Origin of the sequence: Streptomyces sp. NBC_01224 (genome assembly GCF_036002945.1) — a bacterium.
Taxonomy (GTDB): domain Bacteria; phylum Actinomycetota; class Actinomycetes; order Streptomycetales; family Streptomycetaceae; genus Streptomyces.
The window spans coordinates 633078-690455 of sequence record NZ_CP108529.1 but is presented as its reverse complement, the minus strand read 5'-3'; the positions used below and the strand labels follow the sequence as shown (position 1 = coordinate 690455).

Here is a 57378-nt window from a genome sequence, read left to right as displayed (position 1 = left end):
CGGCGGTGTCGACGAGGGCCTGGTATGCGGTGAGGGCGGCAAGCGGGAGGGCCCCGGCCTGGACATGGTCGATGCCGGCCGGCTTGCGGGCGAAGGCACGGGCCGGGGCGGTCACATACTCCGCGTGGGAGCCGACCCCGTACGGGTAGGGCAGCATGCCGAAGACCTCGTCGCCCGGCTTGAACAGAGTGACGCCGAAGCCGACGGCCTCGACGACTCCTGAGACGTCCCAGCCCAGGACCAGCGGAAGCCGGTCCAGGAAAAGCCCGTTGGCGCGGTGCTTCCAGTCGGTGGGGTTGACCCCGGCCGCGCGGACGGCGACCAGGATCTGGCTCGGTCCCGGGACCGGCTTCGGCAGTCGTACTTCCTTGAGTACGTCCGGGGTTCCGTGGATGTCCTGGCTCATGGCGCGCATGGTGGCGGGGCCGGTGGTAGCCGTGCTTTCCGCTGCGTTCTGACTCATGCGTCCAGCGTCGCGGGCCCCGCCGTTCCGTACCATGGCATGATTGCCATCTTTCGACAGGATCCTGCCATGGGAAGCGTTCACCGTGTAGCCGTTCTGGCCCTGGATGGGGTGTACCCGTTCGAGCTGGGCATTCCGAGCCGGGTCTTCGGGGCCGCGGAGGGCTTGTACGAGGTCGTGACCTGCACCGTCGACGGTCGTCCGGTGCATACCAACTCCGATTTCTCCATCACTGTCGAGCACGGCCCGGACGCTCTGCGCATGGCCGACACCGTGGTCATCCCACCGTTCGCCACCTCGCTCATCGCGCGGGAGGCGCCTGCGGCCGTCACGGAGGCTCTCGCGTGCGTGGCACCGGGCACGCGCATCGTGTCCATCTGCACGGGCGCCTTCGTCCTCGCTGCAGCCGGTCTGCTCGACGGACGTCCTGCCACTACGCACTGGGCGCTTGCCGGCGTCTTCCGGGAGTGGTTTCCGCACATCGCGCTCGATCCGGATGTGCTGTTCATCGACGACGGCGATGTGCTGACATCCGCGGGTGCCGCGTCCGGTGTCGACGTCTGCCTGCACGTCGTACGCAAGGACCACGGCAGCGAAGTGGCCAACCGGGTCGCTCGTATCTGTGTCGTACCGCCCTGGCGGGACGGCGGGCAGGCGCAGTACATCGACCAGCCGGTGCCCGACGCCTCCTCGAACGGCACGGCCGCCACCCGCCAGTGGGCGCTGGAGAACCTTCACGAGCCCCTGAGCCTGGCCGAGCTCGCCGACCATGCGCGGATGAGTCTGCGTACCTTTGCCCGCCGCTTCCGTGAGGAGGTGGGAACGAGTCCGGGGCGATGGCTCATTCAGCAGCGGGTCGCCCGCGCACGGCATCTGCTCGAATCCACCGACCTGCCGGTGGACGATGTCGCCGCCCAGGTCGGCTTCGCGACGGGCACGTCGCTCCGCCAGCACCTGCACGCAGTCATCGGTGTGTCGCCGCTCGCCTACCGGCGCACGTTCCGAGGGATTCCCGGAGAAATCCACTGAGCGTCGCCGCGGTCACCGCCGGGGCCGGCTTCACCGTTCTGCCCCGCTGCCTCTGCCTCACCGAACTCGCCTCCGATGCGCTGGTTGCCGTCCAAGAGACCGACGATCCGCCCATCGATACCGGCCACCTCGTTCAGCGACCGGGGACGCCGGACAACCCCGACGTCACCCTGGTACGCGGCCGACTGCTCCGCCTGGGCCCCGCCTGGTGAAACCCGTCGGAACGTCCGCGACCACGGCGTCAAGCGCAGCCCGACATCCGAGCCACTGGCCTGTGATCAGGGCCCGGCGGAGCTGTCGAGGCGCTCCGTCGGCCCGCCGAAGGGCAGGACGAGGGCCCGTTTCACCAACAGCCAGGTCACGTTCCCCCCAGGTCGTCGTCGATAGAAGCCTCGCAGAACTCCTGCGTTCCACGGGACGGTTCCGACTGGCTGCCGGGGTGGATCCGACGCAGGAACATCTTTTGACATACCTATGGCATCAGACCTATTCTCTCGCTCATGCCCGTTTCCCGCGCGTCCGTCCAGGACCTCGACCGTGTGGCCTCTGCGCTCGCGGCGTGCCTGCCCGCGCTGAACCGGGCCCTGGACCGCCGGGTCGCCCAGGACTTCGGGCGGCCCAAGCCGCCCGAGGGGCAGCTCGCGCTGCTGCGTTTCGTTTCGCAGCAGGAGGGCGCCACCGTGCGTGAGGCCGCCGACGCCCTGCTGATGCGGCCGAACAACGTCAGCGCGCTCGTCTCCCAGCTCACCGAGCAGGGACTGCTGGAGCGCCGGCAGGACACCGACGACAAGCGGATCGCCCATCTGCATCCGACCTCAAGGGCTCGGCGTGAACTGGCCGAGGTCCGGCGTCTCGAAGGCGCGCACATCGCGCAGGCCCTGCAGTCCCTCACCGACGGTGAGCTGGACGCACTCGGTTCGGTCGTGGGCGCGCTGACGTCGCTGACGCGGCATCTGCACCCCGTGCCCGCAGCCGAGTAGACCCAGCGGTCCCCGCCGAGGGACCCGACCGACCGCGAGCACTGCCGTCTCCGTGCCCGTGGGGCCTTCCCCTGCGCGGAGGCAGCCCGCCCCGACGCCCGTCGGCGCGGCGCATTCTGCTTCGTCCCTGTTTCCCGCAGCGCTTCCGACAGACAAGGCACTTCCATGCCATCCACCACCGTGGATCACTCCTCGCTGCCCGTTGCCTCCCTACCGCAAGTGGAGCCGCCCCAGGGCAGGCGCTTCAACCCGTGGCTGACTCTCCTTGCGGTCGCCTTCGGCCTCTTCATGGTTCAGCTCGACGCATCCGTCGTGGCGATCGCCAACCCCGAGATCGGCCGCTCCCTCGAAGCGTCCACCGCGGATCTGCAGTGGGTCACCAACGCCTATCTGCTCGCCCTGGCGGCATCGCTGATCCTGGGCGGCAAGCTCGGCGACCGCTTCGGACGGCGCACCTACTACATGGTCGGCGTCGTCGGGTTCACCCTCGCCTCGGTCGCCATCGGCCTGTCGGGCTCGATCGAGGGTGTCATCGTCTTCCGGGCGGTGCAGGGCTTCTTCGGCGGGCTTCTGATGCCCAACACCCTGGGCCTGCTGCGCGCCGTCTTCCCACCACGGAAGTTCGGCATCGCCGTGGGTATCTGGGCCATGGTCTCCGCCGTCTCCACAGCGCTCGGCCCCATCGTCGGCGGCCTGCTCATCGAGAACGTCAACTGGGAGTCCGTCTTCTACCTCAACGCCCCGATCGGTGTGATCGCGCTCCTGGTCAGCGCCGCCGTCCTGCCGCAGAGCAGAAACTCGACCGGCCACCACCGCTTCGACGTCCCCGGCGTCGTGCTGCTGGCTCTCGGCCTGCTGTGCGTGGTCTTCGGCGTCGTCAAGGGCGAGACCTGGGGCTGGGCCTCGGCCGGCACCCTGGGCGTCGTCGCCGCCGGCGTGCTCATCCTGGTGGGCTTCGGCTGGTACGAGAACCGGATCGCGCACCCGTTGCTGCCGATGCGGCTGTTCCGCATCCGGGCGCTGACCGTCGGCACGATCATCACCGCCCTCAACTTCTTCGTGATGCTCGGCGTGATCTTCTTCGTGATGCTCTACCTTCAGAACGTGCGCGGCTTCTCGCCGGTCGAGGCCGGCGTACGCACACTGCCGCTCAGTCTCGCTTCGCTGGTGGCCTCCCCGCTGGGGGCGGCGCTGACCGGCCGCTTCGGGCCCCGGCTCTCGATGCCGCTGGGCATGCTGCTCCAAGCCGCCGCGACCTTCGGCCTGCTCAGCTGGGACACCGGCTCGTCCTACGCCACGATGTGGCCGCCGTTCATCGCGCTCGGCCTGGGGGTCGGCATGGTGCTGTCGGCCTCCTCCGACGCCATCGTCGGCCAGGCCCCCGTCAAGGACGGCGGAGTGGCGGGCGGCCTCCAGGCCACCGCCCTTCAGATCGGCGGCGCGCTGGGCACGTCGGTGCTGGTCTCGTTGATCAGCAGCCGGGTCGACTCCACGCTCGTCGACGAGCTGACCGACGCGGGGGTCCCGGCGTCTGTCGCGGGCGGCCTGAGGGAGGCCCGTGACGCGGTCGCCATGGGCGTCGCCCCGGTATCCGGCAACATGACCGAGCAGCTCCGGGCGGCCGTCGTGGAGGGCAGCGGCCAGGCGTTCATGAACGGTGTGCACACCGCCGTGACCGTGACCGGCGTTCTCTGCCTGCTGGGAGCGGCATTCGCGGCAGCCGGGCTCCGCGGCACCTCCCCGGCTGCACAGCACTGAGAAACGCGGACGGTGCCCGCCCCGGCGGGCACCGTCCGCGCCCGGCCCCGGGGAACAGTGGCTGGTCGGACCAGGTGGGCCGATGGTCTCAGCCGTGTTTTCCAGCCAAAGGCGACTCGAGTGGGCCCTGGTGCGACCCGGGCACTTCGCCCACGGAGCGAGCTACGGAGAAGTCCTTCAGCACAAAGACGCTGCATCAGACCGTCAGCCGGATCCCGGTGACCAGATGCGGACGGATGCGGACCGCACAGTCCATCACCCGGTCAGACCAGGGCCTGATCAGTCGTTGGTAGCGCCTCAGGGCATCGGGATCGGTCACGGGGCGGCAGTAACCCGTCGCGACGACGCTCCAGCCCAGATGGGTCAGCGGATCGATGTCATCAGCCTGGTAGGCGACCACGACTCCCTGGCCGCCATGGTGCCGGGCCTGGGCGAACAGGTCCGAGTCCTGATGGGTCCGGATGACGATCTGGCCGAGGTCCAGCAGATGGTTCACCGGCCGGATCGCGGGCAGCGCGCGCTGGGTGAATACGATCCGCCCGAGCGGCGCCCCGCCGAGCAGGCTCAGCGCCTGAGCGCCCGTCAACTCGACCGTGCGGCGTGGTCCGGTGGCCGCCGGGCCGTGAGCCGGGGCCGACGACGTGGGCGCGGCCGCGGGCACGGACGACCGCGGCGATTGATGATCTGCGTGGCTCATGGGGCGGCCTCGTCTCCTGATCTGCTCGACTGCCGCACGAGTACATCGCGTGCTGCCGTCCCCACGCCAGGGCCGAACGGCCCAGGGCCGAACGGCCCTAGCGGCGTCGGACCCCCGATGGATTCACTGCGGTGGACCGCATGCCGCGGGCCGGCCCAACGGCGGCTCCGGGGGCCGGGCCGTGGCTTGTGGAGCGTTCGGTCGGATCGGGCAGTGCGGATCTGCACAGGAGGGGAACACGGTGATCGCGGTCGTTGGACACAGAGACCTCAACAACAGAACTCTGGCGCTGGTGGAGGCCGAACTGAGAGCGCGGCTGGACTGCCTGGCAGAGGGCGTGGCCGCTCTTGTACGGGTCGGGGCGGGGCTGCCGCTCGTGTTCGGGCGCGCCGCCCGGGAGGCCGGACGGAAGCTGACGGTACTGCTGCCGGCCCAGGGCGCGGTACCCGCAGTGCTGCCCGAGCGGGACCGGCGGGCCGCAGGGGAACTGCTGGTCCTGGCCGAGAGCGTACGGCTGCTGGCATTTGATCCGGCCGACCGCAACGCTTGCGTCAGCGCCGATGAACGTCTGGTGGAGACGTGCCGGACCGTGCTTGCCGTGTGGGACGGTTCGCCGTCGGACGGCCGGGACGCCACCGCACATCTGGTTGCCTTTGCCCGGGCGCGTGGAATCCGGGTGGAGGTCGTCTGGCCGGACGGCTCCGTGCGGGGGCGGTCATGAGCGCGTCGGCACGTGAGTCCGAGCTGGTGGCGGAAGCCTTCGAGGCCGATGACCGGGAGGTTCACGCCTCGGAGGACCGGGCGAACGACGGTGCTTCGGGGACGCTCGACGAACGGGAGCGGACCGGGGCGCGCCAGGGATTCGCATGGCTGCTGCTGATCACCGCCGCCCTCGGGCTGCTCGGCTCTTTCGTGATCACCATCGACAAGTTCGAACTGCTCGCCGACCCAGGGTTCGTTCCCGCCTGCTCGCTGAGCCCCGTGGTGTCCTGCGCCGATGTGATGCGCAGCGAACAGGCGTCGGTGTTCGGCTTCCCCAATCCGCTCATCGGACTGATCGCCTTCGGGGTGGTGATGGGGACCGGCGCGGGCCTGCTCGCAGGCGCGCGCTACCGACGGTGGTACTGGCTGGGGCTGAACCTGGGCACCCTGTTCGGCGTCGGCTTCTGCATGTGGCTGATGACGCAGGCGCTGTACGACATCGGCGCGCTCTGCCTGTGGTGCGTACTCGTGTGGGTGGCCACGATCTTCGTGTTCTGGCACACCACCGTGCACAATCTGCGCCATGGCGTCCTGCCCGCCCCACGCGTCCTCGTCGCGGCGGTACTGGAGTTCCCCCTTGCGGTGCCGGTGACTTGGTGCCTGGCCATCGTCATGCTGATAGCAATCCGGTTCTGGTCGTACTGGCAGACGTTTCTGTGACCCGCACCATGCCGGTGATGTCGTGATGGACGTGCGTGGCCGGGACTCCGGCGGCGGCCAGCCGGGCGGCGACGGCCCGCGCCGAGTCTGTCGTGGACGCCTCGGGTGCCAGGGCCAGATAGACGTGTTGCCGGGCGACGGCCCCGGGACGCTGCGCCAGTACTCCGGCTATGGCCCGCAGACCGGGATCTGCGGAGGAACCGGCCGGATCGGCCTGACCGGCCGTGAGGACGGTCAGCCAGGGGCGTCCGCGCCGGAACGCTTCCAGGAACGCCGAGTCGTACACGCCCTCACCCACCCCTCCGTCCAGCAGCAGACGCACCCGGTGCGCACGGAACCGTTCGGCGTCGATCTGCTGGAGCAGCGCCTTCATCGCGGCCCATCCGGTACCGGAGGCGATCAACACCACGTCGGCGGACGGGGTGTGATCGGGCAGGGCAAGCGAGCCGCGCGGTGCGCTGAGGCGGACGGTGTTGCCCTTTTGCGTGCCGTGCACCAGCGCATCACTCACCCCGTCGGCACCCCGGGCCCGTACATGGAACTCCAACTCCCCGTCCGGATGCGGCGCGCGGGCCAGATAGTAAGGACGCCATGCCTGCTCCAGCAGCGGCGACTCCAAGGACGCGAACTGCCCGGCTCTGAAGGGGTAGGGCTGATGGGGGCGCACCCTCAGCACCGCGAGATCCGGCGTACGGAACTCGTGCGAGGCCACCGTCGCCTCCCAGCTCGGCGGTTCGGCGATCGCCTCGTCCGCGCCCCTGACCATCGCCGAAACGGCGAGCCGCAGCATCCGCAGCCAGGCATCCTCCAGGGCACCGGTCCACCGGGCGCCCGCACGCATGCGCAGCGTCTCGATCAGCGCTGCCTCGAACGCCTCGAAGTGCGCGGGGCGCACACCGAGCTTGCGATGGTCGCGGCCCAACTGCGCGAAGATGGCGATCATTTCGTCCGTACGGTGCAGATTGCCGATCAGATAGCGGAAGATCCCGACGAGATGGGCCTGCTGGAACGCCATCGACTCGGGGAACAACGACCGCAGATACGGATGCCGCTCGAACAGGACCCGGTACAGCTCGGCGATCAGCTCCTCCAGCGGGCTCACCAGCGGCAGGAATTCGCTGATCAGCTGCTGGTCGGACGTTCCGTCGTACGGCTGCGGTGCCTCGGCGCACCACGGTTCGGCGCCAGCTCCGGCCGGGGACAGGATGCGTCGTCGCAGCCGCATCGCGTCATGCCGCGCGAGCAGTGCGTGGTAGTCCTCGCTCGGGGTGTTCATGGACCGGTGACTCCTTGGGACAGCACGGTGGGGTGGCCGGGACGGAGAGACGTCCGTAGCGCCCGGACGATCTCGGCGGCGTCAGTATGGCACCGCGTCCAGCCTGCCGACCGGCCCTGGCCACAGGGCCTTTCGGCCCTGTTCAGAGCCTCTACGACATGCTGTGACACCCCGGCGAACCGGCCTGCGGACCGACGCACATACTGGTCCGAGATCCCCCTTCCCCGAACCGATCGAGCATGGTGTGAATGACCTCGCGAAGTCCCCGCTGAGCACGCCGCCGCCGCAGTCCGCGGCCCCCGTACGCGTCTTCATCCTCGACGACCACGAGGTCGTCCGGCGCGGCGTACGCGATCTGCTGGAGGCCGAAGACGGCATCGACGTCGTCGGCGAGGCGTCCAACGCCCGGGAGGCGCTGGCCCGCGTACCGGCCAGCAGGCCACAGGTCGCTGTACTGGACGTAAGGCTCGGCGACGACCCCCGCGGTGACCACGCCGGTATCGAGGTATGCCGGGAACTGCGCGCCCTCATGCCCGAACTGGCATGTCTGATGCTGACGTCGTTCGATGACGACGAGGCACTGTTCGACGCCATCATGGCGGGCGCGGCCGGCTACGTACTGAAGCAGATCAACGGAGCCGATCTGATCGCCGCCGTACGCACGGTCGCGTCCGGCACCTCGATGCTCGATCCCAGGACGACCGCTCGTGTGATGGCACGGTTGCGGGGCCACCAGCGGACCCCCGCCGAGGAGTCGGAGGCATCGGAACTGGAACAGCTCACAACCAGGGAACGTCAGATCCTGGACCTCATCGGCGAGGGCCTCACCAACCGCGAAATCGCGGAACGCCTCTTCCTGGCCGAGAAGACCGTCAAGAACCGCATCTCCTCGATCCTCGCCAAACTGGGCGTCGGCCGCCGTATTCACGCCGCGATGCTCGTCGGCCGGATCAAGGACCGCCAGGGGCAAACCCCGGTCCGGCGAATCTGACAGTTGCTCAGGCGTCAGTCGTGGAGCGGGACGCACCATGTGATCCGAGTGCCGCCGTCCGCCGGCCGTTCGATGGCGAGTGTGCCGCCGCACAGCTCCGCCCGCGTACGCATGTTGGCCAGCCCACCGCCGCGCCTTGTCGGCTGACCGCCGTCATGGATCGCTGTCCCCGTTCGGGGAGCTGTCGTGTCACCTGCCGTGATCCCGATGCCGTTGTCCGTGACGGTCAGGGTCACCGCGTCGTCGGCCGACAGCACGATGCCGATACGACTCGCACGGGCATGGCGGGACGCGTTGGACACCGCCTCGGCGGCGACCGCCACCACGTGTTCGGCGAGTTCGTCCGGGATGGTGGTGTCCACCGGCCCGTCGATCCGCACCGTGGGCCGGAAGCCGAGGACATGTGCCGCCGCACGAGCGGTCTCCGCTATCCGGTGCCGCAGCCCGCTGCGGCCCGAACCGTCCGCCGTGCGCAGATCGAAGATGGTGGACCGGATGATCCGGATAGTGGTGTCCAGATCATCCACTGCCCGGCTGACCCGCTCGGCCGCTTCCGGGCGGTCCGCGATGGCCCGGGTGGTGCTCTGGAGAGTCATCCCGGTCGCGAACAGCCGCTGGATCGCCAGATCGTGCAGATCGCGGGCGATCCGGTCCCGGTCGTGCATCACGGCGAGTTCCTCGGACTCGGCCCGTCTGCGGGCCAGTTCCAGTGCGATGGCCGCCTGGTCGGCGAAGCCGGAGACGAGTTCGACCTCGGTCTCGTCGAACGGCGGGCGGTCGGCCGGCCGCCCCAGGCGCAGTGCGCCCAGTGCCCCGGTATCGATCTGCAACGGCACCGCCACCACCGGGCCCAGACCGTCCTCGGTACCGTCGCTGAACGGATGGGCCCGGGGATCCGTACGGACGTCGGCGCAGTGCACAGGCGTTCCGGTACGGGCTGCGAGCCCGGCCAGCGATCCCGACGCCGGAACGGACAACCCCGTTACACGGTCGGAGTCCCGGCCATGGGCGACGGCAACGGTGAGGCGTTCCTCGGCCGCTGCTGCCGCCGGAGCCTCTGAGAGGGGCGCGGAACCGGGCCGTGCCGTGGGCAGCAGAATCGCTGCCCGGTCGGCGCCCGCCACTTCCATCGCCCGCTCGGCGATCAGATGCAGCACCTCGTCGGTGTCCGTTCCCGAGAGCAGAGTGCGGGTGATCTCGCCCAGTGCCTCCAGGCGCCGTTCCCGGCGGCGGCTCTCGTCGTACATCCTGGCGTTGTCGATGGCGACTCCGGCGGCGATCGACAAGGTGGTCAGTACCGCCTCGTCGTCGGCGTCGAAGCTCACCCCGCCCCGTTTCTCGGTGAGATAGAGATTGCCGAACACCTCGTCACGCACCCGCACCGGTACGCCGAGGAAGGTGCGCATCGGCGGATGATGAGGCGGAAAACCGAAGCTGCGCGGGTGGCTGCTCAGATCGGTGAGCCGCAGCGGTTCCGGGTGAAGGATCAGCTCTCCGAGGATTCCGCGGCCACACGGTGACTGCCCGATCCTGGCCGCGAGTTGTTCCGACAGGCCCACCGGCAGGAACTCCAGGAGCTTCTGCCCGTCCCCGACAATGCCGAGTGCTCCGTACTCCGCGTCGGTCAAGGTCACCGCTGCCTCCACGATGCCGCGCAGCACCTCCGGGAGTTCCAGGCCCCGTCCCAGACTCATCACGGCATCCAGCAGACTGCGCATCCGGTCCGGTCGGCTGGGGTGTGGCCACGCGGCCGGACCGGGGCAGGAGGGGCCGGGCGAGCCGAGCGTGGGGGAGGAGGGGACGGGGCAGGGGACTTCGAGGGGGGAGCCGGGCTCGGGAGGTGCTGTCTCTGCCATCGGGGTGCCGTTCTCTGGGGCCGTGTGCCGTATGCCGGGTATCTGCTCACCGGATCACCGCGGGGCTGGGACCGGTCCACGGACGGTCAGCCTACGACAGCCCACATGCCGAGGGCCCGGCGGTGTGTGGTCTTGAAGGAGGGCGTGGGCAGGGCCGGCTGGCTGCCGGATGTACACGGCAGTAGGGCCGGTCGGCCCCGTGGAGGGTGCCCGTCGGCCCCTGGAGAGCGTCGCGGCTCGCGGCCAGCATGGTGCGGCCGGGAAGGTCCGGTCCGTCCCCTCGTGATCCGCCGGACCTTCCCGACCGCTCCCCGGACACGCCCCCGTGCGGCCGGGGAGTGCTCGGAGAACTGCCAGAGCTGGAGGACACGGTCCGGTGGACGCAATGGAATCGCAGGGCAATCAGGCCATCCCTGCATATGGCCCCAAGCCTCCTGGCCCCGGGGCCGGCCCCGCCGGCGCGGAGGCCACCCCGGGCGGCCGCGGGCCCACTCGGGCGGGCACGAAGCAGCCCGGCACGACGCAGCCCCGCACCGATCTGCCGGGCCGTTCCTCGCGCGGCCGGATCGTCGTCTCGTGGCTCACGACGACCGACCACAAGCAGATCGGCACGCTTTATCTCGTCACCGCGTTCGTCTTCTTCCTGATCGGCGGCGCGATGGCGCTGGTGATGCGTGCCGAACTCGCCCGTCCCGGCACGCAGATCATCTCCAACGAGCAGTTCAATCAGGCATTCACGATGCATGGCTCGGTGATGCTGCTGCTGTTCGCCATGCCGCTGTTCACGGGATTCGCCAACTGGCTCATGCCGCTCCAGATAGGCGCACCCGATGTGGCCTTTCCGCGACTGAACATGCTGGCCTACTGGTTGTTCCTCTTCGGCTCGCTGATCGCCGCGGCAGGGTTTCTCACTCCTCAAGGTGCCGCCGACTTCGGTTGGTTCGCCTATGCTCCGCTTTCCGACGCGACCCACTCACCGGGCGTCGGTGCCGATATGTGGATCATGGGCGTGGCGTTGTCCGGATTCGGTTCCATTCTCGGAGCGGTGAACTTCATCACCACCATCATCTGCATGCGCGCCCCGGGAATGACCATGTTCCGGATGTCGATCTTCACCTGGAACGTACTGTTGACCGCCGTACTCATCCTCCTGGTCTTCCCGGTCCTCGCCGCAGCACTCTTCGCGCTGGAGATGGACCGGAAGTTCGGCTCGCACATCTTCGACGCCGCCAACGGGGGTGCGCTTCTGTGGCAGCACCTGTTCTGGTTCTTCGGACATCCGGAGGTCTATGTGCTGGCTCTGCCGTTCTTCGGCATCGTCTCCGAGATCATTCCGGTCTTCTCCCGGAAGCCGATGTTCGGCTATGTCGGCCTCGTTGCCGCGACGATAGCCATTGCCGGGTTGTCCGTAACCGTTTGGGCCCACCACATGTATGTCACCGGTGGTGTACTGCTGCCCTTCTTCGCCTTCATGACCTTCCTGATCGCCGTACCGACCGGAGTGAAGTTCTTCAACTGGATCGGCACGATGTGGAGGGGGTCACTGTCCTTCGAGACGCCGATGCTCTGGGCCACCGGATTTCTGATCACCTTCGTCTTCGGTGGACTGACCGGAGTCATCCTGGCCTCACCACCGCTGGACTTCCACGTCTCCGACTCGTACTTCGTGGTCGCCCACTTCCACTACACACTCTTCGGTACGGTCGTCTACGCGATGTTCGCCGGATTCCACTTCTGGTGGCCGAAGTTCACCGGCAAGATGCTCGACGAGCGCCTGGGGAAGATCACCTTCTGGGTGCTGACGGCCGGCTTCCACCTCACGTTCCTCGTGCAGCACTGGCTCGGTGCGCAGGGAATGCCCCGCCGGTACGCGGACTATCTCGCCGCCGACGGTTTCACCGCCCTCAACACCCTGTCCACCATCGGTTCATTCCTGCTCGGGCTGTCGTTCCTCCCCTTCTTCTACAACGTCTGGAAGACCGCCCAGTACGGCAGGAAGACAACCGTCGACGACCCATGGGGTTATGGCCGCTCCCTTGAATGGGCCACGTCCTGTCCTCCTCCCCGGCACAACTTCACCGCCCTGCCCCGTATCCGCAGCGAGTCCCCGGCGTTCGACCTGCACCATCCGGAGATCGCCGCGCTCGACCCCGCCGTACCGCAGTGACCCCTGACCTCGTCCACCACCACAATCCCCGCCCCTGAGGAGAGTGCTGCCCGATGTCCCATGGTGTTCTGGCGCTTGGCGTAGCCGTGCTCTGCGTATCGGGCAACGTCTGGTACCTGCCCGCCTGCATCGACCTGCGTGCCGGCCAGGACCGGCCGCGCTCCCGCCGGCTGGCCGCGGCCGCTGTACTGGCCGGGTGGGGATCGGCGGCCCTCACGATGCTTCTGCTGCTCATGCCGGTCACCCTGTCCGCGGTCGCACTGGTGGCGGTCGCGGGTAGCACCACCACGGTGTCCCTGGCCGTCCGCGCGCGGCTGTGCCGAGGCCGGGAGCAGTGTGAAGAGGAGGCCCGGTGGGCCGCCCTCTTCCGTTGACCACCGTCCGCCCGGAACTCGCCCCGTCCGCCGTCGGCGCCTTCCCAGACGCCTCCGACGGCCGGGCGGTGGAGGCCGCCGCCGGGGCAACCGCCGCCGAGACCGGTGGCCATGCCCCGTCGCGTCGCTGAGTGTGCCGTTCGCACCGTGTCCAGCCGCGGCCGGCTGCCCGCGCACCCCACTGTTGCCTCGGACTTGCGCGCAGCCGGCCGGGAGTCGAGGGTGCAAGCGCACCCCAAGGGTTCAAACAGCCCTGCCCCCCACGCGCGGGTCGACCGGTGTGAGAACTCCGAGCCGGTCCTCGATCGCCTGCGCCGCGCCCAGGCACAGGTCTTCCCGGAAGGCGCGCCCGACGACCTGCACCCCGGACGGCAGTCCGTCGACCACTCCGGTCGGTACGGCCACGCCGGGCACACCCACGAAACTGGACACGGTGCACAGGCGCATCGCCGAGCCGACCCGGTCCCGTCCGGCCCTGTCGCGCGACTCCAGCCCCGGCTCGACCGGTGGCTCGGTGAATACCGGGCCGAGCAACAGCGGGTATTCGTGGAGGAATTCGGCCCATGAGCGGCGGATGCTCATCCAGGTGCCCATCAGCTTCATGAACTCGTCCGCGCTTGCCGGCGGCGTCTGCTCCATCATCATCTCGATATAGCGGTCCCCGCCTGCTCCGAGCAGCTTCCGCACCACTGGCCAGGTCGCAGCGAACTCGGTCACGGTGATCCGGCCGTACGCTTCGAGCGCCTCGTCCAGTCTCGGAACGTCCTGCACCTCCCGCACGTCGTACCCGGCGTCGCGCAGCACCTCGGCCGCGGTCTCGACAGCCCTGCGTACCGTGGGGTGAGCGCCGTGCCCACCTGGGTCCGCCACGACCGCGACCTTCACCGGCCCGGGGAGCGGTTCGCCGTAGGCAGGCACCGGTACGGCCCGTGGGTCGCGCGGGTCGGTCCCGGCCAGCACCTCGAACGCCAACCGGAGGTCGCCCACACTCCGCGCCAGCGGGCCGTCGGTGACCAGCATCTGGGACGCCGGGCCGGGGTCGTCGGGGCCGAGGACGCGGTGGTCCGCGGGGAAGCGCCCGGTTGTCGGCTTCAGCCCCGCCACGCCGCAGAACTGGGCCGGGATGCGCACCGATCCACCGGAGTCGTTGCCGAGCCCGAGCGCTGCCATGCCCGTGGCGACGGCCACCCCGTCGCCTCCGCTGGTGCCGCCCGGGGTCCGGCCGCGGTCCCATGGGTTGGCCGTGTCGCCGAAGAGCTCGCTTCGCGTGTGCATCCCCGCCAGGATCAGGGTGGGCATGTTGCTGTGGCCGATGGGAATGGCCCCGGCTGCGCGCAGCCGGGCCACCGGGGGCGCGTCGGCCGACGCCACCAGATCGCGGAAGCGCTCCGCGCCGAACGTGGTCGGTACGCCTTCGACGGCGGTGCTCTCCTTCACCGTGAACGGCACGCCCGCCAGTGGCCCCAGCGCCTCACCGGCGGCCCGCCGGCGGTCTGTCTGCGCCGCGGCGGCGCGGGCGCGCTCCGCCAGGAGCTGCGTGACCGCGTTCACCTGCGGGTTGACCTCGGCGATGCGCTCCAGGTGGCTGTCGACCAGTTCGGCCGCTGAGACGTGGGCGTTGCGCACTGCCTCCGCCTGCGCGGCGGCCGACATCTTCCACAGGGCGTCCTGCATGTGTTCGTGTCCTTTCCCATGCATGTTCCGATGCGCTTGCATCGGAACTGTAGCCCGGGAATCGATACGAGCGCATCGAATAAAGTGGGCTACGAAACAGAGGACCGTGAACCAGGGAGGCGACCGGGTATGCCCAGACAGGTGGATCACGCAGACCGACGCCGCCGGATCGCTGAGGCCGTCTGCCACCTCGCCGACGAACGCGGGCTGGAGGGCGTGACCCTTCGAGACGTCGCCGCTCGTGCGCAGGTGTCGATGGGCGCCGTTCAGCGATGCTTCCGTACCAAGGAAGAGATGCTCGTGTTCGCGCTCGGGCACATCGGCGAGCGGATCAGTGAGCGCGTACAGGCCCGCCTCGTCAGGAGTCCGGCCCAGTCGGCCGGCACCGCCCTGGGGCATGCGGTGACCGAGGTCTCACTGCTCCAGGAAGGGCACCGCGCCGAGGCCAGGGTCTGGCTCGCCTTCGTTGCGCAGGCGGCCGTCAGTGAGGCCCTCGCGAGGACGCTGAAGGCGAACTACGCAGCCCTGCAAGAGGTGTTCACCCGCCTCATCTCGGAAGCCGGCGAGGGCGCCGACCGTGCCGTGCCCCTCGATCCGCGACGCGAGGCCCGCACCCTCCTCGCCCTTGCGGACGGCCTCACCGCGCATGTCCTCATCGGCCATCTCACTCCGCAAGAGGCGCAGGACGTTCTCCACGCGCACCTGGGCGGCCTCTGGGAGCGTCCGGTCCGGCCGGCTCGCACCACTTGAACGTCCCGGGCCGCCAAGGCGGGCTGGGCTCGGAGCCGTGTCCGCCGGACGCCTGCTGCGGGCCCCTGGTACCACTCGTACCCGTCGTTCTCGGACCACTGGGTCCTGGGGCTGCTCGGAGAACCACCCGGGTTATGCGTTCGGTGGAGATCCGTGAGGACCTGGCAGCGGCGCGGCCTGCGGTGTTCAACCGCCTGCTCACGGAGTGCATCGCGCACCGGGCCGCTCTGCGGCCCCCGGACCGTCCGCCGCGCGCGGCGCTGCAGCAACCCCGCCCTCGCGACCGCGCTGCGGGCATCCCGCATCTGAGTCGCCGGCGTTCCGGCACGGAGGCCGCCCGGCAGGCACCGTGATGCCCGCGGCGCGGCTACTCGAACCGCGTGGTGTCGCCCGCCCCTCGGCGTACGATCTCGGGCTCACCGCCGGAGAAGTCGATGACCGTGGTCGGCTCGGTGCCGCAGTCGCCCGAGTCGACCACGGCGTCCACCACATGGTCGAGCCGTTCCTTGATCTCCCAGCCCTGTGTCAGCGGCTCGTCCTCGTCGGGCAGGAGCAAGGTGCTGGACAGCAGCGGCTCACCGAGGTCGGCGAGCAGCGCCTGAGCGACGACATGGTCGGGAATCCGGACTCCGACCGTCTTCTTCTTAGGATGCAGCAGCTGACGTGGCACCTCCTTCGTCGCGGGGAGGATGAAGGTGTAACTGCCGGGTGTCGCTGCCTTGATCGCACGGAACACATCGTTGTCGATGTGCACGAACTGACCGAGCTGCGCGAAGTTCTGGCACACAAGGGTGAAATGGTGACGGTCGTCGAGGTTCCGGATCGACCGGATCCGGCTGATGCCGTCACGACTGCCCAGCTGGCACCCCAATGCGTAACAGGAGTCCGTCGGGTACGCGACGAGCGCGCCGGCCCGGATGCTGTCGGCCACGGAGCGGATGGTGCGGGTTTGAGGATTCTCGGGGTGCACGTCGAAATACTTCGCCATCCGCCGAGTCTAGGTGATCAGGACCATTACGCTCAGAACAGCGGAGCCCGGTCCGGTCGGTGCGTCGGGTTCCGGCGCCGTCGGAAACCGACGGCGCCGGAGTTCACTCCTTGACCGCTCCCGCGTTGGCGCCGCTCACGAAGTAGCGCTGGAAGCAGAAGAACAGCGCGGCCACCGGGATGGTGGAGAGCAGCGCCGCCGCCAGCTTCAGCGGGTACTGCGTTCCGCCGCCGAGTCCGCCCGAGACGAAGCGGGCCAGGCCCGTGGTGAGCGTCTCGTACTGGCCGGACTGCGTGCTGACGAGGAAGTGCGTGAACTCGTTCCACGAGCCCTGGAACGACAGGATCGTCAGGGTGATCAACGCCGGTCTGGCCATCGGCAGGACGACGGACCAGAAGATCCGGAACACACCCGCCCCGTCGACCCGTGCGGCCTCCTCGACCTCGCGCGGTACCGATTCGAAGAACTGCTTCATGATGAAGATGCCCGCCGCGTCCACCAGCAACGGCAGGATCATGCCGGTGTACGTGTCGAAGAGCCCGAAGGTGTTGAGCACCAGGAACTTCGGGATGAGCAGGGCCACTCCGGGCACCGCCATCACCGCGAGCACAAAGCCGAACAGTGCGGTGCGGCCCCGAAAGCGCAGCCGCGCCAGCGCGTATCCCGCCATGGAGTCGAACAGCACCCGGCCCACGGTCACCACCACCGCCACCAGCGCCGAGTTGCCCAGCCAACGCAGGAAGGGCACCCCGTCCGCGGCCTGGCTCAACCCGAACAGCCGCTGGTACGCCGCCGTGGTGGGAGTGGTGGGCAGCATGCCCAGCGGATGCGCGGCGGCATCCGGATCCGTCTTGAAACCGGTCACCAGCTGGAGGACGAACGGCAGCAGATACAGCAGACCCAGCCCCAGCACCGCGGTGTACCCCACCAACCGCCACGGCAGGCGGAAACGGCTCAGGACGGGGTGGCCCCGGTCGTGCGGGGCGCGACGGCGAGGGGAGGGCCGAGCCCGGCCGCGTACGGCCGTACCGGTGACGGTCATCGGTTCCTCCCGGTGCGTGCGCCACGCTCCCGCAGCGCCCAGCGCTGGAACGCGGTCAGGATGAGGATCAGGGCGAGCAGGATGAACGCGATCGCCGAGCCCTGCCCGAAGTCCGCGTTGTCGAAGCCCGCGGAGTACGACAGGAAGGCGGGCGTGAGCGTCGTATTGCCCGGAGCGCCCTGGCCCATCACATAGACCTGGTCGAAGACCTGCCAGGTGGAGATCAGCCCCAGGGTCAGGACCAGGAACAGCACGGGACGCAGCGCCGGCAGAGTCACATGCCACAGCATCTGACGGCGGTTGACCCCTTCCATGGCGGCCGACTCCTCCAGCTCCCGCGGGATGTTCTGCAGCGCCGCGAGGAAGATCAGCATGAACGTGCCCGAGGTGGTCCACACGGCGAGCAGGATGAGCGTGCACATCGCGACCGAGGGGCCCGAGAGCCACTCGAACCACGACAGCCCCATGGTGGAGTGATCCGCCAGCATCCCGGTGGGCCGTTCGGGATCGACGATTCCCAGACCGCCCAGGATCAGGGAGAGCACCCCGCGCGGGTCCGCGAACCAGTTCGGTCCCTTGATCCCGATCCAGGACAGCATGGAGTTGACGGCCCCACTGCCCTGGAAGAGAAAGAGGAAGACCGTCGAGACGGCGATGGAGCTGGTGACCGACGGGAAGAAGAACGTTGTACGGAGAGCACCGCGTCCCCGAAGCAGTTTCTGGTTGACGAGCAGAGCCAGACCCAGTGCCAGCGCGGTCTGCAGGGGGACGGTCAGCAGTACGTAGTAGGCGTTGTTGCGCAAGGACGTCGCGAAGAGCGTGCGGTCGAGCCCGTCCTGCGTGAGCAGTGACCGGTAGTTGTCCAGGCCGACGAAATCGGCCTGACCGGAGAACGGGTTGGACTGTCCGTCCCAGTGCAGCAGGCTCACCCACAGCGCCATCAGGATGGGAAGCACCATGAACAGGCCGAGGACGAGCACCATGGGGCTGACGAACAGCCAGCCCCAGGTGCCCTCCCCGCGAAGGCCCGCGCGCCGGGCGCGGACCTTCGCGGTCGTGCCGGTATCGCCGGGTGCGCTGTCAGGTGCGCCGGGCGAGCCGGTCGTTCGGGGGGTACCGCTCGCGCGGATCGTGCGGATGGGCATGGGGGCTCAGTTGCCCTTCGCGATCGCCTGTTCGCCGTTGCGCTGAAGGTCGGCGAGGATCTTCTTCGGGTCGGCGGTGCGCAGCGACTGCAGATCGGTGTTGAACTGGCTCAGGACCTTGTCGAAGCCGGCGATCGTCACCGGGCCCTGTGCGTAGGCGCTGCCGTCCACCCAGGCCTTGGCGGCCGGCTGCTTCTCGGCGTAGGTCTTGAGCGCGCTCGTCCGCGACGGCATGACACCGAACGCGTCGGCGAAGGCGAGCTGCTGCTTGGCGGATGTCAAGTACTTCACGAGGTCGACGCCCGCGTCGCGGTGCGCGCTGTCGGCGGCGACGCCCCAGCAGTTGCTGAAGGCGAGGGTGCCCTGGCCGGCCGGTCCCGCGGGCAGCGGCGCGATGGCGTACTTCACATCGGGGTAGTCGAGCTTCATGCCGCCTTCGAGCCAGTTGCCCTCGATGGTCATCGCGGCCTTGCCCTTGCCGAGCGCCTCACCGCCCCAGCTGGTGTCCACCTGCTTGGCGAACTTCATCGAGCCGGACTTGAGCAGGGACTGGACGAAGTCGAGCCCCTTGGCGTTCTCGGCGGTGTCGGCAGTCATCTTCTGCTGGTCCGGGTCGGTGAGCCAGCCGCCCGCCTGCTTCATGAAGACGCCGAGCCGCTGGAACTCGTCGCTGGTGACCAGGCCGGTGACGCCCTTGCCGGTGAGCTTGTCCGCGACGGTCCGCAGCTCCTCCCAGCTCTTGGGATAGTCCTTCTCCGTCAGCCCGGCCTTCTTCCACAGATCGGTGTTGATGGCCAGACCGAGGGTGGAGGCGTCCTTCGGCAGGCAGACCAGCTTCCCGTCGTACGAGAACGAGGTCCGCAGCTGCTGGGAGAAGTCGTCGACGTCGGATATCCGGTCCCCGTACGGGTACAGGGAGCCGCCCTTCGCGTAGTTCGCGAACTGGTCGGAGTTGACGTAGAAGACGTCCGGCGGCTTGTGCCCGGCGAAGGACTGGGCAAGCTGCTGGTTCATGTCCTTGGCGACCTCGACCGAGACCGAGTTGCCCGACTTCTTCGCATACGCGGCGGCGGCGGTCTTGACTGCCTGGGTTTCGGCGTCCCCCGAGGTGGCGATCAGTACCGTCAGTTTCTGCTTGCCGGCCTTGTCCTGCTCCGGCTCCTTGTCGCTGCCGAAGCTGGATGAGCAGCCGGTGGCAGCCAGTAGCGCCGCGCAGGTGACGAAGGCGGCGACGGCCGTACGGGTTCCCATGAATTCCTCCAGGGGGATAGTGCTTGCGGCTCAGCTGCCCGGAGAGGGCGCGCTGTGAATGGGGGCCCGTGGATGGGCACGGGGAGTGGTTCAGTCGCCCGACGCGGATGTGCTGTCACGTACCACGAGGGACGGTTCGAGCAGGACGCGCTCGGGCGGAGCGCCGAGTTCCGACATCCGGGCCAGCAGAAGCCGGACACATTCGCGGCCGACGGCTTCCAGCGGCTGGGCGACGGTGGACAGTCCGGGGGAGAGAAGCGCGGCCGTGGGGGAGTCGTCGAAGCCGACGACCGCCACATCCGTGCCCGGCACGGCTCGTCGCTCGCGCAGGGCGTGATAGCACCCCAGAGCGAGCACGTCGCTTGCGGCGATCACGGCCGTCGCACCTGCGTCGAGCAGCGGTCCGACGGCGGCCTGTGCGGAGGCGATGTCATCGACGCTCCGTGCACGTCTGTTGCGTATCGAAAGGTGGTGTCGCCGCATGGCACGCTGCCAGCCCATGGCACGGTCGTCGCCGACCCCGGAGCCGCGCGGCCAGCCGAGAAACGCGATCCTGCGATGCCCCAGACCCACCAGATGCTCGACCGCGGCGTCCGTGCCCGAGGCGCCGTCGACATCCACCCAGTCCCCGATCTGCCGGCCGGACCACATGCGGCCGAAGCCCACGAACGGCACGCCGCGCTTCTCCAGCCAGGCCTGGCGCTGGTCGCCCCGGTCGGTGCCGCTCAGCACGAAACCGTCCACGCTGTGCAGGTCGAGGAGCTCCTCGTACCCGTCGAGGCCGGCGCTGCCGGGTGGTGAGGCGAAGAGCAGGATCCGGTAACCGGCCTCGTCGGCGGTCTGGGACAGGGCGTGCAGAAACCGGTCCATGACCGGGGCCGAGGTGCCGGGGGCGGTGGGACGAATGCCGTAGCCGATGAGCTTGCTGGAGCGGGTGCGCAGGGTCTGAGCCGCTCGGTGCGGGCGATAGCCCAGCTCGTCGATGGTACGACGGACCCGCTCCAGGGTCTCCGGACGCAGCAGTTCGGGGGAATTGAGCGCGTTCGACACCGTCTGCGGAGACACTCCCGCCCGCCGCGCGACCGTGGCCAGGGTGACTGAACCGGTCTTGGACGCGGGGGTGTTGGGGGAGCGGGGCATGAGTGTCTCCGAAACCGGTCGTACGAATGGACAAGTTCATTGGAGCGTTCCAAAACCGTTGTCAACGCACTGAAGTCGTCGTTAGGGTTCTTGGAACGCTCCAATGCCTGAGAGGTTCTGCTCTGTTGGACACAACTGTCAAGACCCACGACATGACGAACTCCGATACGGGGGTCGGCCCGTCGGCCGAAGGCCTCCAGCCGTTCCTGCATGACGCCTGTGTGACGCTGTACGCCCCGAGCTTCGCGATCTCGCAGGCGGACGGACAGATCGACGGTGCCGCGGACGGCTTCTACCACGGCGACAGCAGAGCCCTTGCCCGGCTGACCGTCGCGGCGGACGGAATCGCGATCGCTCCTGTCCGAGGAGCCCTCGAAGGTGCGGACCGGGCAGCCTTTCGCGGTGTGCTGCGCGGCTTGGGCGAGGAGACACCGGACCCGGCCGTCACCCTGCACCGGCGCCGCCACGTCACCCCCGGGCGCCTGGAGGAGACCCTCGAAGTCGCCAACGCCGGGCGGCAGCAGGTCCGTGTCCGGCTGATCGTCACCGCCGGTACCGACCTCGCCCCGATCGAGCGCGTCAAGTCCGGACACGCGCAGAGCCCGGTCTTTGCCAACGCCACGGAGGGCGGACTCGGTTGGTCCAGGGACACCTTCGCGGTACGGCTCACCGGCTACCCGCGGCCCGCCGCCGTCGACCCGGCCGCCGGAACACTGGCGTACGACATCGAACTCGCTCCCGGCTCGTCATGGACCGCCGTACTGCACTGCGACGCCGCGCATGAGGGCGGCGACCAGTTCCCCGCGCCATCTGCCGACAGCCTGCCCTGGCGCACGCCCGTCCTGCGCAGCGCCGACCGGCGCTTCGATCACTGGCTGAGCCAGTCGGCCGCCGACCTCGACCGGCTGCGGCTGACCGACCCGGAGAAGCCCACCGACCAGTTCCTGGCCGCCGGGGCCCCGTGGTTCCTCACCCTCTTCGGCCGCGACTCCCTGTGGGCGGCCCGCATGCTGCTGCCGCTGGGCACCGATCTCGCCGCAGGTACGCTGCGCACACTTGCCCGCCGGCAGGGCACGAAGTCCGATCAGGACACCGAGGAACAGCCCGGCAAGATCCTGCACGAAGTGCGCCGCGCCACCCAGAACTTCAACGAGAACTTCGCCCTGCCGCCCTGCTACTACGGCACGGTCGATGCCACCCCGCTCTGGATCACCCTGCTGCACGACTCCTGGCGCTGGGGCCTCGCGCCCGAGCAGGTCGAACAGCTCCTGCCGCACGCGGAGTCCGCCCTCGCCTGGATGCGCGACCACGGCGACGCGGACGGGGACGGCTTCCTGAAGTACATCGACCACACCGGACGGGGCCTGGCCAACCAGGGCTGGAAGGACTCGGGCGACTCCATCCGGTATCGCGACGGACGCTTCGCCGCTTCCCCGATCGCGCTCTGTGAGGTCCAGGCGTACGCGTACGAGGCGGCCCGCGGCGGTGCGGATCTGCTCCGCGCCTTCGGCCGCCCCGGCGCCGACCGGTGGGAGGAGTGGGCCGAGCGGCTGCGGGACCGTTTCCGCAGCCACTTCTGGGTGGAGGACGAGCGGGGGCCGTACCCGGCTGTTGCGCTCGACCGCGAGAAGATGCCGGTGGACTCGGTCACCTCGGGCTTCGGCCACCTGCTGGGTACGGGCCTGCTCAACCACGAGGAGAGCGCCCTGCTGGCCGCCAGGCTCAGCGCGCCCGACCTCGACTCGGGCCATGGTCTGCGAACGCTGAGCAGCGACTCCGTTGCCTACAACCCGTACGGCTATCACATCGGTTCCATCTGGCCGCACGACACCGCGATCGCGGTGCACGGCCTGGTCAGGGCCGGGTTCCCGGAAGCGGCCGCATCCCTGTCCGAAGGGCTGCTGACCGCATCGGCGGCCTTCGACGCGCGGCTCCCCGAACTGTTCGCCGGCCATGGAGCGGTGACCGATGCCCGGCCCTCGCCCTATCCGGCGTCCTGCCGCCCGCAGGCCTGGGCGGCGGCCTCGTCCGTCATGGTCCTCCAGTCGGTGCTGGGGCTTTCCGCCGATGTCCCTGGTGGAACACTCACGGTCGCGCCCGGGTTCGCGGAGGCCTACCGGCCGCTGAAGGTCGAGGGGCTCGATGTCGCGGGCGGGCGGCTGGACATCTCCGTCGACGCCGACGGCACGGCGCACATCGAGGCGCCGAAGGGCCTGGTGGTGAGGAGGCAGCACACGACGCCCCGTTGACGTACAGCGGCTGTGCCCGATTCGAGGCAGGACCCCGTGGGCCGGGGCGAGCCTGCCTCGGACCAGGCGGCCGAGACCGCCGGGGGCGGCAGCAACAGCGGTACGACGGAACCCGCACCAGCAGTTCGGCTTCCGGCCTGTGCCCGTGGCAGGCCGGCCGGGAACTCCGGTGCCGGGCTTCTGGCTCGCTTCCGCCCCACGCATCCCTCAATCCTTCGCCTGCGCGGATTCGCGTGCCTGGCGCAGGGCCTGATGAGCCGACCAGACGACGGACACGAGCGGTACCGCCACCACGGCGCCCAGCACCCCCGCAGCGATGGCGCCGCCGATCACCGCGAGTGCGACCACCACCGGGTGCAGGCGTACGGCCCAGCTCATCACGATCGGGTGCAGAAGATGGCCCTCGATCTGGCCGATGACCACGATCAGCGCGATGACGACGGCCGCCACGATCGGGCCTTTCGCCGCCAGAGCCACCACGGCGGCGACTGCGAGGGCGACCGGTGAGCCGATCAACGGAATGAAGGTGGCGAAGAACTCCAGCAGCGCCAGGGGAAGGGCCAGCGGTACTCCGAGTGCGAACAGGGCCAGTCCGACGAGTACTGCGTTGGTCGCCGCCACCAGGACGATGCCGTGTGTGTATCCGGTGAACGTCCGCCACGCCGCACGGCCCGCGATCGTCACCCGGGCCCGGGCCGTCTCCGGAAGCTGGTCGCAGAACCAGTCCCACTGCCGGTCGCCCGAGTGAATGAAGAAGACCGAGCAGAACAATGCGAGAACGAACACGGTGACCGCCTCCACCAGCCGGCCCACGCCACTGAGGGCCGTGCTGATGAGGATGGAGCGATGGCTGGACAGGAACTGCCCGATCCGGGACTGCATGTCGTCGAGCGTCTTGGGGTTCAGCCGGAACGGTGGTCCCTCCAGCCAGTGTTCGATCCTGATCAGGCCTTCGCCGAACTCCCGTTCCAGCCCGGCGCGTTCTGCGGCGACTACCTCGCCGATGAGGGTCAGAACGCCGAGGACGAGGACGATACTGCCGACAAGCGCCACAGCGACAGCGAGCGGCCGCGGCATCGCACGAGCCAGGAGATCCGCCACCGGGCGCAACATCGCGGTGCCGAGCAGGCCGAGGAAGACGGCTACCGCTACCTCGTGGAACCGTCCCAGCGCTGAGAAGACGGCGTACACGACGGCTCCCACGACGAGGATTCGCCAGGCGTAGGCAGCGGCCGTCTGCAGCGTGGGGTTCACGCGTGGCTCGTACCGCAGGCCGGGCGGCGCATGCTGCGCGTCCGGGATCCGGTTCGCAGGGCGGGTGATGCCGCGCAGCGCCTGACGTGACGCGGTGCGAATCCGATGCCGTCGTCCTTCGGACGGTACGCCGGGGTCCGTGTTGTCGGGCTGCGGATGTGATGGCCTGGGCATTCCCTGCTGGTACCAGCCTGGGCCGCGTCCTCCCGGGCTCCCGCGGCGACATGCGCAGGAAGTCACCCCTACGGGCGGAGCCACCGGCCATACACCCGCGGCTGTCGTCGCTGACGGACTTGTCGATCCAGCTGCCGCCGGAGTTCCGCATGCAGTTCTCCGGCGACGCATACGAGGTGAGCGTCCTGCACCGGGCCACGCCGGTCACCCGCGAGTGCGGCGGATGCATTCGGTGACGACGTCCCGGAGGCTTCCGGTCCGCCGGAGCAGTTCTCGCCGGCTCGTCGTAGAAGCGCTCGGCGGCACAGCGGTCAAGGATTCCGCTCACGGGAGTCGCTTGCAGGCGTGCAGTCCGTGACCGGTGAGATGACGCTGCCGGACACGCTCCTGTCCCGGCCTACGGTGGCCCGTGCGTCCTCGCACGGGCCTGTATCACCTCGCGAAGGCGTCAGGCGCATACTGGGAGAAGATGTGGGATTGGAGGTCGTCATGATCATCCTCGGTGTCATTCTGCTGGTCATCGGCCTGGTGGCAGGTATCTCGATCCTTTGGACGATCGGTGTTGTGCTCGTCGTGATCGGCATCGTCCTCTGGATCCTGGGTGCCGTCGGGCATGCGGTGGGAGGCCGACGGCATTACTGGTAGGACTGCCGTTCCGTCATCGGCGTCCACGGGGCCTGGACGTACGTACCTCAGGATCTGTCGGTCATCGCGCTCGGAGACCTCACCGCCTCGGTCGACTACGCAGGCTTTCGCATCCCGGCAGGAGATGGGCCACCAGGCCGTTTCCTTCGCATCACCTTTCGGACCGGATGATGACGCCACGAGGTCGAATGCCGCCAGGTAGCTGGTGGCGGTCTTGTCGTAGCGGGTGGGTGCGCCACGAGGCGCCAAGGTATCGAGTGAGGTGAGAGACCTTCACCGCCGGGTTGTCGCAGCAATCCGGCTGAAGCTGAGGGCACTTCGGCTCGGGGGATGCCGAGCCGAGCGGTAAGCAGCCCTGACAGCGTCGGGACGGGCCGGCACTGCCGGACGGTTCGGGCCCGGCTAGCGAGACGGGAAGGTGCACGCGAGGAATCAGTGCTTGACGCGCCGTAATTACGACACCGGCTCCAACCTGTCGGATGCGGGCCGGGTGCAGTGCACGATCGTTGTTCGTTGGTGATCGACTCCGAAGCCGGATCTACCTATCGGTGGGGAGGCCACGCAGAAAGCCTGCGGCGTGAGAGTGGCGATGCTGCCGGGGTAGAGCTGGGCACCTCACCCGTCGATCGACTCCGTGGTGAACGTGGGAACTCACCCAGGCCGCGCCTCCTACTCGGCCGCTACCGATCGCCGACGGGAATCCGTACGACGATCCGAGCGCCTGGGCGGTTGGCCTCGATGTGGACGCTGCCGTGGTGGGCGGTGACGACGTCGCGGACGATGGCCAGCCCCAGGCCGCTGCCGCCTGTGTCCCGTGCGCGCGCGTGGTCGAGTCGAGTGAAGCGCTCGAAGACGCGTTGCCGGTCGGCGGCAGGGATGCCGGGCCCGTCGTCGGTTACGAACAGGTTTGCGGTGCCGTCCAGGACATAAAGGCGGATGTCGATGCGGGTGGCGGCATGGCGAAGGGCGTTGTCCAGCAGGTTCCGTACCACGCGGGCGAGGGCATCCCTGTCACCGTGGACGCGTGCGGCGCTGACGGCGTGCTGGTCGATGATGAGAGAAGTTCGCTGGCGGGCCTCGCCCACCTCGGTGAAGACGATCTCGTCCAGGTCGACCGGGCGTTTGCGCAGGCGTGGACGGGCATCGAGGCGGGCCAGCTGTACAAGATCGTCGACGAGCCGGGAAAGCCGTTCGGTCTCCTCGAGCAGGGCGGGGGCGAGCGATCGCCAGTCAGCGGCTTCGGGATGGCTGACTGCGACCTCCAGGCGTGTGTGCAAGGTGCTCAGAGGGCTGCGCAGTTCGTGGGCGGCGTCGGCGACGAAACCGCGCTGCCGCCGCGTCGAAGCCTCCAGGCGGGCAAGCAGGTCGTTGAAGGTCTTCGCGAGCCGGCCCAGAGCGTCCTCGGCGGGGGGCACGTCGAGTCGGCGCCCCAGGTCCGAGGCGGTGATCTCGGCGGTCTGGGTTCGCAGGGAGTCCACGGGGCGCAGCGCACGCCCGGTGAGCAGCCATACGACGCCGGTGAGCAGGGCCACGGTCGATGGCACGGTGGTGGCGAGGCCGAACGTCAGCTTGGCCAGGCCATCGTCGATGTCCTCTGTGGACATGGCGACGTACACGGTCATCGGGTCGTGGCGGGTACCGGCCGGGACGGCCACAGCACGCCAGGCACCGCTTTCGCCCACTGGGATGTCGTGGACGGTGCGGGAGTGTGCGGTACCGGATGCGTTCGGTGGGAAGTCGAACAACCGGGGTTTGTTGCGCAGATTCGCCGAGCTGGCCCGCACTGTTCCCTTCGCGTCGACCACTTGGACAGCGGCTTCGCCGTGGAAGGTGTTGTGCAGTACGGTGCCGCGCGGTTCAGCCTCAAGGGTTGCTGCGACGACCTGGGCGTCCTGCAGGGCGGTCTGGTCGAGCTCGCTGATGAGACTTGAATGCAGCCACAGCACAAGCAGCACAGCGGCACCGGCCAGTCCGAACGCGATCATGAGGGCAGCCGCAACGGTCAGCCGCAGCCGCAGCGACCGGCGGGACCACCAAGCCCGGATGTCGACGTGCATCCGCTGTCCTCCTCAGCTCCGCAGCCGGTAGCCCGCTCCGCGGACGGTCTCGATGGTCTGGCGGTCGAATGGGGCGTCGATCTTGCGCCGCAGGTAACCGACGTAGACCTCGACGATGTTGGTGTCGCCGTCGAAGTTCTCGTCCCACACGTGTGTGAGGATCTCTGTCTTGCTGACCACTTGGCCGGCACGCCGGAGCAGGAATTCCAGGAGGGTGAACTCCCGTGCAGTCAGGTCGATCTCATGGCTCCCGCGACGGCACCGCCGACGGGCGGGGTCCAGGGTGAGGTCGTTGACCGCGAGTACCGCGGGCCGGGGTGGGGCTCCTCGGCGCAGAAGCGCCCGCAAATGGGCCACAAGTACCACGTACGAGAACGGCTTGCTCAGGTAGTCGTCGGCGCCGAGGTCCAGGGCATCCGCCTCGTCGTACTCTCCGTCCTTCGCCGTGAGCATCAGCACAGGGGTCCACACGTTTGCTGCCCGCATCCGCTTGAGGACCTCGTACCCGGACAGGCCGGGCAGCATGATGTCCAGCACGATGACGTCGTACGGTTCGTGGAGGGCGCGCCAGAGACCGTCCACACCGTCATATGCGGCGTCGGCGACGAAGCCCTCAGAAGCGAGTCCGTCGGCGATTGCCGCGGCAAGTCCACGCTCGTCCTCGATGATCAGCATCCGCATGGCAGCCTCTCCATCCACCCTAGTGCCGCACCGTACGGACTGTCCCCTGAGAAGCCGCTGAGAGCGTGGCGGGTTCTCAGGTTCCTCTCAGTGCCCGCGGCACACGCTGGAGGCCATAAGCAGGTGAGGAGAGGAACAATGACAGACAGTCGAGACAGGCGCCCGGACCGGGATGAGGTCCGGCGAGGCGAGCGTGATGCACGCGGGATCGACGTGGCGCGAGAGCAGGCGCGGCGTGGTGACGAGCAGGAGCGCAGGGAGTCGGATGACGGCAGGCGGTCCGCAGATGACCGGGAGAGGGAGATTGAGGACGCGCGTGAGCGCCTGATCCGCACTTCTCGTGTCGCCGACCACCCGTTCGGCGGGTAAGAGCCAGAGCCACCGACTGCTCCTTGGCGACAGTCGCACGGCGGCCGGCCGGGTTCCTCGGCCGGCCGCCGTGCGACTGTCAGCGGCGACGGGCGTGTTCGCCACTGCGACGAGGCAGAGTTCCCCGCTGTAGGCCGGCGAGAAGTGCACCGCGCCGTTCGCTAACGCCGGGCGGCCGTGCGGGCCGCCGCACATCGCGCACCGTTCGCGGGTGAGGAGCACCTCCCGGGGGGGGCGACGCACAAGTGAGCCCGAGGATTCGGCGCAAGAGGGTGTGCGCGCCTGTGTACCTGCTGCGGTCGCGCGCTCGATGAAACGCCAGTGCCCGCCGCTTCTCGCCGGTGTCCAGGACTGACGATGCCTCCTGGAGTGTGTCCCGTCCCCCTGCCGGGGACGAGCCACAGTCGCACGGCGATCGTCGAATCGAGTCTCGTCGGTGCGGGCACCGCAGTCATCTCTCCATCACCGCATTCACGAGGTCCACGGCGAGGTCCCGGGTGTGGTGGAGCGGGAGGCGGTTGTCGGTGTACCAGTCGTCGCCGGCCTCCGGGTGTGGTCCGGTGACCCCTACGCGGCCGGCACCGAACCGGGTCACGACCGCGGCGGTCGCGCCATTGGAATAGGTGGCCAGGACAGTCGCGTCCGCGTCTGCATCGAGCGCGAAGTACGGTCCGTCCTGGAAGAAGACAGTGCGGGGCCGTCCGCGCCACATCACCCCGACCAGCGTGTTGCCGGTGTCGTGGACTGTGCACCCCGGTGAGCGGATGTACTGGTCGGTGTCGCCGGGCAGCAGAGCGAATCCCGGGGTGGCCCCTGCCAGATAGGCGCCCAGGCAGAAGCCCAGGTAGCGTCCGCCGCCACGGACGAAGTCACGGATCGCGTCACGTTGCCGCCTCAGTTTCCGGTAGGCGGGACGGAGCGAGCCGCCACCCGGCTGGGCATAGACAAGGGCCCTGGACAGCGATCCGGCCGACAGCTTCAGGGCCTCGCGCGGACCGGCGAAGCGGACATCCAGTTCCCACGGGCCGGCGGCGAGCAGGTCCGCGACCGCCTCCGGGCAACCGGGCAGCGATGCCGGTCCCCGGTAGACGAGCGCGAGCGGGCGGGGTCCGGGCGTCTCGGCCTGAATCATGTCTTCCTCCTCACCGCCGCGTGGTGGTCATGCGTCGCGCACCGCAGTCGACGGCGACCGGTCCCCCCCGAACCGGTCGGGGACGGCTCGCGACTCCTTCGGCGGGGAGCCCTCGCCAGCTCGTCCCCAGCGGCAGGTGTTCCCCCTTCATGACCAGGGACAACGCCCCAAGCCCGACACGCTCTCCCACCACCGCGTCGTACAGCACTATGGCCCGGGTGCCGATATCCGCACCGGACCGAACAGTCACCGTCGACATCTTCATGACACGATCTTCGAACAAATGTGTCTGCAGTGAGACGTTCCTGTCGACCGCGACGTCGTCGCCCACCTCCACCAGGTCGAACTCGGTGAGGAAGGTGGTGCCGATCCAGGTACGTCGGCCGATGTGGGCACCGAACATTCGGAGTACCACCGGCAGGAACGGAGTCCCTACCAGCACACCCACCCCCGCCGGGACCGCGGCCGCCTCGAAAAGGCCGGTGACGAACTCCGTACGCCGTACGAACAAACTCCACAGCGGCTCGACACGCGGCCGGTACCTTCCGATGACGACGAGCTTGGCCACCATGCAGTATGCGATGGCCGCGAACGCCGAGCCGATGGCCAGGAAGGGCGACACCAGCACCGGGACCAGCGGCCCGGCGCCACGGACGAGGCCGGACAGTGCCAGCAGGTACAGGTAGGCACTGGTCGCCAGAACCGAGGCGGGCATGGTGACGCGGAAGAACTCGATACTCAGACGAACGAGCACCGCCCTGCGGGTCGGTCGGTACGTCAGCTCCTCCGGGTACGAACCGCTGCTCTGGCGCACCGGCAGCCGCAACGCGGGGGAGCCGAGCCATGTAGTGCCGTCGGGCACACCGTCGGGTGGCGGGACCGTACCCACGCCCACCAGGGAGCTCGCACCCAGCTCCGTGCCGGCCGCCACCAGCGCCGCATTACCGACGAACGCCCGGCTGCCCACCGTGGTGGGTCCCATGGCCACCTGGCCTGCCGCGAAGACGGCGGCACCGATGCTCGCGTTGTCCGCGACGAAGCTTCTCTCTTTGAGGGTCAGCAGGCCCGGCTCGACGTACGCGACGGTGGAAACCTCGGCACCCTGGCCCACGCGCGCGCCGAGCAGCCGCAGCCACGGCACGGTGTAGAGGGTGGCGTAGAGGGCGTTGGTGAAAGTGAGGCTGTACTCCATCAGCTTGTCCACGACCCATTTGCGCACGCCGAGCGAGGAACGCGCCGAGTGGATGCCCACCGGCACCTCAGGAAGAACCACGCGCTTGCCGGCGGCCACCACCAAGCACACCGTACCCACGAAGACCGGGCCGGACAGTGCGGTGGCAGCCAGCCCCGAGCCCGCACCCCAGCGCAGCCATGCGAACCAGAACAACGCGATGCAGGGCAGGACGGTCAGCAGAGGCGCCAGTTCCAAGAACACCAGGCCGAGAAGCGCCGCAAACAGATGTCGCGGGCGCCACTGATCTGCAACGCCGCGTGTGCGCAGCATTGCCTCGACGACCGGGGCGAGGGCCTCGACCCGGCGCGCCGGTGATCCGGTCCAGCGCGCTCCGGCAGCCATCGACGCGTCCTGGCCGATCACGGACTGCTCGCCGAGCGCGGACCCCGGCCCCATGCACGCACCGGGTTCAAGCACCGCGTTGGCACCGACGAAGGCCCGCTCGCCAACCGTGATCGGAGCGACGGTGACCCATCCGTCCGCGACCTGCCAGGGGCGAAGTGAAACGCCATAGCCGACCGCCGCGTCGCTGCCGATCCTCAGTAGAGCCGGCAGACCGATCAGGCCGGTAGCGATCGTGGTGCGGGCTCCGACGCGTGCACCGAGCAGCCGAAGGTAGGGAGCCATCATGGGAGAGCCGCTGAGTACCCGCAACGGGCTGATCTCCAGCAGCAGGTTCAGCGCCCACAGGCGCAGATAGGTCAGCCCCCACAGTCGGTAGCGACCAGGTGCGATGCCGTTCTCCAGCAGGCGCGCCAGAGCGAGAGGAAGGATCCAGCGCACCGCCAGGTAACCGGCCACGACGGCGATCGTCGGCTGCAGGACCTCCCCGCCCGAGAGCCGGCCGTGGCGTGCGGCGTATGACATGGCCACGGGCAGCGTCAGCAGAAGGAGCAGAACGTAGAGGGCTCCCGCCTGGGCCAGTCCGGCGAGCGCGATCCGGCCGCGGCTGTGACGGATGAATGGGCGGGGCGGGCTGGCGCCCATGGTGGCCGCCGAGGCGCGTATCCGCTCTGCGAACCCTTGCACGGTCGGGTGCTCGTACAGGTCACGCAGGGTCGGGCCGGTTCCGTTGTCGCGGCCGCGCAACAGCGATACGACCTGGGCGGCGAGCAACGAGTGGCCGCCGAGGTCGGTGAAGAAGTTCGCCTCGGCCGACAATTCGTCGGGAGCGAGGCCGAGCACCTGTGCCCAGGTATCCCGCACCCGCGTCTCCAACTCACCACGGGCGGGCACCACGCGGCCGATCCCCATGAGTCGGCGGCCGGTCGGAGCGGGCAGCAGCCGGCGGTCAACCTTGCCGCTGGGCATAGCGGGAAGGCGGTCGAGGATGTCGAGGAAAGACGGCACCATGTAGGCGGGCAGAGTGCGTTGCAGGTGCTCGTGCAGACGGTCGGCGAGGTCGTTTTCGGAGGCTGCGTCCGGGCCGGAAGGGTCTGCGGCACGGACGACGTAGGCGGCGAGCACCTCGCTGCTCCCGGTCGCGCTGTCCCCGGCCGGGTCCAGGTCGTCCCGGGTCTGCGGAGTCCTGCCCGTGTCCGGCGCCGCGACGAGCGCGGTGACCGCTTGAGCTACGCCGGGGTCCTCCAGCAGCACGTTCTCGATCTCACCGAGTGCCACCCTGTATCCCCGGATCTTTACCTCGGCGTCGGCCCGGCCCAGGTACTCGATCTCCCCGTCGACGGTCATCCGGCCGAGGTCACCGGTGCGGTAGAGCCGGCCGCCCCGGGGACCCAGCGGGTGCTCGATGAAACGGTCGGCGGTCAGGTCCGGCCGGCCCACGTAACCGCGGGCCAGGCCGGGACCGCCCAGGCATATCTCGCCGGCCGAACCGTGGGGAACGGGCCGCCGCTGTTCGTCGAGAAGTGCCACCGAGTACGTCGGCAGAGGCCGTCCGATGGTGACGGGCCGGTTTGCACGCAGTTCCTGCCAGGTCGCCGTGACGGTGGCCTCTGTCGGTCCGTACGTGTTGAGGATGCGGCGTCCCGGCCTGCTCCACCGCTCGACGAGCCTCTGCGGGCAGGCCTCGCCGCCCACGACGACGCTGCGAACCTGCGGCAGCTCGCCCGGGATCGTCGCCAGCAGCGTCGGCACGCAGTACAGGACCGTAACGCGATGCGTCTCCAGAAAGTCGGCGAGCTCGTCGCCGAGCCGCGCGGGGCCGCTCGGCCCGGCGACGAGCGTGGCGCCTGCCGTCCAGGTCGGCCAGATCTCCTCGATGGAGAAGTCGAACGAGATGGTCATGCCCTGGAATACCCGGTCATCGGGGCGTACGGCGTAAACGGGAGTCACGACACCAAGGAAGTTGCAGATGCTTGATTGGGCGATCTCCACCCCCTTGGGCCTGCCGCTGGAACCCGAGGTGTACATGATGTACGCGGTGGGATCGTTCTCGTACCGGCCCGCGGCGGACGTGTCGGCAGGCGGCCGCGTTGTGGGAAGACAAGCGAGTTCACTCGCCCAGGTGTCGGTCCGGATCACCCGGCACGCTTCCGGCTCCTCCGTCTCCGCAAGCCCGGTGGGCGGCATCAGATCGCCCGTGGTCAGCAGGACGCCGGCGCCTGCGTCGCCCAGGATGTACGCGATGCGTTCGGGTGGGGACGCGGGGTCGAGCGGCACGAACGCCGCCCCGGCCTTGCACACGCCCAGGAGCGACACGTACATGCCCACAGACCGCGGGAGCAGGACAGCCACGCGAGTACCCGTACCGACGCCCACGCGGCGCAGGTAGTGGGCCACCTGGTTGGATCGTGCGTCGAGATCGGCGTACGTCAGATGCTGCTCTTCGCATTCCAGGGCGACGGCCCACGGTGTGCGGTCACAGGCGCCTTCAAAGAAGTGGTGCAGCCGACGGGCCGTGTTTGTCGCGTTCGGGTCGGTGAAGTCTCCAGCCGGAACGACAGGCGGGTCCACGGTGTGGGAGGCCATGGGGAAACCTCCTCCTCAGCTCGGGGTGAAGGACGCCCGGTGCTCCGGGAGGACTGTTTCCAGCCTGTACGGTGCCCGCTGAGAGGAGGCTGAGACTCTCACCTGATCGGTCTGTGCGACTGCCGTGAGAGCGGCTCCTCACCGGTTCACCGAGTGCGGCTTCTACGGTGCGGTGGGCGGCGTGCTCGACAAGTCGGTGCTGGGGTTCTGAGCGGTTTCGATCGTTCACCCGGTCCGCTGACGTGGTGGACGGCGTCCTCGGGCTGCTCGCAGCACACGACCCGTAGCGCAATGTCCGAATAGCGCCAGATTTGCTGCCCGGGGGCAGTCAGCATTGATCGTCGAAGGCTTCGACCGCAATGCCGCGACAATGCACAGGCTGTGAAGCCGCACGCACCCGAGTGGTCGAGAGGTGTCGGCCGGGTCCTGACCGCTGCGACGACAACACGCCACCGAGGGACACACCATGAACCACTCCGCCGTCGCCCCGCCGCTGTTCGGAGAAACACCCCGGATCGGTGACGCACCGCACGTTCCGTACAACAAGGACCTCCCCGCGTTGAGTGAGCTGGACTGGCCCGCAATGTATAGGCAGTTGAACAATCGTGGCGTGGCGCTCACGCCGCCCCTGCTCAGCCGTGAGCTGTGCGACGAGCTCATCGGCACGTTCGACGACGACGGAATGTTCCGCAGCACGGTGGTGATGCAGCGCTACAACTTCGGCCGCGGCACCTACAAGTACTACGCGAACCCACTCCCACCACTGGTGCAGGCGCTGCGCGAGAGCCTCTACCCGCCGATGGCGTGGATGGCCAACCAATGGGCGCCAATGCTGGGTGAACGCACCTTCCCGGACACGCTCGCGGAACTTACCGAGGAGTGCGCGGCCAATGGCCAGAACCGCCCGACTCCGCTGATCCTCACCTACGGGGAGGGCGACTACGCCTGCCTGCATCAGGACATCTACGGCGACATTGTGTTCCCGCTCCAGATTGCGATCATGCTGAACCGGCCGGGCGAGGACTTCACGGGCGGGGAGAACGTCTTCGTCGAACAGCGCCCCCGCTTCCAGTCGAAGGCCGTTGTCGTCAAGCCGGAGCTGGGCCAAGGGATGATCTTCCCGGTCCGCCATCGGCCGGTGAGCGGCAAGAACGGCTACCGCAGGCACCCCGTACGGCACGGCACCGGAACCGTTGAATCCGGGCGACGTAACACCTTGGGCCTCATCTTCCACAACGCCCGCTGAATCCATCCCCAGGTTCCGGCACGCCGTACGGGGCCACGTAGCCCGGCGAAATATCCCGTCCGAAAACCGCCGGACGAAGTCGCGCAAGTGCCGCATTCTCGTACATGGATCAATGAAACCCCTTGGAAGGAATATCTGATGACTTTCTACACGACCATGGACAGCCCTCTGGGCGAACTGCTGCTGGTCGGCGAGGAGTCTGCGACAGCGAACGGCGGCACCGCCCTTGCCTCGCTCTCGGTTCCGGACCAGAAGGGCGGCGCGTCCGTCCAGGGCGGCTGGGTCGAGGCCGCGGACGCGTTCGCCGAGATCACCGCTCAGCTGTGCTCGTACTTCGACGGCGGGCGCACCCGATTCGACATCGAACACGTCGAGCGCGGCAGCGAGTTCCAGCATCGGGTCTGGAAGGCGATCGAGGCCATCCCGTACGGCGGTACGACTACCTACGGCCGTATCGCCGACCGGATCGGCGCACCGCGATCCGCGGTTCGCTCGGTCGGCACGGCCATCGGCGCGAACCCGCTGCTGATCGTCCGGCCCTGCCGCCGTGTGATCGGCGCGGACGGTTCCCTGACCGGCTACGCCGGAGGGCTGGAGTGCAAGAAGCAACTGCTGCGCCACGAAGGCGTCGCCGAGGGCCTCGCCCAGGCAGCCGCCTGACCGGCGTCGTCGCGCCCCGTGCCACTTCCGCCAGGGCCGCGGCGACGCCCCCACGCCCCTGCCCGTTGCCAACCGCATACTGAGGAACCAGACCCGTGATCGACACAACACGTCCGGCCGGAACCGTGAGTGACCTGGTCGACGCCACCGATTGGGCCGCGCTCACCGACGAGGTCGACGAATACGGCAGCGCACTGACCGGGCCGCTTCTCACCTCCGACCAGTGTCGCGAGCTCGCCGGGCTGTACGACGAGAACGAACGCTTCCGCTCCACCATCGACATGGCTCGTCACCGATTCGGCTCCGGCCAGTACCGCTACTTCACCCACGATCTGCCCGAGGTGGTACGGGAGTTGCGCGAGGCGTTCTACCCGCATTTGCTGCCGATCTCCCGTACCTGGGCCGAAAAATTGGGTAAGTCAGCCCCCTGGCCGGACAAGTTGGAGGAATGGCTCGGTATGTGTCACGAGGCCGGGCAGTCCAAGTCGGCCCAGATCCTTCTGCGTTACGGCGCCGGAGACTGGAACGCCCTGCACCGCGACGTCTTCGGCGACATGCTTTTCCCGCTTCAGGTCGTCATCGGACTCGACGCGCCGGGCACCGACTACACCGGTGGCGATTTCCTCATGACCGAGCAGCGCCTCCGCGCCCAGTCCCGGGGATCGGCCACCGTCCTTCTCCAGGGACACGGGCTGGTCTTCACCACCCGCGACCGGCCGGTCGCTTCCAAGCGCGGCTGGTCGACCGCGCCCATGCGGCACGGTGTCAGCACCGTCCGCACAGGCCGGCGCCGCACCCTCGGCCTCGTCTTCCACGACGCCAAATGAACGACCGCACCGACGCCCGCCAAGAAGCCGGACAGCGCATCCGCACACTGCTCGGCCCCGACGGCGAGCCCTACCGCAGCACCACGCCGGGCACACTCGGCGGACACCGGCGGGGCCGGTTGTACGGGCGGCTGGACTGTCCCTCCGCGCTGAGGGCGATAGCCCGCGGCCACTACGTGTCCCAGCGCGTGTTCTTCGCCGACGAGACCACTGCCGTCGAGGCCGGATACCGACCGTGTGCGGTGTGCCTGCCGGAGGCGTACGCCCGCTGGAAAGAGAACCGGAAAGAGAATTGGAAAGGGCATTGGAATCCGCCGAGGCAGGAGCAGAGCCCTGGGGACACCTCATGAGCCTGATCCGAGATGCCGCGCGGAGCAGGTCACCCAAGCTCCGAAACATTGTCGCCGACAGTCCGGCACCGAATGCCCACACGGAAGCGGAGCTGGCCGCATTGATCGGCCTGCTGACCGCGCCCCGCTCGCGTATCCGGTCCGTTGCCGTCGGGCACGGGCGCGACGCCGAGTGCCGTACCGCCGCCCAGGCATTCATTCGCGCATGGCAGGCCCTGCACAGGGATGTGCTTGCTGTCGTCGACTGGCCCGAGGACGCCGCCTCGTGGCTGCGTCCCGCCCGGCGGCTGACCGCCCAGGCCCCGGACGCGTGGGTGCTGGCAGGCGCGCCGCTCGGAGTGGCTCAGCTCGCCCGGCGCCTTCGTCAGTCCACTGAGTGGCATCCGGCCCGCACCTTCGGATTCGCCTCGCTCGGCACCCCGCGGCTCGTCGAGCTCGCCGGCGCCGACACCGTCCACGGTCTACGGGGAGCCTCCGCCGACGGTGGCACCTGGGACATGCGCCACGGCTGGACGACCCACTACGAGCGTGAACAGGCCCGCAGAATCAGGGCGGGCGAGACACTGCGCAAGCAGACGTCCTTCGACGACTATCTGGCACAGCGCACAGCCGATCCGTCGTACACCTTCCGGCAGCATCTCCGGCGGACCGGTGGGGCCATCGAGGAGTAGAGCACTCCCGGTGCGCGCGGGGGACGCGACAGCTTGCCGCCGCATTCAGGATGTGCCGGTGGCCGGACCCGGGTGACGGGGTTCCGGCCCCGGCACTGACGGGGAGGGCCGGGGGAGTGGTGCCCCGGCCGGGGCCCGCGTCGGTTCATCACATGGTGCGGTCGATGAAGAACGGGAGAAGCGCGAGGATTTCACCGAGCGCGGCCGGGGCCAGCGGAACGCCGTCCAGGCCGCGGCGGGCGCTCTCCAGCTGCTGGCGGGCTTCGGCCAGTGTCGCGGAGCGCCCACCGGCTTCCTCGACGAGGTCGGCCGCCCGCCGGGCGGTGGTGCGGTCGAGCGGGTCGCCGGTGCCGAGAAGCGTGGCGAGGCGCCGGGCAGCGGGGTGGTCCGTGGCCAGGGCCGCGAGGACGGGGTACGTCTTCTTCAGCCGGCGCAGATCACTGTGGACGGGTTTGCCCGTGACCTGCGGATCTCCCCAGATCCCCAGAAGATCGTCCACGGCCTGGAATGCCACCCCGAGGTGCCGACCGGCCCCGGTGAGGGCGTCGACGGTCGTGACAGGGGCTCCGGCCAGCACCCCGCCCAGGCCTGCCGCACAGCCGAGCAGCGCGCCGGTCTTGTGCTCGGCCATCCACCGGTACTCGTGCGGCTGCACCGCTTCGGGTCCGGTCCAGGGCCGGGACTCGAAGAGCAGGTCCTCGGCCTGACCGCGCACCAGGTCGGCCAGTGTTCCGGCGAGATGCCGAACCGCTGCCGCACTGTGCACGCCCGGAGCGTCGGCCAGAGTCTGTACAGCCAGGGCGAAGAGCGCGTCCCCGGCGAGGATCGCGGGGCCGGTCCCGTACACCTTCCAGACGGTGGCGCGCTGTCTGCGCGTCTCGTCGCCGTCCATGATGTCGTCGTGCAGGAGGGAGAAGACATGGACCAGCTCGACGGCGACCGCGCCGACGACAGCGTCGTCCGCAGGGGCGCCGGCGGCCTCGGCGCTCAGCAGCGTGAGGGCCTGGCGTACCCCTTTGCCCTGTGAGCCCGTGACCGGGCTGCCGTCCGCCGTGTCCCACCCGAGGGAGAAGGCGGCCATCTCCGCGTGCCACGGGTGCAGACGCTGCACGGCCTGTGCCAGCGCCGGGCGTACGAGGTCGCGGCAGCGGGCGAGAATCTGCGGTGCCGTGGCCCGGTGGGTTACGGGCGGTGGTGTCATCGTCGTCCGCTTTCCTCATCCGTCTCTCCACCGACCGGTGTCACACCGAGTTCGGCGTACGCCTTGTCCACCATCTCCCGGGCGTTGAGCAGGCCGATCCGGCTCAGGGTGCGGCGCAACTCGTCCAGATCGGCGGCGGTCTCGTTCCGGTCGCGGCCGAGCCGGGCGAGCGACTTGACGAGACCGAGCCGGGCCAGGGCTTCACCGCGGGGTTCGGCCATGGCGCGGAACTCGGCGAGCGCTTCCTCGTAGACCTGACGCGCCTCCTCGTAACGGCGGGCGCGGAAGAACACGTTGGCGCGCATCTTGTGGTTGTACGCGAGAGCACTGGACAAGTTCATCTCACGGCAGGTGAGTTCGGCCTCCGTGAGCAGGGCAAGGGCACGCTCCGGATCGTCGTCCCGCAGGGAAATGATGTCGGCCATGCCGCGCAGGGCCCACGCGCGGCCACGCCGGTCGTCCGCATTCCCGGCCAACTGTGCCGCTTCCTCGAACATGGCCAGGGCACTGTCGAGCGATCCGGTGTTGCGGTGGATCTGTGCGATGCCCTCCAGCGCCCACACGGTGTGGCGCGCCTCGCCACGGGCGCGCGCCTCCGCGAGCAGCTGTTCGTGCAGGACCGCGACGGTCTGGTAGTCGCCCTGTATTCGCCCGGTCTCCGCAAGGCCGGCGAGGGAGTAGCCGCGGGCGACGATGTCCCCACCGCGTTTCCCCATGTCGGCCGCGAGCCCCAACAGCCTGAAAGCGAGCCTGAGTTCCCCGCGCTGCCGGGCGAGCGTCCCACCGCTCCACAGCGCCCAGGCCATCGCCCCCAGGTCACCGGCCGAGCGGGCAGCCCGGTAACTCGCCTTCCACGCCTGATCGGCTTCCTTCACATTGCCGAGCCTGCGATGTGCCTCGGCCACCGCGAGCCCGCATCGCGCAACTTCCTGTTGCGATCCGCTGTGCTCGGCCTCCCTCAAGTGACGTACTCCTTCTGCCAGTACATCCGTGAGTGAGGAGTTCACCGACATCTTGGTGAGGGCGCCTTGGTACTCGGGCGCCAGTGCCTTGCTGTGCATGGGAGCCTATCGCGCGCGGCCGGGTCGGCAGCAGGGCAACTATGCATTGTATGTATACATGAAGTGCATAGCTGTCTGGTGATCGGACCCGGGCACTCGTGGGGGGTCGGACGTGGCTTGTCGCTTGCGGCGAACCGCCTTGCTGTGGATCAAGACGGCAGTGGCCTGTCCGAGGTTGCTTCGTGATCAACAGAAGCCGACATTGCCCGTACCGGGAGGAATGGCAGGGCAGCCCCGGCCGCGGAGCGCGATGCGGCCGGGACGTCGGATGGGAGTGTGACCGTCTCGATCACGTCGGCGCCGAGCGCGCGCCCGCTCAAGCCCTTGCGCACGGATTTCCTTCCCGCGTACGTACATGGACCGGCTGTGCACCGTGGCCGGGCTCCGCACCCGAGGCTGGGGCCGCTACCACGGACTCGGCCACCTCCACAGCAAGCCGCCTACCAGGCGGATCAGTTGAGAGGATTCAACGAGCCCCACCTCGCGGCCGGGTGCGGCCGGCGCGTTACCGTGACGTACGGCAAGCCGGTCGGCGCCGAGGCCGGCGTCGACTATTCGGGCATCCTTCCCATCGTCACCGATCCGTCGTCCGGAAGCTGCTTGAGTACCTCCTCGCAGACGACGAGCCAGGGGCAGCAGGTCACGGTGACGGGTAACGCGTCGGCAGCGGCTGTGAGCCCGATCGCACAGTTGAATCGGGACCGTACCCGGCCCGATCCCACCTCCCGCCTGATCCCACGGACGCCGTAACGCACAGAGCGCGGTCGGGACTCCATGTGGAGCGCCCCCGGCACCTTCTGGCTAAGCTCGACGAGGGGCCGAGTGCCAGATCGACGGAGGCTCCCATGATGACCACACTCGAACTACGCGATGTGCCCCCTCGCCTTGCCACCGGTGCTTTCATCCTGAACTCGGGCCTGGGCAAGCTGAAAGCAGACGAAGAGATGGCCCAGGGCGTGCACGGCATGGCCTGTACTGCCTACCCGTTCCTCAAGAAGATTGAGGCCAGGCGATTCACCCGGCTGCTCGCTCTGTCGGAGATGACCGTCGGCGGAACCCTGCTCTGCCCCTTCGTGCCGACCCGACTGGCCGGACTGGTGCTGACAGGATTCTCCAGCGGCCTGTTGGGCCTGTATCTGCGGGTCCCCGGGATGCGGGAGCCCGGCAGCCTGCGGCCCACCCAGAACGGCATCCCGCTGGCCAAGGACTCCTGGATGCTGGGGATCGGACTCGGCCTCCTGAGCGCAGATGCCCATTGGGCAGGCACCGGCGCATCCCGGTGTCCCTGGCGCCGGTCCGGAGGCTGACGGGTCGGCCGGGCCCGGGTGGGCGGCTATGGAGGAGCGAGAGCACGGTGGAGGCCCACGTCAGCCGCATCCTGCCTACTCTGGAGGTGGGAAACCGCGTCCGAGCGGTGTCGCCGCCCGGGACGCCGGGCCGGCGGATGACCCTCTGCCGCGTTGGGCGTAACAGTGGGTAACTGCCTGGAGTGCGCTGCCCCCGGCAAAGCCTGATCCGTGGTGGGCCCGCTCCGCCCCGCAGATCCAAGGAGTGATCATGAGCGAATCAGAAGAATATCGCGGTCGCGTGAGGCAGATGCGCGCCAAGGCGAAGGATCTCAAGGACGCAGCCGAGCGCACCACCGACCCCAAGGAACGCCAACGCCTGAAGGACAAGGCCCGCAGGATCGAAGCGGAGAGCGATCAGATCAGCGGCATGGCGAGCGGGGACATCTACCCCATGGAGTAGTCGCCGCCGGGTGCGGCCGAGTGACACGGCCGCTCCACCCCGACGCCGTGGACGCACAGCCGTCGCGCAGCCCCTGAGCGCCACTGCTCAGGGGCTGCGCACGTCGACTCCGTGGCAGGCCGGGGGAATCCTGGCGCGGTCCGGACGTTGAACAAGGGTGTGAGCTCCGTGATCGCATCCACCCGGTTTTCCGTGCTCGACCGTTCCCGTACCCGTGAGGGGTACGACGGCCCCGCGGCGCTGCGCGACACCGTGCGCCTCGCCCAGGAGGCCGAGGCGCTGGGCTATCACCGGTTCTGGGTGTCCGAGCATCACAGCGTGCCGGGCGTCGCCGGTTCGGCGCCGACCGTGCTGGCCGCGGCCATCGCAGCGGCGACAGCCACCATTCGGGTCGGTACGGGCGGCGTGATGCTCCCCAATCATCAACCGCTCGTGGTGGCCGAACAGTTCGGGGTGCTGGAGTCACTGTTCCCCGGCCGGATCGATATGGGGCTCGGCCGTTCGGTGGGCTTCACCGACGGCATCCGCAGCGCACTCGGCCGGGACAAGTCGCACGCGCAGGACTTCGCGCGGCAGCTCACCGAGCTGCTCGGCTGGCTGGACGGCACGCAGCGAGCCCACCCGCAGGTTCATGCCCGACCCGCCGAGGGCCTGCGCGTACCCCCGTTCGTACTGGCCACCGGCGAGGGCGCCGGTATCGCTGCGGCGGCAGGGCTGCCGCTGGTCGTCGGAGATCTCCGCGGCCGGGAGAAGCTGCTACGGGCCGTCGAGCGCTAGTCGTCGTGTCGGGCACGATCGCGCTCGCCGGAAGCGCGGACGAGGCCCGGCGCCTCCTGATACCGGAGGCGTGGTCAATGGCGTACTCCCGGACCCATGGCGTGTTCCCGCCGCTCGCCCCCGCCGAGCGGGTCGAGGCACTGACCATGACGGAGAAGGAGCGCGGCTTCTACGAGAGCGGACTGCGCGGACACGTCCAGGGCACGGAGGACCAAGTGGTCACGGCGCTCGAAACGGCCATCAAGGAGACCCGGGCGGACGAGGTGCTGGTCACCACCAGTACCTACGACCGTGCGGCTCTGATGGACTCCTTGCGCCGGCTGGCGCGTATCGCGGAGCTGACCACCTGACGGCCCTGACTACCGGCAGGCGCGTGCGCGGCACCCTGTCCGACCGCTGACAGAGCTTTCACCCGTATCGACGTCTCGAGCGGCAATCCTTCGGCGGTTCCTGCCGTCACGCGTGGCACGCTGGGCTCTCGTATGTCCCCGACCGTCCGAGGAGACGTGCCACGTGCCGCAGAACGAGCCGACGGAGTCGCTCGCCGCCCCTGCGGTGCTGGTCGAGGAGCGCCGGCTCCGCAAGGATCTCGGATTCTGGGGCCTGACCGCGATCGGGTTCTCCAACATCCTGGGATCCGGGTGGCTGTTCGCGGCCATGTACGCCGCCCGGACCGCCGGGCCGGCCGCCCTGCTCTCCTGGATCGCGGCCGGTGCGCTCTGCGGCTTGGTCGCTCTGGTCATGGTGGAACTCGGGGCCACCCGTCCGGAGGGCGGAGGCACCGTGCGCTGGCCGCTGTACGCGAGCGGGCGGCTGGTCGGTACGGTGATCGGCTGGTCCGTCCTGCTCTCGGTCGGCGGTACGGCGGCGGAGATCAGCGCCATCATGCAGTACGCCGCGCACTATCTGCCGGGCTTGTACGACGGCGGCAGCCTCAGCGCCACGGGCCTCGGTGTGGCTGTCGCGCTGAGCGTCGTGCTGACCGCGCTCAACTGGTTCGCCGTGCGGATGTTCGCCCGGCTGAACAACCTGGTGTCGGTGTTCAAGGTCGTCGTCCCCGTCGTCACGGTCACTGCGCTGTTCCTCTCGGGCACCCATTCCGGACGCCTCACCGACCACGGCGGCTTCGCACCGTACGGCTACGCGGCATGCCTGACCGCTCTCGCCGGTGGCGGCATCGTCTACTCCGTCAACGGCTTCCAGGCCCCGCTCGACTTCTCGGGAGAGGCCCGCAATCCACGCCGTAACGTGCCGGCCGCGGTGCTCACCGGCATCGGTCTTGCCGTTCTGGTCTACCTGGGGCTCCAACTGGCCTTCCTTTTCACGGTGCCCGAGTCCCTGCTGGGCAACGGCTGGCAGGGAGTCGACTTCGAGTCGCCGTTCGGGCAGCTCGCCCTGGTGCTCAATCTGCACTGGCTGGCCACCCTGCTCTACGCCGACGCTGTGATCTCTCCCGGCGGTTCGGCCTACGTGGGGGTGGCGATCGATGCCCGGCACACGTACGCGCTCGCCAAGAACGGCCTGCTGCCCCGCTTCTTCATGCGGATCGATCCCCGGTCCGGCATGGCACACCGGGCGCTGGCGCTCAACCTTGCCGTCATCATCGTCTTCATGCTGCCGTTCGGCGGCTGGCAGGACATCGTGAGCGTGATGGGCGACATGTATCTGCTCATCTACGCGGCATCGGCGGTCGCCGTCGCGGCGTTCCGGGCACATGAGCGGGAGAGCGAAGTGCCACGGACTGAGGGCGAGGTGCCGGGGGTGCGTTGGATCGCGCCGGTCAGTTTCATCGTGGCCGGCGAGTTCGTCTTCTGGTCGGGGTGGCACAACCTGCGGCTCGCACTGCCGCTCGTCCTGCTCGGCGTCCCGCTGTTCCTGCTGCAGCAGCGTGGTACCGAGGGGCCCTCGCCGCGCGCCGAGTTGCTCCACGGCGCCTGGCTGGTCTTTCATCTGGCCGCGCTGACGCTGCTGTCATGGCTCGGTACCTTCGGCGGTTCCGGCCGCCTGCCGGCACCGTACGACTCCGTGGCGGTCGCGGCCGTGTCCCTCGGTGTCTTCGTGTGGGCGGTGCACTCGGGCGCCGACCACCTCAGAACGGCTCCGGCCGCAGCGCCCGCGGCCCCGCCGGTCTGAACCGGCATCCGGCTTTCCGGGCAGCACTCCTGCGCCTATCGGTTCAGAAGGGCAGTGGCGATGGCGACCTGGGCCATGCCATGTGCCGCGGGGCCGTCCGGCCGCAGTGCCCAACGGTCCAGGAACTCCGCGGCCAGTCCCGGCAGCGCGGCGATCCAGGCACGGCCGGACGCGCCGCCGTTCCGGCCGTACGACGCGGCGAACGCGTCGGGGACGTCGATGGGGTTCGACGTGGTCATGTCGGTTCTTCTCCCTCGTCGGAATCGGGTTCGTCCAGGTGCGAAGGAGGCCACGGGGGTACCCGGATTCCGGACATGCGTCAATTCATGTCTCCACCCTACGCGGAATGCTGAATTGCCCCTGTGCGTCAGGGGTGGTGACCGGCGGCCGAGTCGGGTGCGGCGCGTGTCGGTGGCAGGGGAGGAGCGCGAGAACGGAGATGGTGATGGCATGAACAGTGCTGACCTTTTGACGGACGCGTTCACTCGCGTCCAGGAGACGGTGCACTCGGTGGTCGAGGGCCTTTCACGCGCCGACCTCCACGCTCGCCTCGACGACGGAGCGAACACGATCGCGTGGCTCGTGTGGCACCTCACCCGGATCCAGGACGACCACATCTCGGATGCGGCAGGTATCGAGCAGGTCTGGTTCACCCGGGACTGGGCCTCCCGCTTCGATCTGCCCTTCGCGAAGGATGCCACCGGGTACGGACACAGCACCGCGGACGTCGCGGCTGTGCAGGTGGGCTCGCCCGAACTGCTGCTCGGCTACTACGACGACGTCCATGAACAGACTCTCGGCTTCGTCAGTGGGCTCGACGGCCGGGCTCTGAACCGCATCGTCGACGAGGCATGGTCGCCGCCGGTCACCCTCGGGGTCCGTCTGATCAGCGTCATCGCGGACGACCTGCAGCACGCGGGCCAGGCGGCCTTCGTGCGAGGCTCGCTCGAGCGCCGGTAGAACTCGACGCGAGCGGGGGCGTGTTCTGCCGTCGGACGGCGTCGGCGCATTCCAATCCGTGTTCTACCCCTGGTCCTCCGGAGCCGAGGTCGCGGACCGTGCGGCCTCGGCGCTGGAGGACCCCGGTGTCTCAGACCTTGAGTCCGACGCCGCTCACCGCATGACCCTGCAGGGCGTCTGCCGGGCTCTGGCCGGGATCGGGGCGCCAGGCCGCCGTCCGCACGACGCCCGGCTCCACCACGTCCAGGCCGTGGAAGAAGTCGGCGATCCGCTCAGGGCTGCGCAGATGGTAAGAGCTTGCCGAGTTCGCGTTGTAGGAGGCGACGGCCTGGTTCAGCGAGTCACTCGTGTTCGTGCCGTCGCTGAGGGCCAGATAGCTTCCTGAGGGGAGCGCGGCCAGCAGCCGGTCGACCAGCGCCCACGGGTCGTCCTCATCGGGGAGCTGCCCCATGATCCCCAGCATGGTCAGCCCGACAGGCCGGCTGAAGTCCAGCGTCTCGGCGGCCTCGGCGAGAATCGCGTCGGCGTCCCTGACGTCGGCGTCGATGTATGCGCACGCGCCTTCGGGAGTGCTGGTGAGCAGGGCGCGGGCATGGGTCAGGACGAGCGGGTCGTTGTCGACGTACACAATCCGGGAATCCGGGGCCACCCGCTGGGCCACCTCGTGCGTGTTGTCGGCCGTCGGCAGGCCCGTGCCTATGTCGAGGAATTGACGGATGCCCGCCTCTGCGGTCAGGAAGCTCACAGCGCGGGCGAGGAAGGCACGCTGGAGGCGGGCGATGGCGGCGAAGTCCGGGAAAGCCTTGAGGATCATGTCGCCCATTTGGTGGTCGACGGAGTAGTTGTCCTTGCCGCCCAGGAGGTAGTTCCACACACGTGCCGAATGCGGCCGGTCCGTCTGAAGCCTGTCGGCCGGTGACTGCGAAGATGTACTCATGGCCAGATCCTCACATATGCCAACCGCGCTTGCCTGAGGTGTTGATCACCGGCGACGATCCGGATGGGGATGCACCTCCTGCCGGAGGTGCATCTGCGGGGAGCGCAGTCACGGACCGTCGGTCAACAGGAACCCGCTGTGGCGCATTTGGCGATCCCGGGCCCGCAGCGCTGCCTGCGCCCACTGTTTCCGCGCCGCCTCCGGAAGACACTGCGGCTGCCCTTGCGTTCGATGGAACGGACGGGCTGGACCCCGATGGCGCCGCACTGGACCGGGCGAGCAGGCGGGGCGACATCGAGTGGGTTCTGGGAAGAGCCGAAGAAGCCGTGTGAGAAGGAGAGTTCGGGCTTGCTGTCATGGTGAGCAACGTGTTCCAGGTTTTCGTCACCGACGATGGACTGCGTTCGTCGCTCGCAGCGATTCGGCTCGCCCTGTCCGACGGCGGACGATGTGTGTTCGGCATCCGCAACTCGCAGGCGCGGGCATGGGAGCAAAGGCTTCGACACCCACTGGTTCCAGAGCTATGCCGACTGAGCAGCTCAGCGGCCGGGCGCATGAGCCGAGGCCGGTACGGGGCGGCGCTCACGCGTCGATGAGGACATTCCTCGCGATGGCCGGTGACACAGGGTAGATCCGCTCGGGCGGAAGCAGCCGCTGGGCCTGCGCTGCCCGGCCGCTCTGCTTGAGTGCCGCGATCTTGCGGGCCTGTGGAGTGACGTCGGTCAGGTCGACGACCCAGTCCTCCGCGAACGTGTGGATCAGCCCGCGTCCGACCCCGACCTGGATGCTGTAGTGATTGAGCGCGGCTCCCCGCAGCGAGCGTTCGGGATCCCACTGGACGTGTACGGGGGCCCGGGCGACGGCCGCCGGGTCGGCCGTCGTCAGCACGGCCCGGGAGAGGGCCTCCTCCCATCCGGCACGGGTGATCCGTACCGCGAGGATGCGTTCCTGTCCCGACTTCTGTGCCCAGTTACTACGGTGCATGAGCCACAGGAACGACGGTTTGATCCAGGTCATCCGGTTGAACGAGAACGGTGGCACGAACCCTTTCGCCCGTAGGGACGGATCAGCGACTGCCGGTGAGTACGCCTGGTAGACCACGATCGTTTGTGCGTCGTAGTGGGCTCGTATCTGGTGCTGGGGGGCCACGCGCCACAGGCTGCCAGGGACCCGATTCCCGCGCGACCGGATTTCTCCCCGCGCGACCGGACTGTTCACGCCCTCGCACTCTCGCGTTCGTCTTCGTCGTGGCGCACCGTCGGCACGGCAGTTTTTCGTGCTTCGCGACCACTCGGGGCCGGTGTGCGGCTGCCTAATGTTCCCTCACTCGGCGGCGGCGTGCCGCTCCCTCGGAGGTGACCATGGCCAGCACCGCAGGCACGGAGACGAGTAGCAGAACCACGCGCAGGACCCGGTCGGCGGCCGCGGTGGCCACGGTGCTCGGCCTGGTCGCCACCGCGGCCGCCTGCGATGGCGGCTCGTCCGCCGACGGCGGTGACGGGTCGACGGTGGTGCTCGCCGTCGCCGCCGACCCGGGCACACTCAGCCCCACCACGGCGCTGGCCAGCACGGCAATTTCGATGAACTCCTTCGCGTACGACACGCTCGTGCATTTCGCAGCCGACGGTTCGCTGATTCCAGGGGTGGCCGAGAAATGGTCCGCCACGCCCACCACCGCGCAGTTCACCATCCGCTCCGGAGTGACCTGCGAGGACGGCTCGCCGCTCACGGCGGACGATGTGGCCGCCGAGTACAACCACATCGCCGATCCGAAGAACCAGTCTCCGCTGCTCGGGCTGTCCGTCCCCGTCACCGCTGTCGCGAAGGCCGACAGGGCGAACCGGACCGTCACCGTGACCACGACGAAACCCGCGCCATTCATCGTGCAGATGGCCCGGCTGCTGCCGTTGCTCTGCAAGAAGAGCCTGGCGGCGCCCAACGCGCTGGCCAAGGCCACCGGCGCGAGCGGACCGTACCGGCTGACCGAAGCGGTTCCGGGCGACCACTACACGTATGTCAAGCGGGACGGATACGCCTGGGGGCCCCGCGGATCCACCGGCGCGGGCCTCCCCGGCAAGCTGGTGTTCAAGGTGGTCGCCAACGAGTCGACCGCAGCCAATCTCCTGATGGCCGGACAGATCAGCGGGGCGTTGATCAGCGGTGCCGACCAGGAACGGCTGGACGCGGCCGGGGTGAAGAACGAGAGCATCGAGGCGCTGTTCGGGCAGTTCCTGTTCAACCAGGCCGTCGGCCGTCCGGGCGCCGACCCGGCGGTGCGCAAGGCCTTGGTCTCCGTACTGGATCTGAAGCAGCTCGGAAACGTGGCCACCGGCGGCAAGGGCAAACCCGCCACCGCGATCGGCGAGACCACCCCCACCCCCTGTACCGGCGACACGGTGACCGGGAACCTCCCCGGCCATGACCCCGCGCAGGCCGCCGCCGCGCTCACCGCCGCCGGCTGGGCGAAGACCGGCGGCACCTGGACCAAGGGCGGCAAGCCCCTCACCGTCGGGCTCAGTTATCCGACCAATCAGGGCGCACAGGTCGCCTCGGCAGTCGAACTGGCCGTCCAGCAGTGGACGTCATTCGGCGTGAAGGCATCGGCGAAGCCCACGGGTTCCTCCAGCATCCTCAGTACCCTCAGCGGCGGCGACTGGGACGTCGCCTGGGCACCCATCGGAGTCACGCTCCCGGACCAGCTGACCCAGTTCTACGACGGGCCGCCACCGCCCAAGGGCAACAACTTCGGCTCCATCACCAACCCCGACTACCACCGCCTCGCCGCGCAGGCCTCGGCCAGGATCGGCGCCCCGGGATGTGCCCTGTGGGAAGCGGCCGATGCCGCCCTGGTCAAGGACGTCGACATCGTGCCCATCGTCAGCAGGCCGCTCCGGTACTACGGAAAGGGCATCACCTTCAAGGTGGATGGCGCCGGCATCATTCCCAGCACTCTGCGGCGGAGCGCCGGCTGATGGCGACGATCACCCTGAACTCCCTGGGTACGACGGTTCGCAGCCCCTGGGTCGGATTCGCCCTGCGCCGCACCTGGCGGCTGATGGTGTCGCTGGCCGCGCTGGTCACGGCAGCCTTCGCGATGATCCATCTGATCCCCGGCGACCCGGTGCGGACGGCCCTCGGCACCGCCGCCGACCCGGCGCTGATCGCCGCCCGCAGACACTCGCTCGGCCTGGACCAGCCGCTGCTGAAGCAGTACGGCGACTTCGTGGTCCATCTCTTCCAGGGCCGGCTCGGTGACTCGATCGGCGCACAGATGCCCGTCTCCGAGATCATCTCCAGCCGGCTCCCGGCGACCCTGCAGATCGCCGTCCCCGCGTTCGTACTGATCCTGCTGCTTGCCATCCCGGTCGGGATGACGGCGGCCGTGCTGACCAAGGACGGCCGCAGACGGCGCGGCGAGCTCGCCTTCACTGGTGTCACCGGCTTCCTGGGCGCGGTGCCCGAATTCCTGCTGGCGGTCGGGCTGATCGCGGCGTTCGCCGTGGCCTGGCCGGTCTTCCCGGTGGCGTCGCGGGGCGGCATGGAATCGTACGTACTGCCGGTGCTGGCCCTGAGCGTCGTCCCGGCGGCCACGCTGTCGCGCATCGTCAGGGTGGAGACCCTGCGGGTGCTCGGCGAGGACTACATGCGTACGGCGCGGGCGAAGCGACTTCCGGCCCGGCTGCGCTATCTGCGGCACGCGCTGCCCAATCTGCTGACCTCCTCGCTCACCCTGGGCGGCCTGCTGTTCAGTTCGCTGCTCGCCGGCACCGTACTGGTCGAGAACGTCTTCGCCTGGCCCGGCCTCGGCACGACGATCGTCCAGGCGATCACCGAGAAGGACTATCCGCTGGTCCAGGGCGTCGTGCTGGTCTACGGGGCTGCCGCACTGCTGATCACCTTCGCCGTCGACGTGGCCGTGGCCGTCGCCGACCCCCAGTCCACCGTCCGCGGGAGTTGACGATGTCTCATCAGGACCAAGACAGCTCGCTACGGCACCGGCTGGGGCGCACACTCAGGACGCCGGTCGGAATCACCGCTCTCACCGCCTGCCTGCTGGTGGCGCTGGTCGCCGTGTTCGGGCCCGTCCTGCTCGGCGATCAGGCCGCGCGGATCGACACGGACGCGATCAACCAGGGCAGCAGTGCCGCCCATCTCCTGGGCACCGACCAGCTCGGCCGCGACATCGCCGCCCGTGTGGTGGTGGCGACCCGGCTGACCCTGCGACTCACTCTGCTGGCAGCCGCGATCGGGGTCGGCGGCGGGCTGCTGCTCGGTGTGGCACCGGCGGTCGTGGGCCGACGCCTCGGTCGGCTGATCACCGCCACCGTGGGCGTACTGGTCGCCTTTCCCGGGCTGCTGTTCCTGCTCTTCCTCGCCACGATCTTCGGGGTGGGCAGCACCGGCGCGGTGTTCGCCGTGGGGCTGGCCATGGTCCCGCCCATGGCACGGCTGGTGCAGAACCTGACCGCGTCGATCGCGGGCTCGGACTATGTCGCTGCGGCACGGATCCTCGGCGTGGGCCGATTCAAGCTGGTGGTACGTCATCTGCTCCCCAACATCGCCGAGCCGTCGGTGTTGTTCGCCACCCAGGCGGCAGGGGGCATCCTGGTCGCCTTCTCCGGCCTCTCGTTCCTCGGACTGGGCGTACAGCCGCCGGAGTACGACTGGGGGCGGCTGCTCAATGAGCAGTTGAACCGGATCTATGTGAACCCGGCCGCGGCACTCGCGCCCGGCGCGGCCGTGGTCCTCACGGGGCTGATGTTCGGGCTGGTCGGTGAAGTACTCGCACAGGCCGGCGGCCGACGTGCGCCGCAGGCCCGGGAGGCGACGCCGCAGCAGCAGGTGAAGCCGCAGGACGAAGCAGCCCCTGACGGTGACGGCGGGGCATTGGTCCGGGCGCGGGATCTGCGGGTGACGTTCCCGGGCGGGCGCCAGGCCGTACGCGGGATCTCGTTGAGCATCGGCGTGGGAGAGGCCGTCGGCCTGGTCGGCGAATCGGGTTCCGGAAAGAGCCTGACCGCGCTGGCCCTGGCGGACCTCGTCCCGCATCCCGGACGGGTCTTCGCCGGCACCCTTCGCTTCGACGGGCACGATCTGCGGGCGGACCCGCGCCTGGGCACCGAACTGGCCATGGTCTTCCAGGACCCGATGGCCTCGCTCAATCCGGCCCTGCGCGTGGGGCGCCAGCTCGCCGAGGTGGCCGAGGTGCACCTCGGCGAGACCCGGGGACAGGCCACGGCACGCGCCGTCGACCGGCTCGGCGCCGTCCGTATCCCCTCGCCGGAGCGGCGCGCCCGGCAGCGGCCGCACGAGTACTCCGGCGGGATGCGACAGCGGGCCGTCATCGCGATGGGCCTGATGGGGGAGCCGAAACTGATCATCGCCGATGAGCCGACCACGGCGCTCGACGTGGCCGTCCAGCAACAGGTGCTCGACCTGCTCGCCGAGGTACGTGAGGACTCCGGTGCCGCGCTGCTCCTGATCTCGCACGACCTCGCCGTCGTCGCCCAGGTCTGCGAACGGGTCCTGGTGATGTACGGAGGCCTGATCGTCGAGGACCTCCCGGTTGCCCAGCTGGTCGGCGGCGCGGCCCATCCGTACACCCGGGCACTGGTGGGGGCGGTTCCGACGATGGCCACGGATCCCGGCACCGAGCTGGCGACGATCCCCGGCCGACCGCCGGAACCGGGGGAGACCGGCGCGGGATGCCCCTTCGCGCCGCGCTGCGAACGCGCCCGGGAACGCTGCCACGACGACGCCCCCGAGCTGGCCGGCTTCGGGCCGGGCCGACACGTCGCCTGCTGGTACCCGGTGGACGCGGTATCGGCAGGCGCCCCCGACCGGGCCACCTCACACGGAGCGGAGGCAACGTCATGAGCTCACTCGAACTGCGCGGGATCACCGTGCGCTACGGCCGCTTCACCGCGGTGGAGAACGTCGACCTGCTGGTGCCTGAGGGCACGGTCACCGGACTGGTGGGCGGATCGGGGTCGGGTAAATCGACTCTCGGGAAGGCCGTTGTCGGGCTGGCCCCGATGCAGTCCGGGCGCGTGTTGGTCGCCGGGAGGAGCGATGCCGGGCGCCGGCGCGGGCGCAGCCCGGTACAGCTGGTGTTCCAGAATCCGTACGCCTCGCTCGACCCGCGCATGACCATCGGCGCAACGGTCGCCGAAGCACTGCCCCGCGAAGCAGTCTCACGCGAAACACCCGCCCGCAAGGCACCAGCACGTGAACGCCGCGCCGCATGCGACGCGGAGGTGGCCCGCTACCTGGAGCTCGTCGGCATCGACCCCGCACGGGCTGTGCTCACCCCGGACGCGCTCTCGGGCGGCCAGCGCCAGCGGGTGGCCCTGGCAAGGGCCCTGGCAGCCAGGCCCGCCGTGCTGATCGCGGACGAGATCACCTCGGCCCTGGACGTGTCCGTACAGGGCGCGGTGCTCAATCTGCTCCGCCGGCTCCAGCGCGAACTGGGCTTCGCGATGCTCTTCATCTCCCACAACCTCGCGGTCGTCCGCTACTTGTCCGACCAGGTCGCCGTGATGGACGGCGGGCACCTCGTCGAGTGCGGCCCCACCGAACGGGTGCTGGAGCGACCGGAGCACCCGGCGACCCGGAACCTGATCTCCTGCGTACCCACCTTTGCCCTCGCCGAGGAGGCGTCATGACCCGGCCGCTGACGATCGACGACTTGTACAGGTTCGAGATCCCCGGCGATCCCGCACTGTCCCCCGACGGCGAACGCGTCGCCTACACGCTGACCACCCAGGACGCCGAGAACGACCGCGTGGTGCGTTCCATCTGGGAGGTACGCAGCGCAGGCGGCCCGTCCAGGCGGCTCACCCTCGGTCCCGCGGACACCGTGCCGCGCTGGTCCCCGGACGGGACGCAACTGGCGTTCCTGCGCGAGGGGCAGCTCCATCTGCTGCCCGTCGACGGAGGGGAGGCCGTAGCGCTCACCACGCCCGCCCGGTGCCCGGCGGGGGCGGGCACACCGGTCTGGAGCCCGGACGGATCACGGATCGCGTTCTCGGCCCCCGCGACCCGGCGCGACGACAGCGCACCCGTGGTCATCGACGCCCTCGGCTGGAAGGCGGACGGCGTCGGACTGATCGGGTCGGTCCGGACACAACTGTTCGTGGTCGGGGCGGAATCGGGCGAGGTCAGGCAGCTCACCGAGGCCGACCGGCACGCCGGCTCGCCCACCTGGTCGCCCGACGGCACACAGCTCGCCTACCCGGCGCAGAGCGGCCCGGACGCGGCTGTGCTCGGCACCTCGGCCGCTCATGTCGTAGGGGTCGGGGAAGAGGCGTCCGAGCCCCGCCGCGTCGGCCCGGCCGGCGGTCTCGTCGGCCCCGTGAGCTGGTTCCCCGACGGGTCCGCGCTGCTTGTCGTCGGCCGGAACACGTTCGGCGTCGGCCACCTGGAGTTGTTGCGCCAGCCCCTGGACGGATCGGCGCCGGTGTCCCTCAGCGCAGCCCTGGACCGCAACGTCATGGGCGGCGGCCCGGGCTACCCGGGTGCGCTGCCGCAGTTCCACGGTGACAACATCGTGTTCTGTGCCCGCGACCGGGGCGCCACACGCCTGTACCGGGTGGACGCGGCCGGGATCAGCGCCTCCCCGCTGCCCGCCGGAACCGGGGTCAGCGGCTGCTCGGTCGCGACGAAGGCCGGGCGAGCGGCGGTGGTGGTCTCCGACGCGGCGAGCTTCGCCGAGATCGCTCTGCTCGACCTGGACGCCTGGACGTCCGGGGAACCGGGCGAGCCCTCGGCCGGGCGACAGCCCGCGCGACTCACCGACCACATGGCCCGGTCACTGCCCGAGATCGCTCTCCACCCGGTCACCGAACGCGAGTTCACCATCTCGGACGGGACAGTGGTGCACGGCATGATCACCCGTGCCGCGCAGACCCCCGCGGGCGGGCCGCTGCTGGTCGACGTGCACGGCGGCCCGCACAACGCGTGGGCGCCGCACTCCGACCCGGTCCACCTCTACCACCAGGAGCTGGCCTCGCAGGGCTGGACGATCCTGACGCTGAACGTCCGCGGCAGCGACGGCTACGGCGAGGCGTTCTACACGGCCGCCGTGGGCGCCTGGGGCGAGACCGACGAGCAGGACATCCTGCAACCGGTCGCCACCCTCGTCGCCGAGGGGATCGTCGATCCGGAACGGATCGCGCTCACCGGCTACAGCTACGGCGGCTATCTGACCTGCTGGCTCTCCGCCCGCAGCGACCTCTTCGCCGCCGTCGTACCGGGCGGCATCCTGGTCGATCTGAAGAGCATGGCCGGCACCTCGGAAGAAGGACATCTGATTGCCGCCCACGAGATCGGCGACCCGGAACGGCTGACGGCGCTCTCGCCGATCAGCCATGCCGACGCGGTGCGTGCGCCCACCCTGATCCTGCACGGCGGTACGGACGACACCTGCCCCGTCGGCCAGGCCGAGCAGTGGTTCCACGCCCTGCGCAGCCGGGACGTGCCGGTCCGGCTGGTCGTGTACCCCGGCGGCTCGCACCTGTTCCTCCTGGACGGCCGGCCCTCGCACCGGGAGGACTACTCCCGCCGCCTGATCGACTGGGTCACCACGCACACCAACACCTCGATCCGCTGAATCCGTTGAATCCGCTGTACGAACCGGAATTGGAGACGAACATGACCGACACCACCGACCTGTCCGCCCGCTGGACCGCCCGCCTCACCGAACTGACTGCCCGTCACTCCGTCCCCGGCGCCAGTCTCGGCATCCTGCACCGTGGCGAACTGATCGCCGAGGCGGCCGTAGGCCTGGCCAACACCGACGCCGGCATCGAGACGACCAGCGACACCCTGTTCCAGATCGGCTCGATCTCCAAGGTGTGGACCACCACGGTGGCCATGGCCCTGGTCGACGAGGGCGTGCTCGAACTGGACGCGCCCATCGTCTCCGTACTCCCCGAACTGCGGCTCGCGAACGAGGAGTTGACCCGTGGCGTGACGCTCCGACATCTCCTGGACCACACCAGCGGCATCGACGGCGACCTCTTCACCGACACCGGCCGGGGCGACGACTGCCTGGAGAAGTTCGCCGCGCTGCTGGGCGAGGGCACTCTCAACCACCCGCTCGGTGCCACCATGTCGTACTGCAATGCGGGCTTCACCCTGCTCGGCAGGGTGCTGGAAGTCGTCACCGGCGTCCAGTGGGACGAGCTGATGCGGGAGCGCCTGTTCCGCCCGCTCGGCCTGACGCACACCGTGACCCTGCCCGAGGAGGCGCTGCGCTTCCGCGCCGCCATCGGACATCTGGGGGATCCGCCGGTGCAGGCCCCGCTGTGGGGGCTGATGCGTTCGGCCGGACCGGCCGGACTGATCTGCTCGACGCCGCGCGAGGTACTGCAGTTCGCCCGGCTGCACCTCGACAACGGCGTCACCGAGGACGGCACCAAGATCCTCTCGGCCGAGGGCGTCACAGCCATGCAGACCTTGCAGGTCGAACTCCCCGACCCGTACCTCCTGGCCCAGGCCTGGGGGCTGGGCTGGTTCCTCGACACCTGGGACGGGCAGCGGGTGTACGGACACGACGGCGGCACGATCGGGCAGAGCGCGTTCCTGCGGGTGCTGCCCGAGGCCGACCTGGCGATCTGCCTGCTCACCAATGGCGGCGACACCATGAGCCTCTACCGGGACGTGTTCTCGGAGATCGTCCAGGAGCTGGCCGGCGTGGCGATGCGCACCGGCATCCAGCCGGCGACGGAGCCGGTGGCGGTGGACCCCGCCGACTACGTCGGTGTGTACGAGCGACTCTCCAGCCGGGTCGAGATCGTGGAGCGGGACGGCGGCCTGGTGATGCTCAACCGGATCACCGGACCGCTGGCCGAACTGACCCCCGACACGGAGCAGGAGTACGAGCTGCACCCGGTCGAGCCGGGGCTGTTCGTGGTGAGGCGGCCGGGGATCAAGCTCTGGGTCCCCGTCGTGTTCTACACACTCGCCGACGGCACGCCCTACATTCACCACGGTGGGCGCGCCACCCCCAAGGCGGGCTGACGTGAGCGCAATCGCCACCGCCCTGGAGGCGGGGCTGCCGGGCCTGCTGGCCGACATCGAGGAGCTGGTCCGCACCGAGTCACCCAGTGGGGACCTGGCCGCCGTCGCCGACTGCGCCCGGGTCGTCGCAGGGCTCGGCACCCGGCTGACCGGCGCCGCGCCCGAGTGGCTCGACGGCTCGGGAAGGCCCGTTCTGCGCTGGCGCTTCGGCTCCGGCGACCGGGTGCTGCTGCTCGGCCACTTCGACACTGTGTGGCCGGTGGGCTCCTTGGCCGGCCACCCCTTCGAGGTGGCCGGGGGACGGCTGACCGGACCCGGCTGCTTCGACATGAAGGCCGGCGTGGTGCAGCTGTTCCACGCGCTGTCGGTGCTCGACGACCTGGACGGGGTGTCGGTCCTGCTCACGGGCGACGAGGAGATCGGCTCCCCGACCTCGCGCACCCTGATCGAGGCCGAGGCTCGCCGGACCCGGGCCGTACTCGTCCTGGAGGCGAGCGAGGGCGGCGCACTGAAAACCGCGCGCAAGGGTGTGTCCGGCTACGAACTGAACATCACCGGACGCGCGGCGCACGCCGGACTCGAACCCCAGCGCGGCGTCAATACGACCACCGAGCTGGCCCACCAGGTGCTCGCGTTGTCCGCACTCGCCGATCCGGCGACCGGCACCACGGTGACGCCGACCGTGGCCTCCTCCGGCACCACCCGCAACACGGTGCCCGATGCGGCCCGGCTGCTGGTCGACGTACGGGTGGAGACGGCCGCCGAACAGGTCCGGGTGGATCGCGCCATGCAGGGTCTCGCGCCGGTGCTCGCGGGCGCCTCGCTGGGGCTCGTCGGAGGCCCGGACCGGCCGCCGCTGCAGGCGAGCGCGTCGGCGGAGCTCTTCGAACTCGCCCGAACCTGCTACGCGGAGCTGGGCTTCGGCCCACTGCGCGGCGTCGCGGTCGGCGGCGGATCCGACGGCAACCTCACCGCCGGGGCGGGCACGCCCACGCTCGACGGGCTCGGGGCCGTGGGCGGCGGGGCGCACGCGGACGACGAGCATGTGGTCGTCGCC

General features: G+C 69.4%; 49 protein-coding genes and 1 pseudogene (2 of these 50 running past the window's edge). 30 read left to right on the top strand and 20 right to left on the bottom strand.

Annotated features, from left to right (window positions below):
• A protein-coding gene (locus OG609_RS03015; RefSeq protein ID WP_327277924.1) for an NADP-dependent oxidoreductase crosses the window boundary here: on the bottom strand, window positions 1-415 show its start. The gene continues 539 nt to the left of window position 1, outside the view; 415 of the gene's 954 nt are visible here — the first part of the coding sequence; its start codon is at window positions 413-415; the stop codon falls past the left edge of the window.
• A gap of 117 nt (window positions 416-532) precedes the next feature.
• Between OG609_RS03015 and OG609_RS03010 the strand changes: the two genes are divergently transcribed.
• From OG609_RS03010 to OG609_RS02995, 3 genes are all read left to right on the top strand, one after another.
• Window positions 533-1492, top strand: a complete 960-nt coding sequence (locus OG609_RS03010) for a GlxA family transcriptional regulator (protein ID WP_327271312.1) — start codon at window positions 533-535, stop codon at window positions 1490-1492.
• A gap of 500 nt (window positions 1493-1992) precedes the next feature.
• Entirely contained in the window at window positions 1993-2472 is a 480-nt protein-coding gene (locus tag OG609_RS03000) for a MarR family winged helix-turn-helix transcriptional regulator (RefSeq protein WP_327271311.1), read from the top strand.
• Between the two features lie 165 nt (window positions 2473-2637).
• Window positions 2638-4230, top strand: a complete 1593-nt coding sequence (locus OG609_RS02995; RefSeq protein ID WP_327271310.1) for an MFS transporter — start codon at window positions 2638-2640, stop codon at window positions 4228-4230.
• A gap of 196 nt (window positions 4231-4426) precedes the next feature.
• Here OG609_RS02995 and OG609_RS02990 read toward each other — a convergent pair whose 3' ends face one another.
• A complete protein-coding gene (locus OG609_RS02990) occupies window positions 4427-4927 on the bottom strand; it encodes a pyridoxamine 5'-phosphate oxidase family protein (RefSeq protein WP_327271309.1) in 501 nt (166 codons plus the stop codon).
• A gap of 241 nt (window positions 4928-5168) precedes the next feature.
• On the opposite strand from OG609_RS02990, the gene OG609_RS02985 reads away from it, so the two are divergent.
• Together OG609_RS02985 and OG609_RS02980 are read left to right on the top strand one after the other, a co-directional pair.
• Window positions 5169-5648 (top strand): hypothetical protein, encoded by a 480-nt coding sequence (locus OG609_RS02985; RefSeq protein WP_385655345.1) that lies wholly within the window; start codon window positions 5169-5171, stop codon window positions 5646-5648.
• The gene (locus OG609_RS02980) at window positions 5645-6349 is read left to right on the top strand and encodes a vitamin K epoxide reductase family protein (RefSeq protein ID WP_327271308.1); all 705 of its coding nucleotides are present in this window, start codon (window positions 5645-5647) and stop codon (window positions 6347-6349) included. Before OG609_RS02985 ends, OG609_RS02980 begins: the two co-directional genes overlap by 4 nt.
• Here OG609_RS02980 and OG609_RS02975 read toward each other — a convergent pair.
• Window positions 6300-7625, bottom strand: a complete 1326-nt coding sequence (locus OG609_RS02975) for a globin domain-containing protein (RefSeq protein WP_327271307.1) — start codon at window positions 7623-7625, stop codon at window positions 6300-6302. The two genes, OG609_RS02980 and OG609_RS02975, sit on opposite strands and share 50 nt — an antisense overlap.
• Before the next feature lie 244 nt (window positions 7626-7869).
• On the opposite strand from OG609_RS02975, the gene OG609_RS02970 reads away from it, so the two are divergent.
• Window positions 7870-8616 (top strand): response regulator transcription factor, encoded by a 747-nt coding sequence (locus tag OG609_RS02970; protein WP_327271306.1) that lies wholly within the window; start codon window positions 7870-7872, stop codon window positions 8614-8616.
• A gap of 14 nt (window positions 8617-8630) precedes the next feature.
• On the opposite strand, the gene OG609_RS02965 is transcribed toward OG609_RS02970, so the two are convergent.
• On the bottom strand, window positions 8631-10334 hold the full coding sequence (locus OG609_RS02965; RefSeq protein WP_327277922.1) for a sensor histidine kinase: 1704 nt from the start codon (window positions 10332-10334) through the stop codon (window positions 8631-8633).
• Window positions 10335-10848: 514 nt separating this feature from the next.
• On the opposite strand from OG609_RS02965, the gene ctaD reads away from it, so the two are divergent.
• From ctaD to OG609_RS02950, 3 genes are read left to right on the top strand one after another with little or no spacing between them, the layout of a single operon-like run.
• Window positions 10849-12639 carry an aa3-type cytochrome oxidase subunit I gene (gene ctaD / locus OG609_RS02960; RefSeq protein WP_327271305.1) on the top strand — a complete coding sequence of 597 codons (1791 nt, stop codon included), beginning with the start codon at window positions 10849-10851 and terminating at the stop codon, window positions 12637-12639.
• 53 nt (window positions 12640-12692) lie between these two features.
• Window positions 12693-13013 (top strand): hypothetical protein, encoded by a 321-nt coding sequence (locus tag OG609_RS02955; protein ID WP_327271304.1) that lies wholly within the window; start codon window positions 12693-12695, stop codon window positions 13011-13013.
• A complete protein-coding gene (locus OG609_RS02950) occupies window positions 13010-13144 on the top strand; it encodes a hypothetical protein (RefSeq protein WP_327271303.1) in 135 nt (44 codons plus the stop codon). Before OG609_RS02955 ends, OG609_RS02950 begins: the two co-directional genes overlap by 4 nt.
• Before the next feature lie 112 nt (window positions 13145-13256).
• Here the strand turns inward: OG609_RS02950 and OG609_RS02945 are convergent, their stop codons facing one another.
• The gene (locus OG609_RS02945; RefSeq protein WP_327271302.1) at window positions 13257-14687 is read right to left on the bottom strand and encodes an amidase; all 1431 of its coding nucleotides are present in this window, start codon (window positions 14685-14687) and stop codon (window positions 13257-13259) included.
• A gap of 129 nt (window positions 14688-14816) precedes the next feature.
• On the opposite strand from OG609_RS02945, the gene OG609_RS02940 reads away from it, so the two are divergent.
• Window positions 14817-15437 (top strand): TetR/AcrR family transcriptional regulator, encoded by a 621-nt coding sequence (locus OG609_RS02940; protein ID WP_327271301.1) that lies wholly within the window; start codon window positions 14817-14819, stop codon window positions 15435-15437.
• A 134-nt stretch (window positions 15438-15571) separates the two neighbouring features.
• On the top strand, window positions 15572-15790 hold the full coding sequence (locus OG609_RS02935; protein ID WP_327271300.1) for a hypothetical protein: 219 nt from the start codon (window positions 15572-15574) through the stop codon (window positions 15788-15790).
• A 14-nt stretch (window positions 15791-15804) separates the two neighbouring features.
• On the opposite strand, the gene OG609_RS02930 is transcribed toward OG609_RS02935, so the two are convergent.
• The 5 genes from OG609_RS02930 to OG609_RS02910 form a co-directional block, all read right to left on the bottom strand.
• Window positions 15805-16425, bottom strand: coding sequence for an L-threonylcarbamoyladenylate synthase (locus tag OG609_RS02930; protein WP_327271299.1), 621 nt, complete (start codon window positions 16423-16425; stop codon window positions 15805-15807).
• A gap of 103 nt (window positions 16426-16528) precedes the next feature.
• Window positions 16529-17467, bottom strand: a complete 939-nt coding sequence (locus tag OG609_RS02925; RefSeq protein ID WP_327271298.1) for a carbohydrate ABC transporter permease — start codon at window positions 17465-17467, stop codon at window positions 16529-16531.
• The gene (locus tag OG609_RS02920) at window positions 17464-18612 is read right to left on the bottom strand and encodes a carbohydrate ABC transporter permease (protein WP_327271297.1); all 1149 of its coding nucleotides are present in this window, start codon (window positions 18610-18612) and stop codon (window positions 17464-17466) included. The genes OG609_RS02925 and OG609_RS02920 overlap by 4 nt, the downstream gene beginning before the upstream one ends.
• A gap of 6 nt (window positions 18613-18618) precedes the next feature.
• Window positions 18619-19863, bottom strand: a complete 1245-nt coding sequence (locus tag OG609_RS02915) for a sugar ABC transporter substrate-binding protein (protein WP_327271296.1) — start codon at window positions 19861-19863, stop codon at window positions 18619-18621.
• 90 nt (window positions 19864-19953) lie between these two features.
• Window positions 19954-21003 carry a LacI family DNA-binding transcriptional regulator gene (locus OG609_RS02910; protein WP_327271295.1) on the bottom strand — a complete coding sequence of 350 codons (1050 nt, stop codon included), beginning with the start codon at window positions 21001-21003 and terminating at the stop codon, window positions 19954-19956.
• 125 nt (window positions 21004-21128) lie between these two features.
• Between OG609_RS02910 and OG609_RS02905 the strand changes: the two genes are divergently transcribed.
• Window positions 21129-23252, top strand: a complete 2124-nt coding sequence (locus tag OG609_RS02905) for an amylo-alpha-1,6-glucosidase (protein WP_327271294.1) — start codon at window positions 21129-21131, stop codon at window positions 23250-23252.
• 207 nt (window positions 23253-23459) lie between these two features.
• On the opposite strand, the gene OG609_RS02900 is transcribed toward OG609_RS02905, so the two are convergent.
• The gene (locus OG609_RS02900) at window positions 23460-24506 is read right to left on the bottom strand and encodes an AI-2E family transporter (RefSeq protein ID WP_327271293.1); all 1047 of its coding nucleotides are present in this window, start codon (window positions 24504-24506) and stop codon (window positions 23460-23462) included.
• A 663-nt stretch (window positions 24507-25169) separates the two neighbouring features.
• On the opposite strand from OG609_RS02900, the gene OG609_RS02895 reads away from it, so the two are divergent.
• Entirely contained in the window at window positions 25170-25325 is a 156-nt protein-coding gene (locus tag OG609_RS02895) for a DUF6131 family protein (protein ID WP_093899206.1), read from the top strand.
• Between the two features lie 680 nt (window positions 25326-26005).
• Here the strand turns inward: OG609_RS02895 and OG609_RS02890 are convergent.
• The 4 genes from OG609_RS02890 to OG609_RS02875 form a co-directional block, all read right to left on the bottom strand.
• On the bottom strand, window positions 26006-27382 hold the full coding sequence (locus OG609_RS02890) for a sensor histidine kinase (RefSeq protein ID WP_327271292.1): 1377 nt from the start codon (window positions 27380-27382) through the stop codon (window positions 26006-26008).
• 12 nt (window positions 27383-27394) lie between these two features.
• Window positions 27395-28063: a response regulator transcription factor gene (locus tag OG609_RS02885; RefSeq protein WP_327271291.1), complete on the bottom strand. Its 669-nt coding sequence runs from the start codon at window positions 28061-28063 to the stop codon at window positions 27395-27397.
• Between the two features lie 820 nt (window positions 28064-28883).
• Window positions 28884-29564, bottom strand: a complete 681-nt coding sequence (locus OG609_RS02880; protein ID WP_327271290.1) for a BPL-N domain-containing protein — start codon at window positions 29562-29564, stop codon at window positions 28884-28886.
• Between the two features lie 10 nt (window positions 29565-29574).
• Entirely contained in the window at window positions 29575-33726 is a 4152-nt protein-coding gene (locus OG609_RS02875) for a Pls/PosA family non-ribosomal peptide synthetase (RefSeq protein WP_327271289.1), read from the bottom strand.
• A 466-nt stretch (window positions 33727-34192) separates the two neighbouring features.
• Between OG609_RS02875 and OG609_RS02870 the strand changes: the two genes are divergently transcribed.
• The 5 genes from OG609_RS02870 to OG609_RS02850 all read left to right on the top strand — a co-directional run bounded on the left by OG609_RS02870 (window position 34193) and on the right by OG609_RS02850 (window position 37480).
• Window positions 34193-34972 carry a 2OG-Fe(II) oxygenase gene (locus tag OG609_RS02870; protein ID WP_327271288.1) on the top strand — a complete coding sequence of 260 codons (780 nt, stop codon included), beginning with the start codon at window positions 34193-34195 and terminating at the stop codon, window positions 34970-34972.
• A gap of 138 nt (window positions 34973-35110) precedes the next feature.
• Window positions 35111-35632, top strand: coding sequence for a methylated-DNA--[protein]-cysteine S-methyltransferase (locus OG609_RS02865; RefSeq protein WP_327271287.1), 522 nt, complete (start codon window positions 35111-35113; stop codon window positions 35630-35632).
• Window positions 35633-35727: 95 nt separating this feature from the next.
• Window positions 35728-36459 carry a 2OG-Fe(II) oxygenase gene (locus OG609_RS02860; RefSeq protein ID WP_327271286.1) on the top strand — a complete coding sequence of 244 codons (732 nt, stop codon included), beginning with the start codon at window positions 35728-35730 and terminating at the stop codon, window positions 36457-36459.
• The gene (locus tag OG609_RS02855; RefSeq protein WP_327271285.1) at window positions 36456-36809 is read left to right on the top strand and encodes an Ada metal-binding domain-containing protein; all 354 of its coding nucleotides are present in this window, start codon (window positions 36456-36458) and stop codon (window positions 36807-36809) included. Before OG609_RS02860 ends, OG609_RS02855 begins: the two co-directional genes overlap by 4 nt.
• Entirely contained in the window at window positions 36806-37480 is a 675-nt protein-coding gene (locus OG609_RS02850) for a hypothetical protein (RefSeq protein ID WP_327271284.1), read from the top strand. Before OG609_RS02855 ends, OG609_RS02850 begins: the two co-directional genes overlap by 4 nt.
• Window positions 37481-37628: 148 nt before the next feature.
• Here the strand turns inward: OG609_RS02850 and OG609_RS02845 are convergent, their stop codons facing one another.
• Both OG609_RS02845 and OG609_RS02840 read right to left on the bottom strand, forming a co-directional pair.
• Window positions 37629-38681 carry a polyprenyl synthetase family protein gene (locus OG609_RS02845; protein ID WP_327271283.1) on the bottom strand — a complete coding sequence of 351 codons (1053 nt, stop codon included), beginning with the start codon at window positions 38679-38681 and terminating at the stop codon, window positions 37629-37631.
• Window positions 38678-39742 carry a tetratricopeptide repeat protein gene (locus OG609_RS02840; RefSeq protein WP_327271282.1) on the bottom strand — a complete coding sequence of 355 codons (1065 nt, stop codon included), beginning with the start codon at window positions 39740-39742 and terminating at the stop codon, window positions 38678-38680. The genes OG609_RS02845 and OG609_RS02840 overlap by 4 nt, the downstream gene beginning before the upstream one ends.
• Window positions 39743-40587: 845 nt before the next feature.
• On the opposite strand from OG609_RS02840, the gene OG609_RS02835 reads away from it, so the two are divergent.
• The 4 genes and pseudogenes from OG609_RS02835 (at window position 40588) to OG609_RS02820 (ending at window position 44401) form a co-directional block, all read left to right on the top strand.
• Window positions 40588-41049 (top strand): hypothetical protein, encoded by a 462-nt coding sequence (locus OG609_RS02835; RefSeq protein WP_327271281.1) that lies wholly within the window; start codon window positions 40588-40590, stop codon window positions 41047-41049.
• Window positions 41050-41299: 250 nt separating this feature from the next.
• Complete coding sequence (locus OG609_RS02830; RefSeq protein ID WP_327271280.1) at window positions 41300-41491, top strand: DUF6381 family protein; 192 nt, start codon at window positions 41300-41302, stop codon at window positions 41489-41491.
• Window positions 41492-41650: 159 nt separating this feature from the next.
• A pseudogene (locus OG609_RS02825) lies at window positions 41651-42618 on the top strand (MsnO8 family LLM class oxidoreductase).
• 163 nt (window positions 42619-42781) lie between these two features.
• Window positions 42782-44401, top strand: a complete 1620-nt coding sequence (locus tag OG609_RS02820; protein ID WP_327271279.1) for an APC family permease — start codon at window positions 42782-42784, stop codon at window positions 44399-44401.
• A gap of 35 nt (window positions 44402-44436) precedes the next feature.
• Here the strand turns inward: OG609_RS02820 and OG609_RS02815 are convergent, their stop codons facing one another.
• Window positions 44437-44640: a hypothetical protein gene (locus OG609_RS02815; RefSeq protein ID WP_385654732.1), complete on the bottom strand. Its 204-nt coding sequence runs from the start codon at window positions 44638-44640 to the stop codon at window positions 44437-44439.
• A gap of 211 nt (window positions 44641-44851) precedes the next feature.
• Here OG609_RS02815 and OG609_RS02810 point away from each other — a divergent pair, with 211 nt between their 5' ends.
• Complete coding sequence (locus tag OG609_RS02810; RefSeq protein ID WP_327271278.1) at window positions 44852-45361, top strand: mycothiol transferase; 510 nt, start codon at window positions 44852-44854, stop codon at window positions 45359-45361.
• 130 nt (window positions 45362-45491) lie between these two features.
• On the opposite strand, the gene OG609_RS02805 is transcribed toward OG609_RS02810, so the two are convergent.
• Window positions 45492-46298, bottom strand: coding sequence for an SAM-dependent methyltransferase (locus OG609_RS02805; RefSeq protein WP_327271277.1), 807 nt, complete (start codon window positions 46296-46298; stop codon window positions 45492-45494).
• A 582-nt stretch (window positions 46299-46880) separates the two neighbouring features.
• The gene (locus tag OG609_RS02800; protein WP_327271276.1) at window positions 46881-47447 is read right to left on the bottom strand and encodes a DUF4291 domain-containing protein; all 567 of its coding nucleotides are present in this window, start codon (window positions 47445-47447) and stop codon (window positions 46881-46883) included.
• A gap of 212 nt (window positions 47448-47659) precedes the next feature.
• Here OG609_RS02800 and OG609_RS02795 point away from each other — a divergent pair, with 212 nt between their 5' ends.
• The 7 genes in view from OG609_RS02795 to OG609_RS02765 are tightly spaced (at most 41 nt apart) and all read left to right on the top strand, a layout consistent with a single transcriptional unit that may run on beyond the window.
• Window positions 47660-49270 carry an ABC transporter substrate-binding protein gene (locus OG609_RS02795; protein ID WP_327271275.1) on the top strand — a complete coding sequence of 537 codons (1611 nt, stop codon included), beginning with the start codon at window positions 47660-47662 and terminating at the stop codon, window positions 49268-49270.
• Window positions 49270-50256, top strand: coding sequence for an ABC transporter permease (locus tag OG609_RS02790; RefSeq protein WP_327271274.1), 987 nt, complete (start codon window positions 49270-49272; stop codon window positions 50254-50256). The genes OG609_RS02795 and OG609_RS02790 overlap by 1 nt, the downstream gene beginning before the upstream one ends.
• A gap of 2 nt (window positions 50257-50258) precedes the next feature.
• Window positions 50259-52175 (top strand): dipeptide/oligopeptide/nickel ABC transporter permease/ATP-binding protein, encoded by a 1917-nt coding sequence (locus tag OG609_RS02785; RefSeq protein WP_327271273.1) that lies wholly within the window; start codon window positions 50259-50261, stop codon window positions 52173-52175.
• Entirely contained in the window at window positions 52172-52963 is a 792-nt protein-coding gene (locus OG609_RS02780) for an ABC transporter ATP-binding protein (RefSeq protein ID WP_327271272.1), read from the top strand. Before OG609_RS02785 ends, OG609_RS02780 begins: the two co-directional genes overlap by 4 nt.
• Window positions 52960-54909: a S9 family peptidase gene (locus tag OG609_RS02775; protein WP_327271271.1), complete on the top strand. Its 1950-nt coding sequence runs from the start codon at window positions 52960-52962 to the stop codon at window positions 54907-54909. The genes OG609_RS02780 and OG609_RS02775 overlap by 4 nt, the downstream gene beginning before the upstream one ends.
• Before the next feature lie 41 nt (window positions 54910-54950).
• Window positions 54951-56321 carry a serine hydrolase domain-containing protein gene (locus tag OG609_RS02770; RefSeq protein WP_327271270.1) on the top strand — a complete coding sequence of 457 codons (1371 nt, stop codon included), beginning with the start codon at window positions 54951-54953 and terminating at the stop codon, window positions 56319-56321.
• Between the two features lies 1 nt (window position 56322).
• Window positions 56323-57378, top strand: partial view of a M20 family metallopeptidase gene (locus OG609_RS02765; protein WP_327271269.1) — the 5' portion only. The gene runs 90 nt beyond the window's last position; 1056 of the gene's 1146 nt are visible here — the first part of the coding sequence; its start codon is at window positions 56323-56325; its stop codon lies beyond the right edge, outside the window.

Bases quoted from the DNA above. Each gene is read 5' to 3' on its own strand.
- OG609_RS03010 (WP_327271312.1), top strand. From the start codon at position 533: ATGGGAAGCGTTCACCGTGTAGCCGTTCTGGCCCTGGATGGGGTGTAC.
- OG609_RS03000 (WP_327271311.1), top strand. From the start codon at position 1,993: ATGCCCGTTTCCCGCGCGTCCGTCCAGGACCTCGACCGTGTGGCCTCT.
- OG609_RS02995 (WP_327271310.1), top strand. From the start codon at position 2,638: ATGCCATCCACCACCGTGGATCACTCCTCGCTGCCCGTTGCCTCCCTA.
- OG609_RS02990 (WP_327271309.1), bottom strand. From the start codon at position 4,927: ATGAGCCACGCAGATCATCAATCGCCGCGGTCGTCCGTGCCCGCGGCC.
- OG609_RS02980 (WP_327271308.1), top strand. From the start codon at position 5,645: ATGAGCGCGTCGGCACGTGAGTCCGAGCTGGTGGCGGAAGCCTTCGAG.
- OG609_RS02975 (WP_327271307.1), bottom strand. From the start codon at position 7,625: ATGAACACCCCGAGCGAGGACTACCACGCACTGCTCGCGCGGCATGAC.
- OG609_RS02965 (WP_327277922.1), bottom strand. From the start codon at position 10,334: ATGCGCAGTCTGCTGGATGCCGTGATGAGTCTGGGACGGGGCCTGGAA.
- OG609_RS02955 (WP_327271304.1), top strand. From the start codon at position 12,693: ATGTCCCATGGTGTTCTGGCGCTTGGCGTAGCCGTGCTCTGCGTATCG.
- OG609_RS02945 (WP_327271302.1), bottom strand. From the start codon at position 14,687: ATGCAGGACGCCCTGTGGAAGATGTCGGCCGCCGCGCAGGCGGAGGCA.
- OG609_RS02940 (WP_327271301.1), top strand. From the start codon at position 14,817: ATGCCCAGACAGGTGGATCACGCAGACCGACGCCGCCGGATCGCTGAG.
- OG609_RS02935 (WP_327271300.1), top strand. From the start codon at position 15,572: ATGCGTTCGGTGGAGATCCGTGAGGACCTGGCAGCGGCGCGGCCTGCG.
- OG609_RS02930 (WP_327271299.1), bottom strand. From the start codon at position 16,425: ATGGCGAAGTATTTCGACGTGCACCCCGAGAATCCTCAAACCCGCACC.
- OG609_RS02925 (WP_327271298.1), bottom strand. From the start codon at position 17,467: ATGACCGTCACCGGTACGGCCGTACGCGGCCGGGCTCGGCCCTCCCCT.
- OG609_RS02920 (WP_327271297.1), bottom strand. From the start codon at position 18,612: ATGCCCATCCGCACGATCCGCGCGAGCGGTACCCCCCGAACGACCGGC.
- OG609_RS02915 (WP_327271296.1), bottom strand. From the start codon at position 19,863: ATGGGAACCCGTACGGCCGTCGCCGCCTTCGTCACCTGCGCGGCGCTA.
- OG609_RS02910 (WP_327271295.1), bottom strand. From the start codon at position 21,003: ATGCCCCGCTCCCCCAACACCCCCGCGTCCAAGACCGGTTCAGTCACC.
- OG609_RS02895 (WP_093899206.1), top strand. From the start codon at position 25,170: ATGATCATCCTCGGTGTCATTCTGCTGGTCATCGGCCTGGTGGCAGGT.
- OG609_RS02890 (WP_327271292.1), bottom strand. From the start codon at position 27,382: ATGCACGTCGACATCCGGGCTTGGTGGTCCCGCCGGTCGCTGCGGCTG.
- OG609_RS02885 (WP_327271291.1), bottom strand. From the start codon at position 28,063: ATGCGGATGCTGATCATCGAGGACGAGCGTGGACTTGCCGCGGCAATC.
- OG609_RS02880 (WP_327271290.1), bottom strand. From the start codon at position 29,564: ATGATTCAGGCCGAGACGCCCGGACCCCGCCCGCTCGCGCTCGTCTAC.
- OG609_RS02875 (WP_327271289.1), bottom strand. From the start codon at position 33,726: ATGGCCTCCCACACCGTGGACCCGCCTGTCGTTCCGGCTGGAGACTTC.
- OG609_RS02870 (WP_327271288.1), top strand. From the start codon at position 34,193: ATGAACCACTCCGCCGTCGCCCCGCCGCTGTTCGGAGAAACACCCCGG.
- OG609_RS02865 (WP_327271287.1), top strand. From the start codon at position 35,111: ATGACTTTCTACACGACCATGGACAGCCCTCTGGGCGAACTGCTGCTG.
- OG609_RS02855 (WP_327271285.1), top strand. From the start codon at position 36,456: ATGAACGACCGCACCGACGCCCGCCAAGAAGCCGGACAGCGCATCCGC.
- OG609_RS02850 (WP_327271284.1), top strand. From the start codon at position 36,806: ATGAGCCTGATCCGAGATGCCGCGCGGAGCAGGTCACCCAAGCTCCGA.
- OG609_RS02845 (WP_327271283.1), bottom strand. From the start codon at position 38,681: ATGACACCACCGCCCGTAACCCACCGGGCCACGGCACCGCAGATTCTC.
- OG609_RS02840 (WP_327271282.1), bottom strand. From the start codon at position 39,742: ATGCACAGCAAGGCACTGGCGCCCGAGTACCAAGGCGCCCTCACCAAG.
- OG609_RS02835 (WP_327271281.1), top strand. From the start codon at position 40,588: ATGATGACCACACTCGAACTACGCGATGTGCCCCCTCGCCTTGCCACC.
- OG609_RS02830 (WP_327271280.1), top strand. From the start codon at position 41,300: ATGAGCGAATCAGAAGAATATCGCGGTCGCGTGAGGCAGATGCGCGCC.
- OG609_RS02815 (WP_385654732.1), bottom strand. From the start codon at position 44,640: ATGACCACGTCGAACCCCATCGACGTCCCCGACGCGTTCGCCGCGTCG.
- OG609_RS02810 (WP_327271278.1), top strand. From the start codon at position 44,852: ATGAACAGTGCTGACCTTTTGACGGACGCGTTCACTCGCGTCCAGGAG.
- OG609_RS02805 (WP_327271277.1), bottom strand. From the start codon at position 46,298: ATGAGTACATCTTCGCAGTCACCGGCCGACAGGCTTCAGACGGACCGG.
- OG609_RS02795 (WP_327271275.1), top strand. From the start codon at position 47,660: ATGGCCAGCACCGCAGGCACGGAGACGAGTAGCAGAACCACGCGCAGG.
- OG609_RS02790 (WP_327271274.1), top strand. From the start codon at position 49,270: ATGGCGACGATCACCCTGAACTCCCTGGGTACGACGGTTCGCAGCCCC.
- OG609_RS02785 (WP_327271273.1), top strand. From the start codon at position 50,259: ATGTCTCATCAGGACCAAGACAGCTCGCTACGGCACCGGCTGGGGCGC.
- OG609_RS02780 (WP_327271272.1), top strand. From the start codon at position 52,172: ATGAGCTCACTCGAACTGCGCGGGATCACCGTGCGCTACGGCCGCTTC.
- OG609_RS02775 (WP_327271271.1), top strand. From the start codon at position 52,960: ATGACCCGGCCGCTGACGATCGACGACTTGTACAGGTTCGAGATCCCC.
- OG609_RS02770 (WP_327271270.1), top strand. From the start codon at position 54,951: ATGACCGACACCACCGACCTGTCCGCCCGCTGGACCGCCCGCCTCACC.